Below are 57,671 nucleotides of genomic sequence, written 5' to 3' on the forward strand. Positions count from 1 at the left end.
CCTGTCAACCACTTTTTTCGAAGAAAATCACAAACTTAATCGAAGCTCTTTTCTTCCTACATCAACAAGACTTCCGTCCCGTCAACGCCGCCAGCCTACTCAAATCAAACATCGCTGCCCAACTCTTTCAACCAACTCCAAGGACGCATCAGCCTGCCGCTTGCGGCGCCGCCGCCCTCGTTGTGGAGGCGTATATAGGGGGGACCTCTCCTATCTGTCAACAGCACCGCGGAAGTTTTTTGATGTTTTTTTGACAGCTTTCCACAAGCTGCCGGATTTCCACGTATACGACTTATATTATAGGCCCCTCATCGCCTCTCCAGCATTTGGGAGGGCCTTAAACCGGCCTTATTGCCCGAATAGCTTCTGCCGGAATTTGATAACCGGCAATCCACACGCCTTGCGGGCGATTGTGGATATCGTGGTCCGGCAGGCTTGTCGTTGACTTACGTTTCTCCGGCAGGCAAAACTCACATACCCTTTTGGGACCCGTTTGGGAGCCTTCCGACAAATGGAAGACACCTTGATACCGGATTGGCGGCTTCTCCGCCTTTCCGACAAACGATTTCAAGCACGTTTTGTGCTGTCAGTTGTAAAGAAGGACCGGCTACAGCGGTATGAAAGAGATGGGGCCGAACAATCTCGATCCGGGTGACGAGCCCCCGCTCAGCGTAGGCGGACGGCGACGGCCTCCGGATCGTCGTGAGGTTTCTGCCCGTTGGCTCGCCGGAACCTTCCTGACTGGCGTGACGTCATGCATGCTGATCGGTGTGGCATTGTTTGCCGCTCTGGATGGCCGTGAACAATTGGCCACCCCGCCTGAAATCCTTGCCCGAAACGACATGCCGGGTGTAGCCGACGACGTTGACGTTACCAAGGGCGGGCGTCTGGTCAGCACCGTCTCCCAGCAAAAGCCGCGCGACCGGCGCCGTTTCGATCTTTCCACGATGCAGAAAGTGGGCGAGCGCGAGGTTATACGGACCCGACCGTTCGAATTTGTCCGCATGGCCCTCGCCGTTGATCATCCGACCAACCGCAAATATCCGGCCTTCGACGCGCTGACCGTATTCTCGGAAGGCCCGGCGGCTCCACAACCCGCCGATGCCGGCCAGATCTACGGCGCAAAGGTCGAAAGCGAAGTCAGCCTGCATGTCGTTGACTTCCCGATGAACAGCACGACTTTCGACGCGTCCAGCGACCTCACCGTCGATGAGGTCGAAAAGGTCGTGCGCGATACCGGCGGCCTCCTGACGGACGGCGACGTGCAGGTCGCCTCGCTTCATTATGTCGACCCCGCCCGTTTTGGCGGCTCGGACTCTCCCTTCGCGCTCGGCCCCGCGCTTGGTGTGAAGATTACGCAGGAAAATGTCAGTGTCGCACAGCGCGGCGATGAAGATACCGTCAGCGAAGGGTTTTCAGAAGAACTGATTCCTTTCCGCCAGACCACCGAAATTACGCAGGCGCTCGAAGATGCAGGCTATACCGGCGACGATGCCGGGAACATGGCCGACTCACTCGCCAAGCTGATGAATTCGCCTCGGTTGAAGGAAGGCAGCGTTCTGCGGGTCGGCACAGAAACCCGTGACGGCGTGGATCGGATCGTGCGCGCGAGCATCTATAACCGCACCACCCATCTGGTGACAGTCGCCCTCAACGACCGCGGTCAATATATACCGTCGGACGAACCGGAACAAACCCCGCTCCTACAGGCGGCTTTCGATGGCAACGCATTGCCAACGGCTATTCGTGGCAACCTGCCCAGTGTCTATGACGGGATCAGCCGGGCGGCGCTGGCCTATGGCATGTCGGAAACGATGCGGGAGCAGCTTATCAAGATGCTTGCAAGCGATGTCGACCTGCAATCACGCCTGTCTCCGAGCGACCAGCTCGACGCATTCTTCTCGCTGCCGGACGATCCGGATAAGCCCGAAGCCGATTCGCAACTCCTCTACGTGGCGGCGAATTTTGGCGGAACGACCCGCAAGTTCTATCGCTATCAGGCTCCGGACGGCAGCGTCGATTACTTCAATGGCGACGGCAAGAGCGCGAAGCAGTTCCTGCTGCGCAATCCCGTTCCCAATGGTGTCTTCCGCTCGCCATTCGGCATGCGCCGCCATCCGATTCTTGGCTATAGCCGCATGCATACCGGCGTGGACTGGGCCGCACCGCGCGGCACGCCAATCATTGCTTCCGGCAATGGTGTTGTGGAAAAGGCAGGCTGGACCAATGGCTACGGTAACCAGACCCTCATTCGCCATGCCAATGGCTATGTGAGCAGCTACAGCCACCAGAACGCGATTGCCCGCGGCGTCACAGCGGGAGCACGCGTGCGGCAGGGACAAGTGATCGGCTATGTGGGATCGACGGGCCTTTCGACTGGACCCCATCTTCACTACGAACTGATTGTGAACGACACCAAGGTCGATCCTCTGCGCATTCGCCTGCCGGACAACAAGGCGCTTTCGGGTAAGGAGCTTGAAGCCTTCAAGCAGGAACGCGACCGCATTGATGCGCTTTTGAACAGCGATGACAACGGCACCAAGCTGGCTTCGAACGGAACGACGAAGAGCTGATAGAAGCCGGGCGGGTGCCCGGCTTTTTCTGCAAACTTATTCGGTAAACTCTACCGTGACGCCAGCCTTCACCAGCTTGGCCAGTTCCTCCGCATCCCAATTGGTCAATCGCACACAGCCATGGCTCGACGTCTTGCCGATTCTCGACGGCTCGGGCGTGCCGTGAATGCCGTAGGTCGGCTTGGAAAGCGCGATCCAGACCGTGCCGACGGGACCGTTCGGGCCGGGCGGAATGGTCAGAACCTTGTCGTTGTTACCCTGTTTGAAGTTGATCTTCGGATTGTAGGTGTAATTGGGGTTGATCGCGATACGCTCGACCTGAACCGTGCCGGACGGTGACGGGTTGTCCGACGAGCCGATGGTCGAGGGATAGGCAACGACAAGCTTACCCGATTCATCGTAACCGCGAACCTGCTTGCGCCCCTTGTCAGCAATGATGCGGGCCACTTTGGTTCGAACCGGCTTGCCGAGATTGGGAACCTTCACGACCGAGCCGGGCTGGTTGAAGTTCACGCCGGGATTGATCTCTTTCAGATAGGCCTCGTCTATATGAAACTTCTCACCCAGCATTTCGGTGACCGATGTATAGGCCATCGCGGGAAGCTGCGCCTTGTGAGCGTAATCTTCCGGGATCGAGGCAACATATTGCCGCCCGATATCTTCGTTGGTGATGGTGTAATCGGTGAAGGCGGGGCCGCCCGTGGCTTCAAGCTCTGCATTGACTGCCGCTTCATCCGTCGGATTGATCGACTTGCCGGTCAGCTCGCCATAGGCAGCTGCTGCCTTGTCGACATTGCTGCCCGAACGGCCGTCGATAACACCGGGTGATGCGCCGGCGCGGTCGAGAAGCACCTGATAGGCTGCAATCTTTGCTTTTGCACCCTGCCCTTTCGGCATTTCGATGGCAGGAGCCATATCGCTCGGATTGGGCACACCGCGCGGCTGCTCATAACCAGGTTGCCCGTAATCCTGCTGGCCGTCATAGCCGGGGTCAACGCTGGCTGAATTGGTATTGTCCGGATACTGATCACCTGCCGGTGGCAGTTCGGAACGCTGTACCTGTCCATCCCGGTTGCCGCGATATTGCGGTGCTGCCGGAGCATCTGGATAATAGTTCGGATCTTCGGGCACATTGCCGAAACCATCATAGGGCGCACCGCCATCGACCGGGCCATCGAGCGTCCAGTTGTCATCCGGCCGCGGCGCGCGGCGAACCCGGCGGTCATAGGCGTTCGGATCATAATTGTTGGCGTCCTCGACACTGAGGATACGTCCGCGACGATCCATGGTAACGCGGCGGCCATACTGGTCGATGAACACCCGCACGCGGCGATCGTGATAGATTTCCTCACCCGGATCATAAAGCTGCGCAAGCTGTACCGGGCGCCCGGCAACCGTTGCGGAACTGCTGTCGTTGGCGCGGGCAGGACCATCGACTGCGGTTGCCGCCAGGCTGGCAAGCAAAGCGAAATGAAGCGTGCGTGTGTAATGCGCCATGAAGAATGCCCTGGGTGATCGAGAGATCATGGATGCCGCGAATATGGTTAATAACTGATTAGCTGATAAAGCAGATGCCAGATGAACTGGACATGAAAATGGCCGAGATCGGCTGAAAACCGGAAAACTTGTCAGGGTTTATATGAAAAAGGCGCCGCAACCTGTCGGGTTGCGACGCCATGGCATTCAACTCATCAGAGCGCGTTTTGATCTGAATGAATCAGATCGGCGCACTAACTTCTTCTATTTCACGCATAATCTTATCGATCCTCGTTTCACTCCGGTCGGATTATGCTCTAACGTTCAGGCGTTCTCGCCAACGGTCTCACCTTCCTCCTCAAGCGCACCGCGAATCGGACGGAAGTTTAGCCTGTCCGAACCGGCGGTAATCTTGACGATGGAACCGTCCAGAATGTCGCCCAGAAGAATGCGCTCGGCCAACGGGTCCTGAACTTCCTTCTGGATGACGCGCTTAAGCGGACGCGCGCCATAGGCCGGGTCGTAACCCTTATTGGCCAGCCATTCACGTGCATCCTCTTCCAGCTGCAGCACGATCTTGCGATCGCTCAGAAGCATCTGGAGACGCTGCATCTGGATATCGACAATCGCACCCATGTCTTCGCGGCGCAGCCGGTGGAACAGGATGATTTCATCGACACGGTTCAGGAATTCCGGACGGAAGGCGGCACGCACCACGCCCATCACTTCCTCGCGCACCGACTCGACATCGTCCTTCTCGCCAAGATTGACGAGATATTCGGCACCGAGGTTGGAGGTCATGATGATGACCGTATTGCGGAAATCGACCGTGCGGCCCTGCCCGTCGGTCAGGCGTCCGTCATCCAGCACCTGCAACAGCACGTTGAACACATCGGGATGCGCCTTTTCGATCTCGTCGAACAGGATCACCTGATAGGGCCTGCGGCGCACGGCTTCCGTCAAAACGCCGCCTTCCTCATAGCCGACATAGCCGGGAGGCGCACCGATCAGCCGGCTCACGGAATGCTTTTCCATGAATTCCGACATGTCGATACGAACCATGGCCGTGTCGTCCTGGAAAAGGAACGAGGCGAGCGCCTTGGTCAGTTCCGTCTTGCCGACGCCTGTGGGGCCGAGGAAGATGAACGAACCGATAGGACGGTTCGGGTCCTGAAGCCCGGCACGCGCACGGCGGACAGCCTTGGATATGGCCTGCACGGCTTCGCCCTGTCCGACGACGCGTTTTGCGAGTTCGTCTTCCATGCGCAGCAGCTTCTCGCGCTCGCCTTCCAGCATCCGGTCGACCGGAATGCCCGTCCAGCGAGAAATGATCTGCGCCACGTGATCAGGCGTAACGGTTTCCTCGAGCAGGGAACCCTTGTTTTCCTGGCTCTCCGCTTCGACAAGCTGCTTTTCCAGCTGCGGAATCTTGCCATAGGCAAGCTCACCCGCCTTCTGGAACTCACCGCTGCGCTGCGCGATGGCGAGAGCGTTGCGTGCCTCTTCAAGCTGGCGCTTGAGATCGGCGGCAAGCCCGAGCTTCTGCTTTTCAGCCTGCCATTTCGAGGTCAGTTCCGCCGATTCCTCTTCCAGATCGGTCAGCTCCTTTTCCAGGCGCTGGAAACGATCCTTGGAAGCAGCGTCGGTTTCAACCTTCAACGCTTCGCGCTCGATCTTCAACTGCATGATGCGACGGTCGATTTCATCCAGCTCTTCCGGCTTGGAATCAACCTGCATGCGCAGACGCGATGCCGCCTCATCGACAAGATCGATTGCCTTGTCCGGCAGGAAGCGGTCGGTGATGTAGCGGTTCGACAGGGTCGCCGCGGCGACCAGAGCCGAATCCGAAACGCGGACCTTGTGATGCTGCTCGTATTTTTCCTTCAGGCCGCGCAGGATCGAAATCGTATCCTCGACTGTCGGTTCATCGACGAATACCGGCTGAAAGCGGCGGGCAAGCGCTGCATCCTTCTCGACATATTTGCGGTATTCTTCCAGCGTCGTCGCGCCGACGCAATGCAGTTCGCCACGCGCAAGGGCAGGCTTCAACAGGTTCGATGCATCCATCGCGCCATCGGACTTGCCTGCACCGACGAGCGTATGCATTTCATCGATGAACAGGATGATCTGTCCGGCAGCCGTCTGCACTTCCGAAAGCACTGCTTTCAGACGTTCCTCAAACTCGCCGCGATATTTGGCACCGGCAATCAGCGCGCCCATGTCGAGCGCCATCAACTGCTTGTCCTTCAGCGATTCCGGCACGTCGCCATTGACGATGCGCAGCGCCAGACCTTCCGCGATTGCGGTCTTGCCAACGCCCGGCTCGCCGATCAGAACCGGATTGTTCTTGGTGCGGCGCGACAGAACCTGGATCGTGCGGCGAATTTCCTCGTCGCGGCCGATCACCGGGTCGAGCTTGCCCGAGCGCGCATCCTCGGTCAGATCGCGGGCATATTTCTTCAACGCATCATAATTGCTTTCAGCAGACGCCGAATCGGCGGTGCGGCCTTTGCGCATGTCGTTTATGACCTTGTTGAGCGCCGTCGGCGTCACACCGGCAGCGGAAAGAATTTCAGACGTCTTTGCGGATTTTTCCATCGCCAGCGCCGTCAGGAGGCGCTCGACGGTGACGAAACTGTCACCCGCCTTGCTGGCAAGCTCCTCGGCAAGCGAGAAGACCTTGGCAAGCGGCTGCGAAAGATAAAGCTGATCGTTGCCGCCCGACACTTTGGGCAGCTTTTCGAGCGCGGTCTGCAAGCCGATGCGCACATCGGCAATCCGTCCGCCTGCACGCTCGATCAGAGACGAGGCAAGTCCCTCATCGTCATCGACGAGAACCTTCAGCACGTGCTCAGGCGTAAACTGCTGGTTGCCGGACGACAGCGCGAATGTCTGTGCAGACTGAATGAAACCGCGAACGCGTTCCGTGTATTTTTCGATATTCATGATGTCTCCTTTGCCTTCCGGCCCGTCATGCGGCACCAGAAGATGTATGGTGACGAAGCCCCCACAAATGGGCGAGCTTCTTTCCAAGACAGCATATGGGACGAGGCCTGGGTTTCGGCAAGGGTTACAGGCACTTGGCTAACCAAATAAAAATGGCGCGGAAACCGCGCCATTTTGAATTCAATCCGAAGAAGCAATCAAGCGTCGGAATTCGCCGTTTCCGTTACCGGCGTTTCGTCACCGCTATCCTTTGCGGCACGGCGCGGACGGCCCGGGCGGCGCGTGGCGCGGCGCGGTGCTGCTTCTTCTGCGGGCGCTGCGTCGGCAGCAGGAGCGACCTCGGCGACAGCCGGCGCTGCCTGCTCGGCAACAGCTTCAACCGGAGCCGGAGCCTCTTCAGCCGCTGGCTGAGCCTGCTTTTCCTGCGATTGTTCATCGGAACGTTCGTCGGCGTTGAAGCGCTCACGCTGCGGACGGCGACCACGACCGAGACGACGGTCGCGATTGTCGCGTTCACGCGGCTGCTGGCGACCTTCGCCGGACTTTACCGGTTCGCCGTTCTCTTCACCGTAGACAACTTCGGCTGGCGTGCCTTCGATAACCGGCTGCGGGCCGGAACCGTTGACGGGCTGCTGCACGGCGGCAGGCGTGAAACCTGCTTCCTCATCATCCGCGCCGTCATCGTCGAAGGTTTCTTCGCGCTGGAACGGCACCGGATTCTGCGCCATGGCAGCCATGATGATGCGATTGTAATGTTCAGCGTGCTGAAGATAGTTTTCTGCCATCACGCGATCGCCAGATGCCTGTGCGTCGCGGGCAAGTGCCGAGTATTTTTCTGCAATATGTTGCGCATTGCCGCGGATTTTCACATCCGGGCCATTGCTTTCATAGTTGCGCGACAGAGGATTGGGGCCCTTGCGGTTGTTGTTGTTATTGTTATTCCCCCGTCCGCGCATGCGCCTGTTCTGCTGTGCTGGCCTCATATTCATCTCTTTTCAGATTAAAGGGCGTAGAAACTCCACAGCCAAAAAAGCTGCCGGTTTCACGCTATCGAGCCATGGAGGAAGTACGCCCTAAAAACTTCCCACAAATCGACTGCTCCTGAGTTAGGTGCGCCTTTTGAAAGTCACCGAAACTCCGCGGTTGCATTAATGCATAACCATTCCGAAAAGCTTTGCTCTTCGAGATTATGCTTGAAAGTCGTGTACTTCCGCACAAGCCATCCCCAAAGAACCCTCCAGGGAGCATGACCAAAAATCGTCATGGAGCATTTCCGCCACCGCCCATCAGCGGGCAAAACCATTCTGGCTGTATACGGTGGCCGGAAACTAAACGGCTTCGCCGCAAATTCCAAGTGTTTTTTAGCGGTTGGCCGCATCAAAATTGCGTAAGCGATTTGTGCTCGAAAAGCATGGCCCTTCTGTGGCCGCCAAGATCACTTGCATATCCTGCGAGTGAAAAACCTGCGCTTTCGAACAGCGCTTCAACATCCTGGAATTGTCCGGCGCCGATCTCTACGGCAACCATTCCTTCCTTATATAGGTGATCTGCCGCCTTCTGTGCAAGGGCCCGGTAAAAATTCAATCCGTCGGCGCCGCCATCGAGCGCTGCAAGCGGATCATGTTCACGCACTTCACGCGACAGTCCCGCAATGTCGTCATGCGGAATATAGGGCGGATTTGAGACGATAAGATGAAACCGCCCGCTCACATTCTGGAACCAGTCGCTTTTAAGCGCGGCAAATCGGTCGCCCATCCCATTGGCAACAGCATTGATTCGCGCCATTGCCAGCGCGCCTTCCGCCATATCGAGACCGACGCCATGCGCGCGCTCGAAGCGGTGCAGAAGCGAGATGATGATCGCGCCCGTTCCGGTTCCCATGTCGAGGAGCTCCAGCGTACCCTGCTCCTCCGCAAGCACTTCCAGTGCCGGAATGACCAGCTCCACCAGCGCTTCCGTATCGGGACGCGGTTCCAGCGTCTCAGCGGAAAGCCGGAAAGGCAGGCCGAAAAACTCGCGCACGCCCATGATCCGATGAACGGGCTCGCCCTTTGCGCGCCGATCCAGCGCGTCGGAAAGCGTCGCAATGGCGGTGGCATCCACCAGTTGCTCAGGCGCGGATATCAGATCGAGCCGCGTCTTGCCCGTCGCCCACTCGACCAGAAGCCGCGCGTCGATGTCCGGTGTGTCGAGGCCCGCCGCACGAAGCCTTGTCCGGGCATCGGCCATCAGCCGGTCGAGGCGAATCTCACTCACCTTACTGGCCCAGTTCGGTAAGAAGTGCAGTCTGGTGATCGGAAATCAGCGCATCGACCAGTTCATCCAGATCGCCTTCCATGACCCTGTCGAGCTTGTAGAGCGTCAGGTTGATGCGGTGATCGGTAACGCGGCCCTGCGGGAAATTATAGGTGCGGATACGCTCGGAGCGATCGCCCGAACCGACCTGGCTGCGCCGCGATTCCGACCGTTCGGATTCAGCCTTCTGGCGCTCCATGTCATAAAGGCGTGCGCGCAATATCTGCATGGCGCGAGCGCGGTTCTGGTGCTGCGATTTTTCAGCCTGCACCACCATGATCCCGGTCGGAATATGCGTAATGCGCACTGCCGAGTCGGTCGTGTTGACGTGCTGGCCGCCCGCACCTGATGCACGCATCGTATCGATACGGATATCCTCGTTGCGGATTTCGATATCGATATCTTCCGCTTCCGGCAAAACCGCGACCGTCGCGGCTGAGGTATGGATGCGCCCGCCAGCTTCCGTTTCAGGCACGCGCTGCACGCGGTGCACGCCTGATTCGAACTTGAGCTTGGAGAACACGCCCTTGCCCGAAACAGTAGCAATGATTTCCTTGTAGCCACCGGCATCGCCTTCGCTGGCCGAGACCAGCTCGACCCGCCAGCCCTTTTCGGCGGCATAGCGCTCATACATGCGGAACAGGTCGCCAGCGAAGAGCGCGGCTTCCAGACCGCCGGTACCGGCGCGAATTTCGAGAATGGCGTTCTTCTCGTCGGCAGCATCCTTGGGCAGCAGCAGAATCTGGACTTCCTGCTCCAATGCCTCGATGCGCTTTTCGACTTCCGGCAGCTCTTCCAGCGCCAGCGCGCGCATCTCTGCATCCGTGGCCGTATCGTCGCGCATCGCCGCCAGATCGACCGCTTCCCGGCGGGCGTCGGTCAGTTCGCGAATTTTGCCAACCACCTCCTGCAATTCGGAATATTCCGATGCAAGCTTCACATAGGTTTCCGAATCCGGATTGTTGGCCATCTGGCTTTCGATCATGGAGAACCGCTTCAAGAGCTGGTCCATCCGATCCTGCGGCAATGCGATCATATCATGTCCTAAATAGTGTAAGCGGCGTGCAGGAATGCAAAACCGGACGCCGCGCAAATCCTGCACCGCGACCGTTTAGTCAGATCAATCTGCTTCGCTATAACGGAATATCGTTGTCTTCGGCAAATCTCATCAGCAGTTCACGCAGCGAATGCGCGCTGTTGGGCTTGTCCAGTTCTTCCGCGAGCAAAGCGGTGAGCTTGCCCGCATCCAGCGCATCGAGCATGGCCTTGACCGGCCCGATCGCCGCCGCCGACATCGAAATCGACCGGAACCCGATACCGACCAGCGCCATGGCGGGAAGCGGCCTGCTGGCCATTTCACCGCACAGGGTTATCGGCTTGCCATGACGGTTGCCGGTCTCGACGATGTGGCGCAGCGCCCGCAGGAATGCGGGCGAAAGCTGGTCGAAGCGGCCAGACATCAGCGAGTTGCCGCGATCCGTCGCCATCAGGAACTGGAACAGATCGTTCGAGCCGACGGAAATGAAATCGACGAGCGACACCAGCTCCTCAAGCTGCCAGAGCAGCGAGGGCACCTCGACCATCGCCCCGAGCTTCAGGCACATCGGCAACTGATGAGCAAAGCGCGACAGGTGACGGACTTCACGATCGATAATCTCGCGCGCGGCCTTCACCTCGCTTACTTCCGTGATCATCGGCAGCAGGATTTTCAGCTCGCGGCCGCCCGCCGCCTTCAAAAGCGCCCTGATCTGGGTGCGCAGCAGCCCCGGACGATCAAGCGTCAGGCGAATGGCGCGCCAGCCGAGCGCCGGATTTTCTTCCTGCACGGTCGAGCTGAAATAGGGAAGAACCTTGTCTCCGCCGATATCCAGCGTGCGGAAAGTCACCGGCTTGTCGCCTGCCGCCTCGATGACGGAGCGATAGAGGCGTTCCTGCTGTTCGGCTCGCGGGAAAGTGGAAGCCACCATGAACTGAAGCTCGGTGCGGAACAGGCCGATACCCGCCGCACCCGACGCCGACAACTGCGGCAGATCGACGAGAAGCCCCGCATTCATCAGGAGCGAGATGCCGACGCCGTCCCTGGTGACGGATGGCTTGTCCCGCAATTCGCGGTAATGGGCCTGCCGCCGCGCCCGGAAGCGAACCTTTTCGGCATAAGCCGTCTCCAGATCGGCCTGCGGGCGCAGATGCATGATGCCTTCGTCGCCGTCGACAATGGCCGCATCATTGTTTTCAGCCATGGAGACGATGCCCTTGGCCTGACCGACCACCGGAATGCCCATGGCGCGGGCGACGATCACCACATGGCTCGTGGCCGCGCCATCTTCCAGAACAACCCCGCGCAAGCGCTCGCGCGGATAATCCAGAAGCTCGGCTGCCCCCATGGAACGAGCGACAATGATCGCGTCCTTTAGCAACGATTCGGCGATGGTCTTGATGTCGCGCCCCATCAACTGGCGCAGCAGGCGGTTTGCGAGGTCGTCAAAATCCGACAGGCGTTCGCGCATATAGGGATCGGTCAGATGCACCATGCGCGCGCGCGTGTCGCTTTGTACTTTTTCGACTGCGGCCTCGGCGGTCAGCCCGTTGCGAATGGCTTCTTCCAGCCGCCGGACCCAACCGCGATCATGGGCAAACATGCGATAGGCTTCCAGCACTTCGCGATGTTCACCCTCCACGGCCACATCGCGGCGCGACAGCATGTCATCGATGGATATGCGCAAGGAACCGAGCGCCTCGTCCAGCCGGTTGAGTTCGGCCTGGCTGTCCTCATTGAAAAGATTGGTGACGACAATGCGCGGTTCGTGCAGAACCACGTGGCCGAGACCAATCCCCTCATTGAAAGCCTGGCCTGTCACGCTCATCGGACGACCGAGATCAAGCTCTATGCCCGGACGGGCCAGACGCAGCCCGTCACCGGAGGCAATGATTTCGGCAAGAACCATGGCGGTGGTTTCAAGTGCTTCGACCTCGTCTTCCCGATAGGCACGCTTGGTCTTGTTTTGCACGACAAGAACGCCCAAAGTGCGGCCAGCGCGCAGGACGGGAACGCCAAGGAAGGAATTATAGGCTTCTTCGCCCGTTTCCGGCAGATAGGCGAAGGCCGGGTGGCTTTGCGCATCGGTCAGGTTGAGCGGACGGGCACTTGCGGCAATCGTGCCGACCAGACCCTGGCCGAGGCGAAGCTGCGCCAGGTGAACAGCCTGCGGATTAAGGCCTTCGGTCGCATAGAGTTCGAGAACGCCATCAGCGCGCAATATATAGAAGGAGCAGACTTCCGCGACCATGTTCTGCGCGATTTCACGAACGATCCGGTCGAGGCGCGCCTGCGGTTCCAGCGGCTCCGCCATCAATTCGCGCAACCGCTTGAGCAGTACGCGGGGACCGGTTGTCAGCTCACGCATGATCGTCGGGGGCTCCTTTCAGATTGCTGGCATGCACTCGCCAGCCGATTCCCATTACCCGCCAGCGAAGCGTTACGCCAATTCCTTTGTGAGCATTTTTGACACCCACGTCCAGAACAAATAGTCGCGCCTCGCAAAATGTTGCAGTGCCGCGCAACCCTTCGGCTACGCGGCACTGCCTTAAGAACCGAATGTGAACCGGCTGATTACTTGTCGAGACCATAGACCGCGTGCAGCGTGCGCACGGCCAGTTCTGCATAAGGACCGTCGATCAGGATCGAAATCTTGATTTCAGATGTCGTGATCGCGCGGATATTGATGCCTTTCTCGGCCAGCGCCTTGAAGGCGGTGGCGGCAACGCCTGCATGGCTGCGCATGCCGATGCCGATGACGGAAATCTTGGCAAGGCCGGTTTCCGACTGGATATTGTCAAAGCCGATCTCGCCCTTGACCTTGTCCAGCACCTTCAGCGCCTTGTCGATGTCGCCCGTCGGAATGGTGAAGGTCATGTCGGTCTTGGAGCCGTCTTCCGACACGTTCTGCACGATCATGTCGACATTGATGTACTCTTCGGCGAGCGGCCCGAAAATGGCTGCCGAAACGCCCGGCCGGTCGGCCACGCGCCGCAGCGAAATCTGAGCTTCATCCTTCGCAAAGGCGATACCTGTGACGACCTGCTGTTCCACGATTTCATCCTCGTCGCAAATAAGGGTTCCGGGCGGATTGATCGGATCACCCATGCCCGGCGCATCTGGGTCCGTAAAGCTCGAGCGCACGAAGGTGCGCACCTTGTGCACCATGGCCAGTTCGACCGAGCGCACCTGTAGAACCTTGGCGCCAAGCGAGGCCATTTCCAGCATTTCCTCGAAGGAAATCTTCGAAAGACGCTTTGCCTTCGGCTCCACACGCGGGTCTGTGGTGTAGACGCCATCGACATCCGTATAAATATCGCAGCGATCGGCCTTCACGCCGGCAGCAATGGCGACAGCCGACGTATCCGAACCGCCGCGCCCGAGCGTTGCAACACGATTGTCGGGGCCGATGCCCTGGAATCCGGCGACGACGGCAACCTGGCCCATTTCCATGCGGCGGATGATTTCCGAGCCGTCAATCTCCTGAATACGGGCCGCGCCATGCGCGTTGTCGGTCTTGATCGGAATCTGCCAGCCCTGCCACGAACGCGCATCGACGCCGATGGACTGAAGCGCAATCGCCAGAAGGCCGCTCGTCACCTGCTCGCCGGAAGCGACGATGGTGTCATATTCGCGGGCATCATAGAACGGCGAGCTCGCGCCGCAGACTTTCGGCATATTCTGCACCCAGCCGACCAGTTCGTTGGTCTTGCCGGACATGGCCGAAACGACGACGGCAACCTGATTGCCCGCCTCGACCTCGCGTTTGACGTGGCGCGCCACATTATAGATGCGTTCCAGATCGGCCACCGAGGTGCCGCCGAATTTCATCACGATGCGCGCCATTTAAGGTTACGTCCCGCTGTTTAGAAAAATTACACTCTTACCCGCCCAAACCTTATATTGTTGCGACAGGCAAACCCGGGGTCACATAGCTAAAATACGGTAGTTCCGCAAGGCCGTGATTCGTATCGGGCCGCTCGAGAGCGAAATTGATTTGTTCCTTGACTTTGGAGTACTACCTTGAGAGCAGGACCTGCACGCTTCCGCCGCTGGAGAATGAAATGACCGAGACAGCCCGCACCACCATCGACGCTTCGGAAATCGAGCATTTTTCGCGCATTGCTGCGGAATGGTGGAATCCGCAGGGCAAGTTTCGCCCCTTGCATAAGTTCAACCCGACGCGGCTTGCCTATATCAAGGAAAAGATCTGCGCCAAGTTCAACCGCGATCCCAATACGCCGCGCCCCTTCGAGGGCCTGCGCCTGCTCGATATCGGCTGCGGCGGCGGGCTTCTCTGCGAGCCGATGGCGCGGCTCGGCGCCACCGTGATCGGAGCAGATGCCTCCACCACGAACATTGAGGTGGCGAAAATCCACGCGGCACAAAGCGGCGTCGAAGTCGACTACCGCGCCACGACCGCGGAAGCGCTGGCTGAAGCCGGGGAAAAATTCGATGTAGTACTGAACATGGAAGTGGTCGAGCATGTTTCCGATGTCGACCTGTTCATGTCGGCAACCAGCGAAATGGTAAAGCCCGGCGGGTTGATGTTCGTCGCCACCATCAACCGCACGCTGAAAGCCTATGGCCTCGCCATTATCGGCGCGGAATATGTGCTGCGCTGGCTGCCGCGCGGCACGCACCAATATGAGAAACTGGTGCGCCCGGAAGAGCTGGAAACAGCTCTTGCGAAAGGCGGCCTGCGGCTCATCGACAAGCTTGGCGTGACCTATAATCCGCTGGCCGATAGCTGGAGCCGCTCCCGCGATACCGATGTGAACTACATGGTTCTGGCCGAACGTCCGGCCTGATCAGAGCACATCCCGAAAAGTGTAAAACGGTTTTCGGACAAGATGTGCGTAAAACGAGCGCTCAGCCTCTTTGCGCGCGCGTTGTCATGGCAACGCCTGCGCAAATGACCAGCGCACCGATCCAGGTCAGCGGCGGATAGTGTTCGCCCAGGAACAGGGTTCCTGAGATAAGGCCCAGTGCCGCCGCGACATAGCCGATCTGGCTAAGATAAACCGGACCGCCGACCGCCTGCAGCCGGAAGAACAGCGCGAACATGCCCGCCGATGCAATCGACTGGGCCAAAGCAGCCCACGGGGCGAATGCAAGCGATTCAATCGGAAACTGGCCGGTAAACAGAATTATTCCCGCGAAAAGCATCAATGCCGATGCGAGATGGCTTCCCGCTGCAAGCTCGGTCGGATCGGAGTTTTTCGGCCAGTCGAGCGTGCGATAGACGTTCCCCATGGCCAGAAATACCGGAATGAGCAATGCCGCAGCGATCCACAGGGGATCGGCTGGCTTTCCCACTTCACCGCGCGTCATCGCCACCATCACCGCACCGATAAAGCCCATGGCTATACCGCCGATCCCCAGCGCATTGGGACGCCGCAGGCCAAACCCCATCGACAGAACGAGTGTGATAACCGGCGACAGCGTATACATGATGCCGGTAAAACCCGCGCCAAGGCGCGGAATGGCGGAAAGAATGAGCAGGTTGGGCAGGGCATAGGAGATGAAGGCGGTGCAGATATAATAACGCAGCCGCCCGCCTGAAAAGCCGATCTTCTTTCCCTGCAAACGAAGAACGGCGAACAGAATAATTCCGGCACTTGCCGAGAACAGGAAGGTCCAGATCGCGGGCGGAATACCCGCCTGCGCCGCGATCTTGCCAAGCGGCAGAATGAGCCCCAGCAAGGTGCCGGTTGCGATCAGCAAAAAAGGCGCCGAATCCATCAGTTTCATGCGCCTCGTCTCCGTGCGGCAATCAGTTCTTGTCTTCCGGGAATACCGGCAGCGGCAGAACGTCGACACCGTCTTCAAGCAGCGAATGCACATCTTCGCGCGATGCTTCGCCGTAGATGCCACGTGTTTCGGTTTCGCCGAAATGGATCTTCCGGGCTTCCTCAGCAAATTTATCGCCGACATAATCCGCATTCTCGCGAACCTTGCGGCTCAATTCCCGCATCTCGTCCAATATCTGCTTTTGCTTGTCACCCAACGCCATGGCAATCTTTTCCTTGCTGCGGCTTGTCGAAACAGCCGGCGCCATCAACGATTTCTGGACAGCTTGCGAATCGCATACCGGGCACGCGACGAGCTTCATTCCCGACTGACGGTCGAAATCGGCATTGTCGCGAAACCAGCCCTCGAATTCATGGCCCTGATCGCAATGGAGCGAAAAGCGGATCATGGAATTTACACATCCTCTTTCTGTTTCGCGGAAACGATGCTGACGTCAAATTCCCGCGCATTCTTCAGGTTCGGTATCTTGGCGCGTGCAGCCGCGCTTTCCATCACGTCGATGTCGGCCAGGATTACACCGGGCTCGCTATGGTCGGCTTCGGCAAGAATTTTGCCCCATGGCGACACGATGATCGAATGGCCATAGGTCTCGCGTCCATCCTCATGCAGACCGCCCTGCGCAGCAGAAATCAGGAATGCACCATTCTCGATGGCGCGCGCACGCTGCAAAATATGCCAGTGGGCTTCGCCAGTCTGTTTGGTGAAGGCAGCCGGACCGGTGATCACATTGGCGCCCGCCAGCGCCTGCGCGCGGAACAATTGCGGAAAACGGATATCGTAGCAGATCGCCATGCCAATATTTGCAAAAGGCAGTTCTGCGATAACGGTATTCCTGCCTGGCTCATAGGTCGCTGATTCGCGCCAGCTTTCGCCATTATCCAGATCGACGTCGAACATATGGATCTTGTCATAGGTGACGAGCTTCTCGCCGGCAGGCGTGAAAATTCCCGCGCGATTGGCGATCTTGCCATCCCCGGCATCAATGGCCGTCGAACCGATGTGCAGGAAGATGCCATGCTTCGCCGCCAATGCCGAAGCCGCCCTGAAAACAAGGTCGTTTGCTTCATCGCGAAGGCTCGCCTTGAAGGCAATCCGATCACGCATCATCGCGCCGGTCATTTCCGGCGTCTGCACATAGGCCGCGCCCTTCGCTGCCGCCTCGGCCACGAATTTTTCGAGGGTTTCGACGTTGCGGACAACGTCGGTACCCGAACGCATCTGTATTGCAGCAGCGCGAAATGTGCTCATCGGTTTTTCCTACAACCTTAGTTCAGTTGACCAGTCTTGAGCAGGCCATCGAGTTTCCCCTGATCTTCCAGCGCGTGAAGATCGTCGCAACCGCCAACGTGAACGGACCCGACGAAAATCTGCGGGAAAGTATTGCGGCCCGAACGCTGCTGCATTTCAGCACGCAATTCCGGAGTTGCTCCGGCATTGATTTCATTGAACTCCACGCCCTTGCGGGTCAGCAATTCCTTGGCCCTGGTGCAATAAGGGCAACCGGGGCGCGTGTAGATGGTAACGTCAACCATGAAAAACTCCATTCTTTGCCCCCTATATAAGCGGCAAAGCTGCTATCTGGAAGTCCCGAAGCTTTTCACGAGCCTGTGTTGCGAGGCTTAATCGGGCAGAACACGGCTGAAAGTCAGCACATCAACGCTTCTCGCGCCGCCACGCAGCAAGGCGCGTGTCACCGCCTTGACCGTTGCGCCGGTGGTGTAGACGTCATCGATCAGCAAAACCCGACGCCCGCGAACATGAATCTCATGTTCCTGCGGTACACGGAAAGCGCCGTCCACATTGCGCTTTCGCTCCTTGATGCCAAGGCCGATCTGCTGCTCGGTCCGGCGCACACGCTTCACGCCTTGCGGTGCAAAAGGTTTCCGCTCCAGTTTCGCGAGCGCGCGGGCAAGTTCCGCCGACTGGTTGAAACGGCGCTGCCAGAAACGCCAGCGATGCAAAGGCACAGGCAGGATCACATCGCATTCATCCAGCAATTCGCGCCCCGCACGCTGCATCCAGCGCGCCATCCACGGTGCCAGATCGGTCCGGTCGTGAAACTTGAGCGAAACCGCCATGCGCTGTGCCGCTCCACGATGCAGGACAGCCGAGCGAAGGCGTTGGAAAGGCGGCGGATCGGCGATCGCCTCCGCACTCATGAAATTCTCCCCGAAATCATGACTGAACGGTATGCCAAGCACGGGACAATAGGGCTTTTCTATAAAGCGCAGTTCCGGCCAACACTTGGAACATAGCGTTCCCGGCTCGGACACATGCATGCGGCAGCCGATGCATGTCGGCGGAAACAACATGTCAGCCGACGAGCGAACGGCTGTTCCGGCCAGCCGCCGAAGCTTTTCGCCCGCATTGCGCAAAAAGGTTTGATGCGTTCTATCGTCATCTGCCATTGCATTCGCCCCCGTTCGAATGCATCTATCCCCGCAACGATTGTACTGAACCTTGCTCGAAAGAGAAGACGAATTCCATGCCTGCGCCGACCGATGATAGCGCGATCTTCGATCGCGATCTCCTGCTCTCGTTTCGCCGCCGCGCCTTTGCGCGCGCCGAACCCGGCGCGGATTTCCTGTTGCAGCGCATTGCCGATGATCTTGGCGACCGCCTTGACGCGGTGGAGCGCCGTTTTCCCGTCGCCGTCGATCTCGCTGGCCATACCGGCGCGGCGGCTGCGGCCATTGCGCAGTCCGGCAAGGCGGACATGATTGTCCGCATCGAACGCGACCGGGATTTTCTGCAAGGTCCATTCCCGGCTATTGTCGGCGATGAGGAGATACTTCCGCTGAAGCCCGGCAGCGTCGATCTTGTGGTGTCGCTGATGGCGCTGCACGCGACAAACGATACGCCGGGGACCATGGTGCAGATCGCCCGCGCGCTGAAACCGGACGGGCTTTTTCTGGCGGCCTTGAGCGGCAGCGGAACGCTGGGAGAACTCCGCGAAAGTCTTCTTCAGGCCGAAATCGAACTGACGGGCGGCGCCTCACCCCGCATCTTCCCGTTTCCCGATGTGCGGGATGTGGGCGGTCTGTTGCAGCGTGCAGGCTTCGCCCTGCCCGTAACGGACGTCGACAACATCACGGTGCGCTACGATTCGCTGTTCAACCTGATGGCCGATCTGCGCGCCATGGGCATGCAGAACATCCTGCGCGACCGTTCCCGGAAGCCGGTTTCGAAACGGCTTTTCGTGCGTGCCGCAGAAATCTACGCCGAACGCTTCTCCGACCCGGACGGGCGTATCCGCGCCACGTTCTCGATCATCTGGCTATCGGGCTGGGCGCCGCATGAATCGCAGCAGAAGCCATTGAAGCCCGGCTCCGCAAAGGCGTCGCTGGCGGAAGCGCTCAAAAAGGCGGAAGAAAAATAAGGCATGTCTCCCAAAGGTGGGAACCGGTTTTGGAATAGAGACATGCGAAAGAAAACTAACAATCGCCGCGATGACTGCCGTCAGCCTCAATGATGCAGACGGAATTGGGGCTTGGCTGAAGCACGCTCTTGCGCACCGTATAGGTCTGGCCTGCTGCATGCGGCTGGGTGTCGACATTGCGCTTGATCGAACCGGTCATGGTACGGTCGACCCCGTCTGGAAGCACTGATTGGGCTGCAACCTTGTTTGCCTGATCGTTGAGAACCGGCACGATAATGAGAGCCAGAGCGACAACGGCAGAGCCGAACAACAGCACAACGCGCAGGATTCCACGACCAGCCTTGGTTAGCGGCTTGGCCGTATATTCGTTGTGGTCGGCACTGAAATAATTGTTGTCGAAACTCATGCTTCAAGACTCCGGGGCAGCTCTTGAACGAGAATGCCTCAGCGGAGTGAATCATAGATTAACCGGCCAGCGGAATCGTAAGAAATTGCCAACCTTTTTCCACAGTTGTGGACAGGCTCCCCTACAGAAGATCGAGCAAAAACGGGATCAATGGTTCGTCGGCTGGCGGCATCGGATAGTCGCGCATATCCTTCGGGCGAACCCATTTCAGCGCTTGCCCTTCGAGCCCTCTCGCAATGCCTTCATAACGGCGGCAGACATAGAGCGGCATGAGCAGATGGAAGTCATCATAGGTGTGGCTGGCAAATGTCAGCGGCGCGAGGCAGGCCGCTTTCGTGACAATGCCGATTTCTTCCTGCAATTCGCGGATCAGCGTTTCTTCGGGAGTCTCGCCCGGCTCCACCTTGCCGCCGGGAAATTCCCACAGCCCGGCAAGCTGCTTGCCTTCCGGGCGCTGGGTCAGCAGAACCCGGCCATCCGAATCGACCAGCGCGCAAGCCGCGACCAACAGAATGCGGCGTCCCTTCACCTCGGTCATTTCTCGTTGCTCTCCCGATAGGCATAGCGATAGGCTTCCTGAAAACCGAAGCTCTCATAGAGCGCAAGCCCGGCCACATTGTCTGCCTCGATTTGCAGCCATGCCGTCTTTGCGCCGAGCTTGGCCGCCCATTTGAGCGCAGAACCGACAATCGCTTGCCCATAGCCCTTGCGCCTTGCGTCAGGCCGGGTTCCGACATCGAACAGACCCGCCATTGCGCCGTCCTGCACGCAAAGCAGGTTGGACACAGCGCGTCCGCCTTCCTCCAGAACGAACATGCCCTTGTTCGGGCGGACGCTGTTGAGGAGTTCGGAAAATCCGGGCCGCATCTCCTGCGGCCTTTCATGGATGGAAAGCGAGGCATCCACGAAGCGCCCTATATCCTTCAAGGGGATCTGGTCGATAGCACCCGACAGATCGAGTTTTTCCAGTTTCGCGGTCATCACGATGGTTTCATCGCGGCGCTTCCAGCCAAGCCCTTCCAGATAATCCTCAAGCTCGCGCGGCGCGAGCGGGGAAAGCCGGAAACAGGGAACGCGGCCATAGGCGCGAAAACGCTGCGCCGCCAGCTCCACGCGCGTTGGAATATCGCGCGTATCGCCGGGATCGAGCGGATTGATCGAGTTGAGACGCCGGGATGGATGCGCCGCGGTCATGCGTATCGCCCATGTACCGTCATAGTGGACGGACGTCGCGGGCCAGGCGCGAAAGCCGACGGCTTCCAGTTGGCGAACGATGGCAAGACTTGGCACAATAAACTCCTCAAACGATGACGGATTGAGCGCTCAGGCTCGATGAGATTCGGGAAGACAGCGTGCCGAAAACAGTGCTCTTTGAGCACCGAAGGCACAAAAGAGTGCTATTTGCAGGCCGCTGGAACCCGAATATCGCGAGCCTAGCTTCTGTAATCGCCGTTGATCGCTACATATTCCTTGGTGAGATCGCAGGTCCAGACGGTTGCCTTGCCCTTGCCCAACCCCAGATCGACACGGATGCGAATATCCTCGCCCTGCATATAGGCAGACGTCGCTTCTTCCGAATAAGCCGGATCGCGCTCGCCCTGATACGCAACGCGAATATCGCCGAACCAGATCGCCAGCAGGTCGCGGTCGGCAGGCTCGCCGGCCTTGCCGACAGCCATGACCACGCGGCCCCAATTGGCGTCTTCACCGGCAACGGCCGTCTTGACCAGCGGCGAATTAGCGATGGAAAGCGCGATCTTCTTAGCGGAAGCTGCGGACTTTGCGCCGGTCACTTCGACTTCCACCATTTTGCGCGCACCTTCGCCGTCGCGCACGACCTGCAACGCCAGCGACTTCAGGAGACGCCCCAGCGCCTTCTTGAATTCGCCAAGGCGCTTGTCGGCGGGATCGGTAATTTCCGGCGCGCCGCGTTCCGCCGCCGTACCGGTGGCAAACAGCATCAGCGTATCCGACGTGGATGTGTCGCTATCCACCGTCACCGCATTGAACGTTGAGCCAACGCCCTTGGAGAGCAGGCTCTGCAACACTTCAGCCTTGATCGGCGCGTCGGTGACGACAAAGGAAAGCATCGTCGCCATATCCGGCGCAATCATGCCTGCACCCTTGGCGATGCCGTTGATCGTGACAGGCACCTGACCGAGCAGCACCGTTTCGGTCGCGACCTTGGGATAGGTATCCGTGGTCATGATCGCCTTGGCGGCTTCAGTCCAGAAATCTTCAACCGCATCCTTGTTCATATCGCCGAGCAGATGCGCGAACTTAGTCGCATCGAGCGGTTCGCCGATCACGCCGGTTGAAGCGAGAAAGACATCAGTCGTGGCGCAGCCGACGGCCTTGGCGGCGGCTTCAGCCGTTGCTTCCGTGGCCTGGCGACCCTTGACGCCGGTAAAGGCATTGGCGTTGCCGGAATTGACCACCACCGCACGCGCCTTTCCGTGCACGAGATTGCGGCGGCAGAAATCGACAGGCGCCGACGGGCAAAGCGAACGGGTGAAAACGCCTGCAGCCTCAGCCGGGCGGTCGAACACCATCAGCATCACATCCGTTCGTCCCTTGTATTTGATACCGGCGGCAGCGGTGGCAATACGGACGCCATGGACGACCGGCATTGCGGGGTAATGTTTTGGAGCGAGCGGAGAAACAGACGCGGACATAGGTGCCTCGAAGGATATTCGGTTTGGTGTTGCCGCATTGGAAAGGTTTGCAGCCCAAAATCAAGCGGGAAACGCAGGATCGAAATAAAAAACGCCCCGGCAAGCCGGGGCGTTGATGCTTTGAAGCGAAATTTACTGCTGCGGAGCAGCCTCTTCGGGCGCATCACCCTGGTCCGCGCCTTCCTGGGCAGCGGCGGCGTCCTTCATGGCTTTCTCGACAGTCGGGTCCTTGTAGTCGATCTTCATGCCGTCACGCAGCTTCTTGACGGTTTCGACATAACGCTCGCGCATGATGATCGAACGGATCTGGTCCTTGACCTGATCGAATGCCGGAGGCTGCTTTGTGCGACGGTCTTCGAGCTGGATCACGTGAAAGCCGAACTGGGTCTGGACCGGCTCCTTGGTGTATTCGCCCGGCTTCAACGCAAAAGCGGCCTTTTCAAATTCCGGAACCATCTGGCCTTCGGCAAAGTAACCGAGATCGCCGCCATTGGCTGCAGTGCCGTCGGTCGAGCTTTCCTTGGCGAGCTCCTCGAACTTGGCGCCGCCTGCAAGCTTCTTGATGATGGCCTCGGCTTCTTCCTTGGTCTTCACGAGGATGTGACGGGCACGCACTTCCACCTGCGGTGGCATGGCCGCGATTTCCTTGTCGTAGCGGGCCCGCACATCGTCATCGCTGATCTTGTCGACAACGGCATCCTTGAAATATTCGTTATGGAGTGCGCGTTCGCGCAGGAATTCCATGCGATTCTTGAATTCCGAAGACTGATCGAGCTTTTCCTTTTCCGCTTCACCAGCCATTGCCTTGATGTCGATCAGGGCAGCGAGCGCAGCCAGACGGCGCTGCTCGGCAGGAAGGCGCGAGAACTGCGGATCGAGATCGCCTGCAGCCTGGTCAACTTCACCGACGGTAATGTCCTTGCCGTTGACGGTCGCCAGAACCTTGGACGGATCTTCCTTTTCTGCGGGAGCAGCAGCCGGTGCAGCAGCAGGCTTTCCGGCATCCTGAGCGAATGCGGCGCCTGTGTAGCCTGCCAGCGCCACCGAGGCCGCCAGAGACATGCCGACGACTGCGAGAGCCTTGCGATAAGGGGCTTTCAGAATGGCTTTCATATGGAATTCTCTCCTTCGTGACCGCTTACCGGCCCGATGAATGCGGCAGAATTTGGCCCGGATACCTCCAATATTACGACAAAGGAAAGGATTTCGAGCCTTTAGAGCAACGTTGACATCGCCCGAAGCCCCTCTTATCTGTCCTTCGGCTTTACGTCCAGTAAGGGGCGGGGGAATTGCGCCGGAAAAGCGCCGTATCTGGCAGCTTTCGCAGTGCAGTTTTCTTGCAATTGTTTCAATACGCGTGAATAAAGCATTCGACATTGCCGGAAGCGCTTCCGGCTGAACGGACAGGAAAGGACCAGTGATGGTCAGCTTTGGCGGCCTCGCCCGCAAGATATTCGGTTCATCCAATGACCGCCGCGTGAAAACCCTGCGCCAGCGGGCCAATCAAATTACTGCTATCGAGAAGAATTACGAAAATCTTAGCGATGAGCAATTGCAGGCCAAGACCGCCGAATTCCGTGCGGCGCTGGCTGAGGGCAAAACGCTCGACTCTCTTCTGCCAGACGCTTTCGCGACCGCGCGTGAAGCCGCCAAGCGCGTGCTTGGCATGCGCCCGTTTGACGTGCAGCTGATCGGCGGCATGGTTCTGCACGAACGCGGCATTGCCGAAATGCGTACCGGTGAAGGCAAGACCCTGATGGCGACCCTGCCGGTCTACCTCAATGCTCTTGAGGGCAAGGGCGTGCACGTGGTGACGGTGAACGATTACCTCGCCAGCCGCGACGCCGAAACCATGGGCAGGCTCTACAACTTCCTCGGCCTGACCGTCGGCGTCATCAAGCACGGTCTTGACGACGATGAGCGCCGCGCGGCCTATGCCTGCGACATCACCTATGGCACCAACAACGAGCTGGGCTTCGACTATCTGCGCGACAACATGAAGTATGAGCGCGCCCAAATGGTGCAGCGCCCGCACAATTACGCCATCGTCGACGAAGTGGACTCGATCCTCATCGACGAGGCCCGCACGCCGCTCATCATTTCCGGCCCGCTGGAAGACCGTTCGGATTTCTACAATCTCATCGACACCTTCATTCCAGCCCTGGAGCCGGAAGATTTTGAAATCGACGAGAAGCAGAAGACCGCCATCTTTACCGAAGTCGGCACCGAGAAGGTCGAGCAGCTTCTGGAAGCTGCGGGCCACCTCAAGGGTGAAAGCCTCTACGACATCGAGAACGTCGCGGTCGTTCACCACCTGAACAACGCGCTGCGTGCGCACAAGCTGTTCCAGCGCGACAAGGACTATATCGTCCGCAATGACGAAATCGTCATCATCGATGAATTCACCGGCCGCATGATGCCCGGCCGCCGTTATTCGGAAGGCCTGCACCAGGCGCTGGAAGCCAAGGAACATGTGACCATCCAGCCGGAAAACCAGACGCTGGCCTCGATCACCTTCCAGAACTATTTCCGCATGTACAACAAGCTGTCGGGCATGACCGGCACGGCTGCGACGGAAGCGGAAGAATTCGGCAATATTTACGGCCTCGAAGTCCTTGAGATCCCGACCAATCTGCCCGTGCAGCGCATCGACGAAGACGACGAAGTCTATCGTACCGTCGAAGAAAAATACCGCGCCATCGTGCGCGATATCCGCGCCTCGCACGAAAAGGGCCAGCCGATCCTCGTCGGCACGACCTCGATCGAAAAGTCGGAACAGCTGGCCGAACGTCTTCGCAAGGAAGGCATCAAGGACTTTCAGGTTCTGAACGCCCGTTATCACGAGCAGGAAGCCTATATCATTGCGCAGGCCGGTGTGCCGGGAACCGTCACCATCGCCACCAACATGGCCGGTCGCGGCACCGACATTCAGCTCGGCGGCAATCTGGAAATGCGCGTCCGGCAGGAACTTGCCGATGTGCCGGAAGGTCCGGAGCGTGATGCCAGAATTGCGGCGATCAAGGCCGACATTGCTCAACTGAAGGAAAAGGCTCTGGCCGCAGGCGGGCTTTACGTTCTCGCCACCGAGCGCCATGAAAGCCGCCGCATCGACAACCAGCTGCGTGGCCGTTCAGGCCGTCAGGGCGATCCGGGCCGCTCGAAGTTCTTCCTGTCGCTGCAGGACGACCTGATGCGCATCTTCGGTTCCGACCGCATGGACAGCATGTTGCAGAAGCTCGGCCTCAAGGAAGATGAAGCCATCGTCCACCCCTGGATCAACAAGGCGCTTGAAAAGGCACAGAAGAAGGTCGAGGCCCGCAACTTCGAAATCCGCAAGAACCTTCTGAAATACGACGACGTCATGAACGATCAGCGCAAGGTGATCTTCGAACAGCGTCTGGAAATGATGGATGAAGAAGACCTGACCGAGACCGTCAGCGAAATGCGCCATGAGGTCATCGAGGACATGGTTGCGCTCCGCATCCCGAAGGACGCTTATGCGGAAAAGTGGGATATCGCTGGCCTGAAGGAAGACATCATCTCCAAGCTCAATCTCGACCTGCCGATCGAGGAGTGGGCCAAGGAAGAAGGCATCGCGGAAGAAGAGTTCGAGAACCGCATCAAGGAAGCCGCCGACAAGGCTGCTGCCGAAAAGGCCGAACGCTTCGGCCCGCAGATCATGACCTATGTCGAGAAGTCGGTCATCATGCAGTCGCTCGACAATCTCTGGCGCGAGCATCTGGTCAATCTCGACCATCTGCGCTCCGTCGTTGGCTTCCGCGGCTATGCCCAGCGCGACCCGCTGAACGAATACAAGACCGAAGCTTTCGAGCTGTTCCAGTCGATGCTGGCAAATCTGCGCGAAGTGGTTATCTCGCAGCTGATGCGCGTCGAGATCGTTCGCGAAGCGCCGCCTGAGCCGGAATTGCCGCCGATGACCGGCCGTCATATCGATGGCACGACCGGCGAGAACGATTTCGACGAAGCAGCCTGGGCAGAGCACCAGCATGACGAGCGCAGTGTGCCTGCTGCCGAACGCGACCCGGCTGATCCGCGCACCTGGGGCAAGGTCAGCCGCAATGAGGCCTGCCCATGCGGCTCCGGCAAGAAGTACAAACACTGCCACGGCGCTTTCGAATGATGTGAGCCAGGCTCGATCATCGTCTAAATCGAACGAACCCCGGCAAGCCGTTTGCCGGGGTTTGTCGTTTCAGCCAGCGACCTGCGCTGACAGGTGAAACCGTTATCTTTATGTTCGCTTTATTTTAGATGATGCAAATATAGATGTCGTTTAGAAAATACTCACCATTCCTTGATGTCGCGCGACCTTGGGAAGATTAGACTTTTTCTTTTCCTCTTTATAAAGAACTCTTGCCTAAGGTTTCCGTGCGGACGGGCAACAAAGCGCGGATGCGAAAAGCCGGGTTGCCCGGTATAAAATAAACAGGCCCGAAGAGGCCTGCAAAGACAGGGTTGGCAGATAGTGCGGCTTTCGGCAGCTGAAACGGCGAGCCGGTTTCTACCGGGCAGGATCGCGGCCAGGCTTCGTCCCGTGACGGAGCGGCTGGATGCCGTGCTTACGGATGGTGGACCGCAAGCCAGCGCGCAGCGCTCGTCTCTCGTCGCTTTTTCCGTGCGCGTGGCGAGTGCGGCTATCGCCCTTCTGTCTCAGGTTATTCTGGCCCGCTGGATGGGTGAATTCGAATACGGCGTTTTCGTCCTCGTCTGGCTCACCATGATCATCATCGGCGATCTGGCCTGTTTCGGGCTGCACACGACCATCATCCGCTTCGTGCCGGAATATGTGCAGCACCAGGCATTCGGCCTCGTGCGCGGCATTATCCTGACCGGGCGCATATTCGCTTTCGCGGCAGCCACTCTCATCGCGCTTCTAGGCGCTGGCCTGCTGCTTCTGCTCAGGGACCATGTGGCGAGCTATTATCTGGTGCCGTTCATCCTCGGCTTCATCTGCCTGCCGATGATTGCGCTCGGCAACATGCTGGACGGCATTGCGCGCTCGCGCACCTGGGTAATGATGGCGCTGACGCCAAGCTATATCGTCCGCCCGCTTCTGGTTCTCCTGTTCATGATCATCGCGCATGAAGCGGGATTGCCCTCCACGGCAACTGTTGCGCTGTCAGTATCGATTGCCGCGACCTGGCTTACGACGGTCGGGCAGTTTCTAACGGTCGACCGCTCACTCGAAAAAGACATTCCCGCCGCAACGCGCGACCAGCGCCTTTGCGAATGGATAAAGGTTGCGTTGCCGATTTTCCTCGTGGAAGGCTTTTTCTTCCTGCTCATCAATGTCGATGTTCTGATGGTCGGCCATGCGCTCGACCCCGAGCATGTGGCGATCTATTTTGCAGCAACGAAGATCATGGCGCTTGCTCATTTTGTCTATTTCGCTGTGAAGGCGAGTGTCGCCCAGCGTTATTCGGATCTGCTGCACAGCGGCAACCGAGCCGAATTTGCAAGCTTTGCCGAGGCTTCCGTCCGCTGGACATTCTGGCCGACGCTGTTCCTCGGTGCCGTCATCCTGCTGACCGGCTATCCGTTGCTGCGGCTTTTCGGTCCGGCCTTCACAGCCGGCTATCCGCTTCTCTTCATTCTCATCATCGGGGTAATCGCGCGCGCCAGCGTCGGCCCGGCGGAAAGCCTTCTCAATATGTCGGGCAAGCAGAACATCTGCGCCCTCCTCTATGCCGCAACACTTGCCGTCAACGTCATTCTCAATCTGGTGCTGATACCGCAGTTCGGCCTGACGGGCGCCGCCGTCTCCACGGCCATCGCCATGCTGATGGAAGCGGCACTCCTCTCGGCGGCCGTATCGCGCACCTTGCACATAACCATGTTCATTCTCATTCCACGAGACCGTACCAAGACCTCGGAGGGGACTTTGTAATGGCCGCGAAACCTTTGCTTGAAGAATCGGCAGGCGGAAATGCAGCCCATATTGTTTCGGAACTTGCCGAGAGCGGTATGGCGCATGAAGCCGTCAAGAAGCTGGAGGAAAGCCTTCACAGCCGCGATATACCGCGCAAGCTGGCGATCTATGGCGCGGCGGCGGGCTTCGAATTGCGCGACGAACTCGACCATTTGAGCAACCGCACCGTCGAGCCGAACATCTTCTTCAATGCGCGGTTTCTGGCGCCTGCCATGCCGCGCCTTGAAGATCGCGAAGTTCGCTTCATGGTCATGCGCGACGAAAACGAAATCCGCAGCCGCCTGCGCTTCGTCATGCCCTATACGATCGAGCGCCCCGGCCTCCCACTTTCGACGCCGGTAATCCGCGCCTGGTCGACGCCGTTTGGCCCGCAGGGCACGCCGCTGATCGATCACGACGATCCTGTCGGCGTATTGGAAGACCTGTTCGATATTCTCGCCCGCAAGCATCTCAGATTGCCGGACGTGCTCGTCCTGCCGGAGATGCGGGCCGATGGCCCGGCGGCACGGCTGACCCGTTCGGTCGCGGTGGGCCGGCAATTGCCTTTGGTCGCCATAGAACAGAAGGAGCGTCCCTTTCTCGAAAGCGATCTGGACGGCGACGCCTACATCAAAGAGGCAATCAATGCCCATCATCGCCGGGATTATAATCGTCTGTGGCGCAGGCTGGCGGAAAAGGGCGAACTTGCCTATCGCGTCGCCCGCACGCCCGACGAAGTGCGCCACGCCTTCGAACATTTCCTGACGCTGGAGGCAAGCGGCTGGAAAGGCAAACGCGGGACAGCCATGGCGGTCGACCGGTTTCGCGCCGCCTTTGCGCGCGAAGCGGTCAACAATCTTGCCGAGCGCGACTGCGTGCGGGTGCACACGCTTGAACTGGATGGCCGGGTCATTGCCATTCTCATCGTCTTTACGGTTTCAGGTGAAGCGTGGACCTGGAAGACGGCCTATGACGAGAGCCTGAACGCCTGGTCGCCCGGCGTGCTTCTGATGATCGAGGTCGTGAAGAATCATCTGAACGATCCGAACATCAACCGTACCGATTCCTGCGCCGTTCCGGATCATCCGGTCATGACGCGGCTGTTCGCTGCCCGCGAGACCATCGAGACACTTGTCATCGGGTTGAACCCATCTGCGGACAAACTGGTCCGTCAGGCCGCATCCCAGATTCATCTCTATCAGCGGACACGCAACCTGGCCCGGATCGTACGCAATCGCATCCGCAGTTTCACCGAGAGAAAGTAAGGCCTTTCAAGCAACCTTAAAAAAGCCCAAAACTCACTGTCCTGAATCTCCGATCCGGGAAAGAATGTTGCGATTGCAGTTTTGCGCAAGCCCTGCAAAGCTTCATCTTCCAGACTTTGGGATTTTGAAGGTTCAGGAATGCGGTTTCCACGTCCGACCATCGCCAGCGGTACGCTTTGTGTCCTGACCGCGATTTATCTTCTCGCCTTTACCAACACATCTTTCTGGCACCGGCTGATCGCCTATTTTTCCGACCACCCGCTAAAGCTTGTCGTTGCAGCAGCAGCCATCCTTCTCATCCATATAGCCGTACTGATGGCCTTTTCGGCGAAATATGTCATCAAGCCGGTTCTCATTTTCGCCGTATGGGTTGCCGCCGGCGGGTCCTATTTTACGGATACTTTCGGTACGATCATCGACCGGAATGTGGTCGAGGCAACGTTTACGACGACAAAAGCCGAGTCGGGTCATCTGATAACGACGGGCTTTCTGCTGCATATGCTGCTTTATGCCGTCATTCCCTCGCTTCTCATCATCTGGGTGCGTGTAAAACATCGCCCGTTGCTGCAGAAGCTCATGGTCAATACCATTTCAATAATCGCCTGTCTGGTCGGCGCCATCGCGCTGATCGGCTCTGATTACGGCAGCTTCTCATCAATGTATCGCGAGCATCGCTCCGACATAATGGAACGGCTGATGCCCGGAACGCCGATCAAGAGCACGGTGCAATATATTGCGCATGATCTGAACGACAGGCAGATCGTGATGCAGCCACTGGGCCTTGACGCCAAACAGGCGCTGCCGCCAATCGCATCCGGCAAAAAACTGCTGACCGTCGTTGTGGTGGGTGAAACCGCCCGCGCCAAGAATTTCAGCCTCTACGGCTATCCACGCGAAACCAATCCTGAACTCAAGCAGCAGGATATTGTCACATTCCCGAACACGACAAGCTGCGGGACGGATACTTCTGTATCCGTGCCATGCATGTTCTCGCCTTTTCCGCGCGAGGAATATTCGAGTGCCAAATTCCATAGCTCGGAAAATCTGATGGACGTCCTCAATCATGCCGGTGTGAAGGTTGCGTGGTATGAAAACAATACCGGCAGCAAGGGCGTGTCGGACCGCATACCGACGGTCGACCTTCAGAACTCCAACGATGCGCGCTATTGCGAAGGCGGTGAATGCCTCGACCAGATTCTGGTCGACCGGCTGCGTGATCACCTGAAGGACGTGAACGGCAATGCGACAATTGTCCTTCATATGACCGGCAGTCACGGGCCATCCTATTATCGCCGCTATCCGCCGGAATTCGCCAGGTTCAAACCGGAATGCCGTACGAGCGAATTTTCAGACTGCACGACGGACGAGATCGTCAACGCCTACGACAATTCGATCCTCTATACCGATCACATATTGTCGGAGATCATCAATATCCTGAAAGCCAGCGGAGACCGTTTTGCTCCAGCCATGATCTATATGTCCGATCATGGCGAATCGCTCGGCGAAGACGGCCTTTATCTGCACGCTGCGCCCTATTTCATTGCGCCTGACGTTCAGACCCATATTCCCTTCGTCGCGTGGTTCTCCCCGGACTATGCCGCTGCCACGCGACTGGACGCCGCCTGCGTCAAACAGAATGCCGCTGCCCCATCGTCGCACGACAACCTGTTCCACACGGTTCTGGGCATGATGGGCGTGAAGACGTCAGCCTATGATCAGACGCTCGACCGCTTTGCCGATTGCCGGAAAGCCAATGTCGCGGCTTCGAACTAGAATGCCTGATATCCCACGAATATTGTCAATTATGCCAGCCAGACCAAGGATTTGAGCCATACGGCAAAGCGTGATACACTTTGTCGTGGGAGAGCGCATGGACAGGCGGAAGAGGAGGTCCGCACCGGTGCAATCCGGCACTTTGAACAAGTGCTCGAAGCCCGGATAAAATTATAAGCTTCCGTCTGGCTCAAACGCTGTCGCGCCCTCCCGGGGAAGGAGATGCGCCATGGAATATTTTCACTATGTCAGCACGCTGGATTATGTCCTGCTGGGCTTCATTGCCTTGCTGGTCTTCTGGAATCTGGTTGAGGCGAGCCTACGCAGATAAATAACAGCTGACTGTCTCGAAGCCGCGCCGAACACATAAGGCCTGTTGCGCCTGACACCGTCAGGAATGAGCCTGCTCGCAACTGCGACAAGAGCGGTAGAGTAGAGCACGAGCCATTACTTCTTGTCCGCCAGCTTTCTTTTTCGAAGAGCGGTGCAAGCTGCACTTTTGAGCAATTGACCTCGTTTCGTTTAGCCGGTATATCCCAACCCGCTGTCCCTTTGGACCATATCGAACTGCTTCGGCAGCAATGTGCGGGTGTGGTGGAACTGGTAGACGCGCCGGACTCAAAAAGGGGTTTGTCTATCAATCCACAGAAAATCACGGTGAAGTGAAAACATCGTATTTTCAAAGGGCTGTCGGTGTGAGAGTGATGAGTACGAAATGCGCCGAAAATGGGCTAGGAGCCGGCTAGGAGCCAAGCACCTGGGCTAGGATCGGCGGCAAAGTGCGGGCGTGGCGGAATTGGTAGACGCAGTGGATTCAAAATCCACCGTCCTTACGGATATGTCGGTTCGAGTCCGACCGCCCGCACCATAACAGATTACGATCGGCGACGGCATGATAGTCGCCGCAGGCTTGAGTCTGAGCCCCCGCGTCGGCCTTGGTTTGAGCGGTCTATCGACTGAAAGCCGGGGCGCTGAGGATCACCATTCGAATGCATGGCGGGGTGGCAGCCTGCTTTGGCGGAGTGTGATTGCTCCCTGCACAATTACATTCCTGCTGCTCGGTCGAAGTCGTTCCGGATTTGTTCGATGAACTCATTGCGGAAGTGTCGATTGCGTAGGTCTGCCTCTAGAATGCTTGAGTCTGGTGGGCGTATAGCCTCCAAGGAACGCATGGCCGTTTCCACGGTTGTAGCGTCACCAAGATTACCGGCGGTGGCCACCAACAAGCTCCAGTAGAAGGTGTTTTGGGGGACAGGTTGATCCTGCAACATTTTAAGGGCGTCGCGGTTTTCGCCGCGTCTGTAGAGAGAAGCCGCCAGAAACAAGTAGTCGGAGGGTTGGGGAACCGTCATTAAGGTGACTGTGTTCTCGATAACGGTTGAGGCTTCTTCGTATTCACCAAGTGCAAAGAGACGCTCACCGATGGCGATCCGTTCCCGCGCATTTCCTGGAAGACGCGCTAGGGCCTTTGATACAGAGGCTCGAAAGGCTGTGAAGTCTGCCTTCTGGAACTCAAGCGCTATCCTGGCGCGAAGGGTAAACCACGAGCCCGGCGCCAATCTCTCCGTGTTGCGAAAGCTTCTCCAGCCATCTTCGAGCGCAGCTTTGCTGGCCTCGAGATCGCCGTCATCAGCCGCCGCTATGGAGTCCTCAACGCGCACTAAGGCAAGCAGGGCCCAACCCTGAGCGTAGTCGGGTTGCGCGCCAACCGTTGCGCTCAGGCACTTCGACATCCAGCCGCGCTTGGTATCCGTGAGGGTGATCATTTCATTGAGAGTATGCGTCACGCAAACATAGCCGGTGACCGGATCAAGAGGGAGCCTGCGTCGTTCAGCTGAACGAATTACGGCATTCTCGCCGACAAGCTCGTGAACCATGACCTCCACTATGCGATGGGCGTCGCTCTTTAGGATTTGGGAAGACCAAAGTACGGCTCCGGTTCGTGCGTCTACCAGTTGCCAATACACAGCAATACCGGCGCTGTTTGAATCTACCTCGGTTGTAACAACGTATGCACTCTGATTGTCGGGGAGCCTTCGAACATAGTTTTGGGCTTCGGAAAAATCTTGTGTTCGGACAATGCTATTTATGTCGTAAAAAGTCATGGCGTCTGACAGACGCGCAGGCAGGCTGCGCGCAAAGAGAACGGAATGCTCGTCATCCGTTAGCGCATTGGCTGCCTGGATTAGGATTATCGGCGGCTGCCACGCAACCTCAGCGCGTTGATCTATGATTTTCAATCCACCGTACATTGCCGCAGCAACAAGTGGAACCGCAGCAGTCACACACAGCAACAGCCGTCGGAATGTCCGAGGCGTTGCTGTGGTCGACTCCGATTTGATCGAAGAATCGGGTGGGTCCTCGGGTCCAAGGTCTTCTTCGTCATATGTTAATGGCAACAGGGACTCTAGATTCTCTGAGTATTCAGGAATGTATCTCCCCAGAGGCAACGATATTATAATCGGATCGTTCCTGCCCTCTGTCAGATAATACTTTTCCAGAGAAGATCTCAGCCTGTTTGCGGTTGTGCGTACAATGCCGTCATTGGCGACATCAAAATCACTGGGACGACCCAGCGCTTCGGTGCCAATCGTGTATGATTTTATGGTATTTGCGCGTCCCTCAATATCTTCTATGACAATATACCTTAGAAATCTTCTAAGTCTTTCAGAATTCTGGAATGTTCTAGATTTCAGAATTCGCTTAAGCTGATCGTGCACCTTCTGCTGATCGACCATGTGTCCCCCAGTGATGTTATGGTGATCTTTTGGAAACCCGCTTCCATTCTCTCAAACAGAAACGTCACCCCTTCCAAGCAGAGCTTAAACTCTACAATGGGGCGCTGATAATTAGGGGTGGTGCCATACGGTTGCGCAACCCTTGAACATGTCGATGTAGCCGTTTGTGACGCTACGCCAACTGTTGCGGAACGGTGTGTGACTCGCCGTCACGCTGGTGCGTCAGCTATCCATTTTCCCGAAATTCTCGCTCTTGGAGCTGATTGTGAACGGCCGACAAAGCACTCGGCGCTCCTGATTGAGCTCATTTACTCACGCAGCGAGTTAAGGGGGGGCAAGTGCATTTTCAATTCAAGACATGCCACCAACTGGCGGCCCCAGCCACAACTATAAAAATACTCCAACGCTTGGGGCGCCATGTTTAATGATATCGACATTCTCGACAAAAAGCATTTGGAGATCATCGCCAAGGCGATCATCGATGATCGTATTAGTTGCTTCGTCCAGGACGTCCGGTCCGCACTTGCCATTGATGAGACTCTCTACGGCGAGTGCCTAGCGAGGTTGAGCGACCTGAGCGGAAGAGTTTATGCGGCGAGCGAGTTCGTCCCGTACCTCGATGCTTTGCGTGAAGCACCCATGCTCGACCGGCATATGCTCAAGCTTGTTCTCGATCTGCTTGAGACAGATTCGGCGTTGGTCCTGGGGTGTAACCTTTCTGCCGACAATGTAGCTGACACAGCGGCTTGGAATGCCATTTTTGGACAAATTCGTGATCGCGCGCATCTCGCGCGGCGACTTGTTCTTGAAATAACGGAAACGCGCGAATGGAGCAACTTATCATTCTGCTCCGACATGATCGTGGAGCTGCGCAGTCTGGGTTGCCGCGTTGCACTGGACGACTTCGGAGTTGGCTTTGCGTCTCCTCGGCTTCTCCAACTGATTGATTTCGATATCGTCAAAATCGATCAGGCTTTCGTTCATGATATCCGGCGATCGGCTGAAGGACGTAACAGCCTTCAGAACATCGTTGAATTTGCTTCGAGCTTTGCCCCGCTCATTGTCGTGGAGGGCATCGAAACCGCTGCCCAGATTGAGGCCGCGAGGGCGGCTGGTGCCACGCATTTCCAGGGTCATTTCTTCTCGGTTCCGGTTGCACGGAACGGCGCCCTACCCGGCAACGCGGAGGTTGCATGACGCATCACGACGATCGCCGACTATCGTCTTTACATAGTTCGGATCATCAAGAGTTTGCTTCGGGCAAGGATGCGGCGCCTCTCGTACTTTCAGGCGTTTCTGCGCTTTCGGGCGCGATCGTTGGGATTCTCTTGGCTGGCAACGGCTACGCCAGCATTGGCTTGATCGCCGCTGCCCTTGCAGCTGGTTGGATCGGCTGGTGGGCACGGGGGCTTCTATGAACAAGAAGCCCACCCTGCTTGGTTCATATGGCTTGCGCACGGTTCTTGGTAGCTTTGGTCGCCGGGGCGTGGGAGCGGGCGGCGATACCGCAAAACCACAGCCCTCTTTCGGCAAGCGCACAGCCTCTCCGTGTCAGAGCCTGTCGCTTCAACGCACGCGCTTATCGTATTTGCGCGCCGAGCTCCGGGCCCTGTTCAGCGATGAAGCCTTCCCGGAAAACACGCCGTCCTTCAGACTGACCGAGGGCGAAGCGCCGCGCTTGCTCATCGGAGAAACGGCTACGGTCCTAATCGACGCAGAGAATGGTCTGTTCGTATTCCGCGAGGAGACAGCCCATTCGGGGGTGATCGTCGTGACCGCGAGTGACGAGCGGCTGATCGACCACGTCATCTGTCATCTGGCGGCGGACCCACGAACGACGGGGGCGGAAACGGCCAATAAGGCGGCGCATATGTTGGTGGGACAAACGCTTGCCGACGTGGAGCGCAGGCTCATCTTGCAGACCCTGCGTCATTGTCGTGGCAACAGGATACGTACAGCCGACATGCTTGGCATTTCCCTCCGCACGATCCGCAACAAGCTTCGGGAATACTGGCGGACATCCGAAGCAGCGGGAGGGCAGTCATGAACGCTGCCTTCCCGTCATTCATGTACAGCGATCCCAAGCTGCTCGAGCCGAAAGCGCTTGCAGCATGGCGGGCGCTCGAAGGGAGGTATTCCAAGGAACTATCGAGCGCCGAAATCGACCATCTCTACGCGCTCTATATTCTGGGCCTCACAATACCTTTCTTCGGCCATCGCGAACCGATGAAGCATCTCGATGCCTGCCGTGCACTTCTGCACCTGAGGCTGACGCCGGAACGATCCGAACGAACATTGACCGAAGTCCCCGCCGCATCGGCGGACTGGGTCCACAAGGCATTTCTGTCCATCGAACAGCTCGGGTCCCGTGATGGCCATGCGCTGCTCGATGGGCTCCGCAATCCCACACCAACAATCAATGAAACAGATAGTCCGGCGACCGGGACCGGCGATGAGACCAACGAGGAAAAGCATGCATGAACTGACATCTTCAGCGCGCCACACAGAGCGTCACAAATTCATCCGAAACTGGGTTTCTGGCGCATCAGATACTCGATCCACCCGTCGTCGGTTGATGGCCGTTTTGCGTATGTCCTCCATGTCTTTGGGCGTGGGCCGGAAGCGGCTGGGACTGGGTGCGCTCAGTGTCGGGGGGGCAATTGCCTTGAGCCTTGGTTTCGCTTCACCGGTATTTGCCGAAAGCACCCTTCTGCCCAATGGCGCATCATGCGCGCGGCCTGTCGCGGGTAGCGGCAGTTGGACATGCCAGGTACCGAAGGAAGGCGGATTCGCGACCGTCACCAATGTCCCAGTAGGGGCGTCACCCATGGATGTCGATCTCGCGGCGTTGAATGCATGGTCTGCTGCCAACCTTGGCGCTGGGGCGATCGCATTCGGGAACACCTCGACGTCGGCAAGCGGTCAAAATGCCCTTGCGGCAGGTATCAATGCTTCAGCTGGGGGCGCAGACGCTGCCGCTATCGGCATGGGCGCCACTGCTTCAGCTGAGAAAAGCACCGCCGTTGGGCCTAACGCATCCGCTTCGGGCGACTTCTCGGTCGCCATCGGCAGCAATTCCGAGGCGCTGGGTGTTCACTCAATTGTGTTGGGCGCAGATAGCAGGGCGGACTCTATGTCCACGGCGCTGGGCCAGAACGCCAACGCGGAAACGGTCGACGGACAAGGCTTCGCCACAGCGGTTGGCAATAGCAGTGTGGCGGACAAGGTAGGTGCTGTCGCTATGGGCGCGGGTGCGCAAGCGACTGGTGAGCGGACGACGGCGCTTGGCGCTGACAGCACGGCTTCAGGCGCATACAGCCTGGCCGTGGGTCAGGCCGCCACGGTCACGGCGGATAACAGCGTCGCCTTGGGTGTTGGTAGTGTTGCCGATGGTGCGACGCTCGGTGCCGCAGCCTATAGCCCGACCGGCAACCTCACCGACATCGTGGGAACCGCGCCGGCTGGTGAGGTCTCGATCGGTTCGTCAGGCTCAGAGCGCCGAATTACCAATTTGGCGGCTGGCAGCGCGGCCACGGACGCGGTCAACGTCTCACAACTCGAAGCGGCGCAAACGCACTATTACAGCGTCAATGACGGCGGTGCGATCGGCGGCAACTACAACAATGATGGCGCCACCGGCCGAAATTCCTTGGCCGCTGGAATCGAGGCAGAGGCTGCCGGAAACCACAGCACTTCGGTCGGCTACCGAAACGCCGCCAGCGGCGAGTACAGCACCGCTATTGGTGTTTCCAACAGGGCAAGTGGGTACGCTAGCTTTGCAGCGGGCAGGTCTAGTGTAGCTTCTGGGGACATGTCTTTAGCGCTGGGCAGCAGTACGACGGCAACGGCGCAGGGTGCCACAGCCCTCGGTTATGGTACCGCGGCGGAAGGTGAATATTCCATTGCAATAGGAGCGTCGACCCAGAGTGGTAGTGGCGGCGCGGAACGGGCAGCTACATTGGCGAGCCGCGCCACTGGCGACAAGGCGATCGCGATTGGCGCAGATGCTGAAGCGCTGGCTGAAAACGCTATCGCCATGGGTTCGGCAGCACAGGCAAGTGGCGTGGATGCTATCGCCATTGGTCGTGGCTCCGAAGCGACCGGTTCGGTTGCGCTCGGCGCTGTCGCTCGTGCTGGGAATGGCGGCACTGCCTTGGGTGACGGCGCGACGGCAACCTATCTCGGTGGTTCCACAGTTGCAGGCACAATTGCCGGGACGGCAGTTGGTCAAAACGCTTCAGCGGATATCTCCGGTGCAACAGCAGTAGGAACAGAGGCCAAGGCGACAGGCGCGGGATCCACCGCTCTCGGCAACGGCAGCAGCGCGGTCGGTGGGAATAGCATAGCGATTGGCCAAGGTTCGCGGGCTGCTTCCTTCGACAGTATTGCAATCGGAACCTCGAGCCGCGTCAACTCCGGAAACCAAAGCACGGCGGTCGGATGGCAGAACACCGTTAGCGGTGGCGGAAATTCGACCGCTGTTGGCAGCAACAACACGATAACCGGGCAAAACACCTCGGTCTTTGGTCTGAGCAACAGGGCGACCGGATCGAGCGAAGTGATCCTGGTCGGCAGCGGCAACACCAGTGCCGCACCTAATTCCCAAGCGTTCGGTAAAGGCAACACGATTGCTGCGGGGGCCCAGTATGGTATCGCCGTCGGCATGTATAACCAACTGACGGGGACGAGCACCGGGCAGGATCCATCGCAAGTTGCATTGGGGCAGGGAAACACGGTATCTGCGCCCGGCGGCGTTGCGGTGGGTGTGGGCAACACAGTTTCCGCAAGGAATGGCGCGGCTCTGGGCGGCGCAGCACAGGTGACGGTAACTGACGGCGTAGCGTTGGGCTACCAGTCGCGCGCGACAACGGCGGCTGGTGTAGCGGGCTACGATCCGGTCGCCGGCCTTCCCACGACGAACACCAACTCGACCTGGGTGAGTACGCTTGGCGCCGTCAGCGTTGGCGGAAACGGCGCGACACGACAGATCACCAATGTCGCGGCGGGCACGGCGGAAACAGATGCCGTAAACGTGGCGCAACTCAGCACCCTAGCCGACCATGTCGACGAGACGGCAACGCATTACTACAGCGTGAATGACGGCGGCACTCCGGGTGGCAACTATAATAATGATGGCGCGACGGGCGCGGGCGCATTGGCGGCTGGTGTAGATGCAAGCGCCTCCAGTAGTGCGACCACCGCTGTGGGCATGCTCGCAAACGCTTCCGGCCTGTACAGCACGGCTTTGGGTGTTCAAGCCAAGGCAAGTGGCAGCAACAGCCTGGCTCTTGGCCGCGCCAATGCCAGCGGAACCAGCTCGGTCGCGATCGGCGACATGGCTGAGGCGTCGGGGATTGGCACTCTAGCCATCGGCGCGCAGGCCGGGCAGAACGCTACCGGCAGCGGAAACTTCTTTGGCGGAACGTGGGCAGGCATCTCCTCGAACGGCTCAAGCAACACATATCTCGGCGAGGCTGCGGGCTTGGGGGCGATAGGAGACAACAGTATCGCGATCGGCAATTGGGCTGGTGGAAGTTCGAATGGTTCCCGCAATATTTCCCTAGGCATGTTTGCAAACTCCGGGGTTTCTGCCAGCGATACAGTGGCGCTGGGTAGCAGTGCTTCGGCAAGGTTGGATGGCTCTGTGGCTCTTGGCTCGGATTCAGTAGCAAACACCGCCGCCGGTATATCGGGCTACGTTCCGATCGGTACCGACTCTTCAGGGATCAATGCCACGACCAGCACGCTGGCCGCACTTTCGATCGGCGATGCGGCCAATGGACAGTACCGCCAGATCACCGGTGTCGCTGCCGGCACGGAAGATAGTGATGCGGTCAACGTCGCTCAGCTCAAAGCGCTTGGCGAGCATGTTGATGCTTCGGCCACCCATTACTTCAGCGTGAATTCGTCCGGTGGCGGCAACTTCAACAATGATGGTGCAACAGGTTCCAATGCTATCGCCATAGGCATGGACGCTTCGTCGAGCAGCTACCAGACGGTCGCGATCGGCCGTGGCGCAATTGCCTCCGGTCCTCGTGGTGTCGCTCTTGGCGGTGAATCGGTCGCGAGCGGTGAATCGAGCACTGCCGTAGGCGACCAAGCTATTGCCTCAGGCAAGTATGCGACCGCGTTGGGACAGCGCGCGCAGGCAACCCAGGAGAACACCCTCGCAGTTGGCATGTATTCGAATGCAAGCGGCCTCGCTTCCTCCGCAGTCGGTCAGTTTGCTCACGCAACAGGCGATTTCGCATCGGCAATCGGCCAGAATAGCCAGGCGACGGCGAACTTCACGACAGCGGTTGGTGAAGGCGCAATTGCCAATAGCGAATTCTCGACAGCCGTTGGACAGGTCGCAGAAGCTATCGGTGTAAATTCCACGGCGGTCGGCCAATACGCACGAGCGACTGGCGCCTACTCCTCCGCTTTCGGTCAGTTTTCGCTGGCCAATGCCGATTACTCGACGGCTCTCGGTCAGGGCGCACAGGCCACGATCGCGCATGGCGTTGCCCTGGGTCATGGTTCCATCGCAGACACCCTCGTCGCAACGTCTGGCGTAACGATCAACGGCACAGCATACACGTTTGCCGGAGCGAACCCCGTTTCGACGGTGAGCGTGGGATCGGCAGGCGCTGAGCGCACCATCACCAACCTCGCAGCCGGCCGCATCGCCGCCGACAGCACCGATGGCATTAACGGATCGCAGCTTTTTGCGACCAATCAGGCGATTGAGGCCATCGACGACACCGTCGGTGAACTGGATGATCGCGCCGTCAAATATGATGGTACGACCGGCGACCCGAAGGACCTCATCACGCTTGAGGGCGATGTTTCCTCCGACGGCGGTCTGACCGGTGGTACGCGCATAACCAACCTGTCGCAAGGGGTGATCAATCAGTTCTCGACGGATGCGATCAACGGCGCGCAACTCTGGGGTACGGCTAACAGCATCGCCACTCACCTCGGTGGCGCTGCCTATGGCATATCGGTCAATCCTGATGGCACGCTCACGGCACCCGCTTACGATATCGCATCGATCGATGCGGCCGGGAACGTGACCACCATTACCCATGACAATGTGGGTGATGCGCTGGGCGGCCTCAGCCAGAGTGTGACCAACGTCAATTCACGAATTGACGACATCGATAATGGTGGTGGCATCAAGTATTTCCACGCCAACTCCTCTGCGGCGGACAGCCAGGCGGTTGGCCAGGAAAGCGTTGCAATCGGGCCTGAGGCAGTTGCGAACGGTGATGGCAGCATCGCGATGGGTAACGGAGCGACGACAGCCACGGGAGCCGATGGCGCCGTGGCGATCGGTGAAGGTGCACAGGCCAACAACGCCAACGACGTGGCGCTGGGTGCGGGTTCCGTGACCCAGGAAGCCGTTGCTACCACCGGTACGACGATCAACGGCAAGCGGTATGAGTTTGCCGGCACTGATCCTGTCGGTACCGTCAGCGTCGGTGACGAAGGTGCAGAGCGTACGATCACCAATGTCGCAGCCGGCCGGGTTTCTGAAGACTCTACCGACGCCGTCAATGGTTCACAGCTTCACGCCACCAATCAGGCGATAGAGGATCTTGATCAAGGTATTGGGGAGCTGGATAAATTTGCTGTCAAATACGACAACGACGGTGAGAATAAGTTCAACTCGATCACCCTCGAGGGTGGTGATCCGAATGCGCCGGTGTTGATCTCCAACGTTGCCGCGGGCCAAGCCGATACGGACGCCGTCAACGTCAGCCAGCTCAAGGATGGCATCAAGACGGCGAACAATTACACCGATAACCGAGTCAACTATGCGATCGAAACGGCGAACAATTACACCGATCAGGTGGCGGTGACGACGCTCAATCAAGCCAACAACTATACAGACTACAAGTTTGGCCAGTTGAACCAGGAAATCGGTGAGGTGCGGAGCGAAGCTCGTCAGGCAGCCGCGATTGGACTCGCAGCGGCATCACTGCGCTATGATGACCGTCCCGGCAAGGCGAGCGTGGCTGTGGGCGGCGGCTTCTGGCGTGGTGAAGGCGCGCTTGCCTTCGGTGCCGGTTACACCAGCGAAGACGGCCGCCTGCGCAGCAACCTGTCTGCCACCACCGCGGGCGGAAACTGGGGTGTTGGTGCCGGCCTTAGCTTCACGCTGAACTGAGGCCGCCATGCTCAGGCAAGCCACAACCCCCGCCCTCATACTCGTGGCTTGCCTTCTCCTGCCCGGCAGCCCGCCCGCTGCCGGGCAGGAGGTTTCACGGTCGGCCACAACCAGTTACCGGATCAAACCGTCTGATATCGTTGTCCCCGCAGATGTACCGGTCGGCCAGTATCGTCGCAGCATCCGGCCGTTCGAGAACTGGACGCTTATCTGCGACGAAAATCTGCATGCCAAGCAAATGGTGTGCAATGTCAGCCAGGTTATCGTCGACCGGTCGGACAAGCTGGTTTTCAGCTGGTCACTGGCGGCGACCCAGGATGGCAAGCCATTCATGATCCTGCGTACGTCGCCGAACGCAAAGAGCGACGGCAAGATTTCATTGAAATTCCCCGGTCGCGCCAACCCTGTCGCTATTGCCATCGAGGGCTGCAATGACATTGTGTGTGTCGGCAAGGTTCCCGTCGGGCCGATCCTTCGCGAACACATCGGCAAGCAATCCAGCCCGGAAATTTCCTATTCGACGACAGCAGGAGACAGCATCTCCGTGACCGCGTCCCTCAAGGGGCTGGCTACAGCCCTGTCCGCAATCAATTGAAACGAGCACCAGGATGACGCAGCAATCTATCCACGACCGAATAATGTCCAGAAATGGCGGAGCAACCCACCCTTCCACTGCAACGGAGCATGCCGTTAATCCCGGGCGGAGTTATGGCCGCACCGCGCTCGTCGCCGCTGCAGGGATACTGGCCCTCGGTGGCATAGGGCTTGCAGCACTTCAATTTCCTGCCGTTGTGAGCGTATTTGCGCAAGCCACCACGGCGGAGACACCGAAAGTCGATCCGGCTTTGCCGACAACGCCATTTGTCGAGCACGTCAAACAAGCCGGCATTAAGACCTGCGGGACCGTATTCCCGGTTCTGGGCCAGTTGCTGGCGAATGGTTCGAAATACAATGTGCAATCCCAATGGCACAATTCCGAGCCCGACAAGCATTCCGTGCAGGCGCTCGTCGGCATGACCTATGCTTCGTCGACCTATGCCGGCCCTGCAGCGGGTCTGGTTTTTGCATCTCCCAATGGGGCTTCGTGTGAAGGGTCAATGGTCCGGATCGCGCCGTTTCCGAAAAAATGCCCCGAGATGCCCGCGACCCTGCCGGCAGGAAGTACACTGGCGAGCACGTTGGGGCCGGTCCCTGTCTATAATCTCGCAAACAATGGGGGGCAGGTTCTTCTGCTACCCTCAGACCAGTCATGCATCGTGATCTCGGTCACCCAGGCTGCGGGTTAAACTCATGAGACCTTCAACTCCCTCGCACCGGACAGGTATCCATCAAGCTGCGATCCGAGCTGCAGCCGTATCTTCCACCCTCGCGCTGCTCACAGTCGCTTATGGCATGACAGCCAGCACTGCAGCGCCCTGTCGAGAGGACGGAGTGTCCGGCAATGCCCCAAGGCAGGGTCGGCTTCCCGATTGCCGGCCGCGTCTCCATCGAGACGCTCCGCACACATCATGTTCGCCTGAACAGCCTGCGTCGCAAACCAGGCAGAAGGAGCATCAGCAATGACCATACGAAGCATCGTCGCCTCCGCGGGCCTGTTTACCGTGACCTGCATATCCACAGTCTTTGCCGCGGACCTGTCGGCCACAACCTCGGAAATCCCCGAGCCCCCGGTCGCGCAATTCGAAACCGGCGGCAACGATCAAAAGGGTATCTGGGCTGCAATCGCCTATTCACAGCGCGATGGCAAGCATGGCTTCTTTTGGGGAGCCGACAAGCGGCCGGAGGCTGAACAGACGGCCCTTCGGCATTGTGAGAAGGCCGGTGGAGCATCCTGCACCATCGTCACAGTATTCCGCAACCACAGACATTGGAACGACGATGATGGAAGCGGATTTCCATACAATCACTGCGGTGCATTAGCGGTGAGCAAGGAGTCGACCGGGAAAATGGCGGTATGGGGGGCGACGTCCGCTCCTACACGAAAAGAGGCGGAACAAGTGTCGTTACAGGCGTGCGAAGTCAGCGGCGCGCGGTGTGAAATCAAGGAGTGGGTCTGCACATAGGCGAGAGATCTGCCCAAGCCGTCGCAGCAGGAAAGAGAATGATCAATCGAAATCGCATCAATGGCCCGACGAAGGCAGTCGCCGATCCGTCCTATGTCGCGGAATGCCAATTTGCTCTTGAGCCATCCGTCTTTGGCCTGATGAAACTGGCAACGGAGGCAGGTTGGGATTCTAGCCAGGCAGCAACCGCCATTGCGATCTTGGCGGCCGAGATCGCAGGCAATGAAATGCAAGCGAAGTTTGATGCATAGGCATTCAAGGATCGACTGGACCGGGGAGCGGGAAATAAAGGCGAAAAGAATTCGCATGGTCTTTGTTCTGTCGCTGGCGACCGTAATCTTGATGACCCTTGGGGCGCTCTACCTGAACAGAATCAGTCGGCCTGTCGACGGTCAGCCTGCCCGTTATTCCCAGATTATTGGAGGAGCGCAGATGTATGAAATCGCGGCGAACAGAGCGAGCAGGCGCGAGGAATATCGCGCCGAGTAGACGGGACGGAACTCCGCTATGGGCGCGTTCCGTCCGATGGCCTGACAAAAGCTTACCGTTCGATCTACGGCCGCTGCGCTATGTGCTGGCGGCGGCAGAGAGCATGAGCTTCTCGGGTGCAGCCCTGGCACTGAAGACCAAAGTGTCAACCGTCAGCCGGAGGGTTCGGCATTTCGAGGACTCGATCGGCGTATCGCTGTTCGAGCGGACATCGGCCGGGGTTCGCCTGACCGTTGCAGGTGCAAGGTTCCTCAATGAGATCGTCCCTGCCATCCAAACAATCGAGATGGCTCTACATCACGCAGATGCGGCCGGCCGTGTCGAATTGGGCACGGTTCGGATCGGCATTATCACGACGCTTGCAGGTGGTTTTCTGCGAGAGCTGATCGCTGCCTTCGATGACCAATATCCGGGTGTTTTCCTCGATGTCCGTACCGGAGGCCGGCGGGATCATCTTTCCAAGATCAGATCACGGGAAATCGATGTCGCCTTCCTGACCGGCAATGGCCCGCAGCTCGATTGCGACGTGCAGGAGCTCTGGAATGAGCGCGTTCATGTCGCCATGTCGGCGGAGCATCCTCTGGCCGAGCACGCCGACGTGGACTGGCCCGATTTGGAGAATGAACGGTTCGTCGTGAGCGCACAGGAGCCGGGACCGGAAGTGCATGATTATATCGTGCGCAGGATCGCCGATTACAGCACGTATCCGCAGGTGATGTACCGACCGATGGATTTGGAGACACTGATGCACACGATCGCCTTGGGCAGGGAAATCACAGTGGTATCGGAGGGATGGACGAGCATGAGGTTTCCTGATCTTGCCTTGCGGCCACTGACAGCCTCGGAGGACATTGTTCCGTTCAGCGCGGTCTGGTCGCCGCTCAACGACAATCCGGCACTGCGCTGGTTCATCAGCTTTGCACGGAATCTGTCGGCCAACCGACGTAGTTCCCGGCAGCTCCATGAGGAGAATGTGAGCTCGGCAAATATTTCCGCCTAGGAACTGCGTGTTGCTGCAGTCAGATTAGCTATATCAGCGGAATTGGATCGCTTTGTTTGTGAGGGAAAGAATGACCGATAGTGTTTCAGACGCTCGTACCGACCGGATAGGCCTGACGGCCGAGATTGTTGCCGCCTATGTCAGCAACAATCATGTGTCCACAACCGAACTGTCCAGAATTATTGCTGAAACACACGCCGCCATTTCCGCTCTCCAGACGGGAAGCGCTCCGGCCGTGGAAGAGAAACCCACTCCGGCAGTCGCGATCAAGAAGTCAGTCACGCCCGATTTCATCATCTGCCTGGAGGACGGGAAGAAATTCAAGTCGCTGAAGCGCCACCTGACAGCGCACTACGACCTGACCCCAGAGCAGTATCGCGAGAAATGGGGCTTGCCCAATGATTATCCCATGGTGGCGCCGAACTACTCGGCCACTCGGTCGAAGCTAGCAAAAGGCTCGGGACTGGGTCGCAAGCGGGTTGTTGAAGAACCGGCTCTCGGGTCCCGAGGCCGGAAAAAGCTTGGCCTCAAACTCTCCTGAACTGTCGACATTCTTGCCCAGCATCAGGTCGGCTCGCCGGTATTCCGCGCTGCTAGAGATTTCACATTAGGTTGCTTCGCGGCTTTTGCCTTTCTGCTCCGCCAACCACGATCGGAGCGCAGAAATGCTTCCAGCATGTGGGGAAGCAGGCTCGCTGCCTCTACCGGCTCATAGAGGCGGCTATGTTCGGCCGCATAGAGATCGAGTTCTTCCTTGAGCGGTTCGGACAGAGAAAAAGTTATGCGGGTCATGCCGGCCTTGGGCAGTGGTCCGAGCTTAAGGTGGGTCATCAGGAGGCTCCGTAGGGTTCGAGAATCAAGTCGCGCGATACGATCACGCGGAACGGAAAGCCCGGCCGGATCGTCAGGGTGGGTTTGACCTGCAACTGACGCTGGACGATCTGCTGGCCGGCCTGGTTGATGGTGTCCTGTGCGCCATCGCGGATGGCACGGATCAGCCGGTCCTCGTCGCTTGTCGCCAGTTCGGCACCGACGGCTAGAAGCGTCGAGAGGCCGGCCGCCTTCATCAGATCCCACCAGTGATAATCGACGCCATCCTCAAGCCCAGCATAACCAGATGCATCCGCACCCGCCTGGCGCTCCAGCACGATCGAGCGGCCGTTGGGGAAGATCAGGCGGTTCCAGACGAGGAGAACGCGGCGCTGGCCGAAGGCGACGCCATTGTCGTATTCGCCGATGATGCGGGTGCCTTGCGGGATGAGGAGCAGACTGCCGGTCGGGCTGTCATAGACGTTCTGGGTGACTTGTGCGGTGATCTGGCCAGGAAGATCCGATCGAATGCCGGTGATGAGCGCGGCCGGGATGACCGAACCGGCTTGGACCACATAAGGCGATGCGGGCGGCATCACCCTGTCGGCTGCGATGGTCCGCCGGTCGACCTCGGCGTTGAGGAAGGCACGCTGCGGGTCCTGTGCGGCTGCGCCTCCAATCCCGGCCAGCGCAATACTCGGGCCGGGTGTGTTTGTTGACGCCGAGGCGTTGTTGCCGGGCCTGACCTGGAAAAATATCTCGCTGGTGCGCGCAGCTTCAAGCTCGGCGAGACGGCGCTGTTCCTCCGGATCGGTGGCGGGAACGGGCATCGGCGTTGCCGGTATCGGCTGTCCTTCCTCGCGGGCGCGCAGCACCGGTCCACCGAGATCGCCGGGCAAGGGGGGGCCGAGTACCGGGATATCGCCATAGCTTCCCGGAAGTCCCTGCAGCCCATCGGCGGTCTGTCTGCGTTCGGTGGTGATCAACTCCTGCAGCTCGCCGCCACGATCGACGCCCTGAAGGGCATAGATGAGCGCTCCTCCAATGCCGATGCCGGTGACGAACCCGGCGCCCAGCAGCACCTTGCGCGAGATGCGGGTGACGCGCGGCGCCTCGGCCCGCAGGCGCATTGGGGCGACCTTGTCCCCGTTTGCGCTGGTGAGCTCCACTGCGTCCTCCTTCGGGCTTTCGTTCTCTGTCATGAGCGTGCCCCTTCGCTGTTGGACTGCTGCCCTGATGCAGCGGTCGTCTGCGGGGCCTGGATGCGAACGATCCTTACGGTCTGCTGCTGCCTGCCGGAGCCCAGCCGCAATTCGGCCGCGCCGAACAGGCGGTCGACGATCAGGACGTTCTGATGGATGCGGGAGTTGACGATCTCGGGCTTGCCGTCCGAGCCGAGCACGAAGAGCGGCGGCATTTCGCCCTGGATGATGCCGCGCGGGAAGACGACATAGACGCGGCGACCGTCGTCGAAGGTGGAGACCGGGCGCCATGGCGGATTGTCGCCGGACAGACCGTAGCGGTAGTTGCGGGCCGCTTCTGCCGGGATGATCGGGGTCGCCGAGGCGGTAATGCGCTGACTTGCAGGCGGTGCCGGATAGGCCCAGGCGATAGCCGGCATCCATGTCTTTTCATCGGCACGCAGCTCGATCAGATAGGTGCGGCGATCCGTGGTGATGACGAGATTGGTCGTGATGTCGGTGCGCGTGGGCTTGACTAGGACGTGGACACGCCGTGTCGTGCCCGAACCGCTTTCGGTATCGCCGATGATCCAGCGCGCGGTGTCGCCCGCCGCGATCGGTCCCGCGCCGGTCAGGCTCTCGCCCGGTTCGAGCGCGATGGTCGTAATCTGTCCGACCGCGGCATAAACCTGATAGAGCGCGCCTTCCGACCAGGGATAGATCTGGATCGCATTATAGTAGCCTTCGCGGCGCGGCTCGACACGGGCGGCTGCATTGGCATTGCCGACGCGGGCTTCCGGAGTGCTGGCCGCCGTGCCACCGCGCGCCACGGTCCAGGCCGGAGGCGTATGAAGCGGCCGCGGGGTGTTGCTGGTGGCCGATGCCCGGATGACGGGCAGATCCGGCACGTTGGCGTCATAGCTGAACTGCGGCGTCCGGCTGGTTGTGCAGCCGGCCAGCATGGAAGCTGACAGGAGCATGGCGGCAAGAGCGGTCATGCGGCTCCGGCCGGTAAGATTGGCGGCGGTCATTGGCTCATCTCCCGCGACCAGTTGATCGCATTGACGTAGATTCCAAGGGGATTGGCGCGCAGGCGCTCCGCGTCGCGGGGCTGCTGCAGGGCGACGGTCAGGATGGCGGTCCAGCGTTCGGTGCGTGAGAGCTGGCCGTTCTCATAGTGCTGCTCGGTCCAGGCAATGCGGAAGCTGTCTGGCGAAGCGCGAATGACCGAGGATACCTCGACTGAGACCTGTTGCTGTCCAACCCTGGTGAAGGGATCATTGGCGCGGGCATAGTCGTTGAGCGCTACGGCGCCACGATCTGTGGTGAAGTCGTAAGCACGAAGCCAGTTCTGGCGCACGACGATGGGATCGGAAGGCAGTCCGCGCACCTGTTCGATGAAACGCGACAGGTGGAAAGCGATCTGTGGATCGGACGGCTGGTAGCCGGCGACGGCCGGTTCGATTGCACGGGCCTCGCCATGTTTATCGACCTCGACCACCCAGGGGACGATGGTGCCGCGCGCCGATTGCCAGACCAGGGCCGAGGCAAAGCCGGCGGAAAGGATCAGGCAGCCGAAGGCCATGTATCGCCAGTTGCGAGCCTGGACGCGGGCCGAGCCGATACGCTCGTCCCAGACCTGCGCGGCTTTTTGATAAGGCGTCTCAGGCGCCGGTGTCTTGCCGTAATGGATTGCGGGGCGTTTGAAGATGTTCATGGGCGGTCACTTTCGGAAAGGCTGATGGAAGAGCCGCCGCCGTGGCTGTCACCGGAGCGGATAGCGTGGGCGGCCATGGTCGTGCCGTGGTTGAGAGCCTGGGACCGCTGCATGCGCTGTGCCCAGGCCGGAGGCGTGCTGGTCGATGCGGATGGCGCGGCAGCCGTCGGAGCCCCCGCACTTGGGATCGTGCCCATGGAAGAGGATCCTCCGCTTGCTGCGAAGGCGCTTCGGGCTCCGGACTGGGCGGAGGATTGAAGGCTCTGGGAAGCGCGTGCGGCGGCGCGCTTGAGAGGGGAAGTAGCTGCGCCGCTTGCGGCACGGGCAACGCCTGCTGCGCCGGACGCAACTCCGGCAGCCCCTGACTTGCCGAGGGAGCCGAGATTGTAAGCGGTGGAAGCGCCACCCGCGAGGGCCGCGCCGCCACGCATGGCGGCCGCACCGCCTGAAAGGGCCGCAGCCCCTCCCTTTGCGGCGAGCATTGCCGCACCGCCTGCCGCGACGGCTGCACCACCAACCGCGAGGCCAGTGCCGATGGCAGCGCCCGCACCAAGCTGGGGCCCGCCGGAAACAAGGCCGGTGGCAATGCCGGGCCCGAAAATACCGAGGCCGAGAAGGGAAAGGGCCGCAAGCACAATCGCCATGGCGTCATCGATGCTCGGGGTCTGATCGCCGAAGCCCTGCGTGAACTGGTCGAACAGTGTCGAGCCGATGCCGATGATAATGGCTAGGACCAGGACCTTGATGCCGGAGGAGACGACATTGCCCAGCACACGCTCGGCCATGAAGGCGGTCTTGCCGAAGAGGCCGAAGGGTATGAGAAGAAAACCCGCCAACACCGTCAGCTTGAATTCGATGAGGCTGACGAAGAGCTGAATCGCCAGGATGAAGAAGGCGAGCAGCACCAGCGCCCAGGCAAAAAGCAGGCAGGCAATCTGAATGAAGTTCTCAAAAAAGGACCAGTAGCCCATCAGGTCGGAGATGGAATTGAGCAGCGGGCCGCCGGCATCGAGGCCGGTCTGTGCGACCTTGCCGGGCCGCATCAGATCCTGTGCCGTAAAGCTCGTTCCGGAACCTTTGAGGCCAAGTCCGGCGAAGCTGTCGAAGACGATCTGGGCCAGGTTGTTCCAGTTGGAAATCAGATAGGCGAAGACACCGACGAACAGGGTCTTCTTGACGAGGCGCGCAATGATGTCGTCATCGGCGCCCCAGGCCCAGAACAGGGCCGCGAGCGTCACATCGATAACGATGAGCGTGGTGGCGATGAACGCGACTTCACCACCCAGCAAGCCGAAGCCAGAGTCGATATAGGAGGTAAAGACCCCCAGGAAATTGTCGATGACGCCTGTGCCTTCCATGTGCCTAGCGCCCTTCGTTGGATTGCTGGGCGTGGGGCGCGGGAGTGCGGCACAGGAAGCGGTCGCGGGATTCAGCCCAGGTGGCGAGGCAGTCTGGATTGCTTATGGCTGCCTCGCCCATTTGCTGGCACCGGCGCAGGCTTTGGCGGAGAGTGTCGGCAGGCGGCTGCAGCACCGGTGTCGACCGAACCGGTTCGGGATCCTCCTTGCGGGCCAGTTCGATCACCGTGGCGGTGATCGCGAAGGCCACGAATATGATTGCGCCCAGCCGGGCGAGCATCTTGCCGTCCATAACGGCCCCCTCCGTCTGGTTGTCAGTTGTTGAACATCTGTGCATTGCCCGGCTGGTAGCCCGAACCCGGTGTAAGGAAACGTTCGCGTTGAATGCGGCCCTGTTCGGCGGCCGTTGCGCGCTCGGCCTCAGTCAGCGCACCGGCGCGGCCATCGGCGGCGAGCAATGCGATCAGGTCGGACAGTTGCTGGGATTGGAGCGCCAGGAGCTGATTGCCGGCCTGCGTCGCTTGCAGCGCGCCGGTCGCGCCCTGGCTCTGGCCGACCAGTGCCGACATCTCGGCGCGGTTGGTGTCGATATTGCCGACGACGCCGGCCTGCACGCGCATGGCGTCCTGCAATCCGCCGACCGTGTTCTCCCAGCGCGAGCGCGCATCGGCGATGAGCTGCTGATCGGTGGCCGAGATATCGAGTTTGGCGTAGTCCTGTGCAAACATCCGGTCGATGGCCTGCACGTCGAATGCGATGTTCTGGGCCTGGCCGAGAAGCTGCTGGGTACGCTGGACATTCTGCTGAAGCTGCTGGAGCGAGGAATGCGGCAGGCTGGCGAGGTTGCGGGCCTGGTTGATCAGCATCTGCGCCTCGTTCTGGAGGCTCTGGATCTGGTTGTTGATCTGCTCCAGCGTGCGGGCTGCTGTCAGCAGGTTTTCGGCATGGTTGGTGGGGTCATAGACGATGCGGCCGAAGCCGAAGAGCGCATGGGCCGGCGTGGTGAAGATCGGCGCCAGTGCTATCGGCATCGACAGGGCCAGCGCCAGCGTGGATGCGCAGGCCAGTCGGGTGATGCGGGAAACAGTCATGGCTCGATCTCCTGTTCTGTGAGGTCCAGTTCAAATGCGAAATCGTCTGGGAAGCAGGCGGCCGGCGAAGCCGCGGCCGAGGAAGCAATCTCGCTATCCGGCAGATGCTCCGGCTCGAGATTGGCGAGATTTGGGATAAGGTCCGCCGCCCAATCGACGCCGCGCGCTCTGAGCCAGGCGTCGAGGAAGCCGTCACGCCCATGCTCGGCGAGAATGTCGCTGATCAGCCTCTGGTCCGATTTGGAGGATGCAGCGCAGAGCGCGAGCCCGACTTCGGAGAGGCCGAGATCGAACAGGCGATTGCCGCGGCGCGACTGGCAGTAGTAGTCCTGCTTGGGTGTTGCCCGCGCAAGGATCTCGATCTGCCGGTCGTTGAGGCCGAAGCGGCGATAGATGGCGGTGATCTGCGGCTCGATGGCGCGTTCGTTGGGCAGCAGAAGCCGCGTCGGGCAGCTTTCGATGATGGCCGGCGCGATCGCCGAATTGTCAATATCGCTGAGGGACTGCGTGGCGAAGATGACGCTGGCATTCTTCTTGCGCAGTGTTTTGAGCCACTCGCGAAGCTGACCGGCGAAGCCGTCATCGTCGAGCGCCAGCCAGCCCTCATCGATGATAAGCAGCGTCGGGCGGCCATCGAGCCGGTCGCCGATGCGGTGAAAGAGATAGGACAGGACCGCCGGGGCAGCGCCGGTTCCGACCAGCCCCTCGATCTCGAAAGCCTGCACGTCCGCCGAGCCCAGATGCTCGGACTCCGCGTCGAGCAGCCGGCCATGCGCGCCACCGTAACAATAGGGCCGCAGCGCCTGCTTGAGATCGTTGGACTGAAGCAGCACTGCGAGACCGGTGATCGTGCACTCTGCGGCCGGCGCGGAGGCAAGCGAAGTGAGCGCTGTCCAGATGTGTTCCTTCACCTCGGGCGTGATCGCGATGCCTTCGTGCATGAGGATGGCAATGATCCAGTCGGCGGCCCAGGCCCGTTCATGGACGTCCTCGATCCGGGCCAGCGGTTGCAGGGATACGGATACATCCGAGCCTTCGGTCAGTTTACCGCCGAGATCATGCCAGTCGCCGCCCATGGCGAGTGCCGCTGCGCGGATCGAGCCGCCGAAATCGAAGGCGAAGATCTGGCTGCGCGGATAGCGCCGGAACTGGAGCGCCTGGAGGGCGAGCAGCACGCTCTTGCCGGCGCCGGTCGGGCCGACCACGAGGGTATGCCCGACATCCCCGACATGAAGGGAAAACCGGAACGGGGTGGAGCCTTCGGTCCTGCCATAGAGCAGCGGGGGCGCGCCGAAGTGCTCGTCCCGTTCCGGTCCCGCCCACACGGCTGACGATGGAACCATGTGGGCAAGGTTGAGCGTCGAGACTGGCGGTTGCCGGACATTGGCATAGGCATGTCCGGGCAGACTGCCGAGCCAGGCGTCGACGGCGTTGACCGTCTCGACCATGACGCTGAAATCGCGGGATTGGATGACCTTCTCGACCAGCCGCAGCTTTTCGTCGGCGCGGCGATGATCCTCGTCCCAGACGGTGACGGTCGCGGTGATATAGGCAAGGCCGGCGACATCGGCGCCGAGTTCCTGCAAGGCCATGTCCGCGTCGGCCGCCTTGTTCGCGGCATCGGTGTCGACCAGCGCCGACTGCTCGTTTGTCATCACCTCTTTGAGGATAGCGGCGATGGACTTGCGCTTGGCGAACCATTGCCGCCTGATCTTCGTCAGCAGCTTTGTAGCTTCGACCTTGTCCATGAGGATGGCGCGGGTGGACCAGCGATAGGGAAAGGCCAGCCGGTTCAGATCATCGAGGATGCCTGGCGCGGTGGTGGCCGGGAAACCGGTGATGGTGAGGACGCGCAGATGCGCATTGCCGAGGCGCGGTTCCAGACCGCCGGTCAGCGGTTGGTCGGCCAGCAGCGCGTCGAGATAGATCGGGGTTTCCGGCACCCGCACGCGATGCCGGTTGGTGGAGATGGTAGAATGGAGATAGGTCAGCGTCTCCCCGTCATCGAGCCAGCGGCATTCGGGCATGAAACCGTCGAGAAGCGTCAGGACGCGGTCGGTGCGGTCGATGAAGCCGCGCACGAGCTCCCAAGGGTTCACGCCCGAGGTCTCGCGGCCTTCATAGAGCCAGGTCTCCGCGCGTGCTGCCTCCTCGGCCGGTGGCAACCAGAGGAAAGTCAGGTAGTAGTCCGAGACGAAATGGCTACCTTCTTCCTCAAAGTCGGCTTTGCGCTCCGCATCGACGAGAGCTGACGCCGGATCGGGAAAGATGTTGTCGGGATAGCTGGAAGCCTCCGAGCGCTGCGCCTCGACGAAGATCGCCCAGCCCGAACCGAGCCGGCGAAAGGCATTGTTGAGGCGCGCGGCAACAGCGACGAGTTCGGCGGCGACGGCAGAATCGAGATCGGGACCGCGGAACTTTGCGCTGCGCTGGAAACTGCCGTCCTTGTTCAGGACGACCCCGTGCTGGACGAGCGCCACCCAGGGTAGATAATCGGCGAGACGGGCGGCGGTGCGGCGATATTCGGAAAGGTTCATCATCGTGGCCTCACACGGACAGATGGCCGGGCACGCGCAGATGCCGGCGCGCAACCTCGACAAAAAGAGGGTCGCGCCGGGCAGCCCACACGGCGGCAAGATGACCGACCGCCCAGATCAGAATGCCGGCAAGCCAGATCTGAAGGCCGAGACCGACGGCGCCGGCGAGCGTCCCGTTGAGGATCGCCACCGAGCGCGGCGCACCGCCGAGCAGGATCGGTTCGCTGAGGGCGCGATGGACCGGGACGGTAAATCCCGGGACCGCATCGAGCTGTTCGAGGACGGCTGCCATCAGATCAGCGCTCCCCCGCCGAAGCTGAAGAAGCTGAGGAAGAACGAGCTGGCGGCAAAGGCGATGGAGATGCCGAAAACGATCTGAATCAGACGCCGGAAGCCGCCACCGGTGTCGCCGAAGGCGAGCGTCAGGCCGGTGACGATGATGATGATCACAGCGACGATCTTGGCCACCGGTCCCTCGACAGATTCGAGGATCGATTGCAGCGGCGCTTCCCAGGGCATGGACGAGCCTGATGCATGGGCGGCGCGGGTCATCAACAGATTGACATAGGTGACGGCTACTGCCGTGGCGACATGGCGGCGAAAACGGAAGGCGTGACGGATCATTGAGAATCTCCTTCTGGATTGGTGGCAGGGAAAATGCGGTAGGCACCGTCCGGCCCGAGGCCGTCGACGCGGGCAAGTTCGGTCAGCCGGCGCGATGAACCGCGACCGGCAAGGACGGCAATGAGATCGATCGCCTCGCCGATCAGCGACCGGGGAACCGTGATGACGGCTTCCTGGATGAGCTGCTCGAGGCGGTGGAGTGCGCCAAGGGCTGAGCCGGCATGCAACGTGCCGATGCCACCCGGATGGCCCGTGCCCCAGAGCTTGAGGAGACCGAGCGCTTCCGGGCCGCGCACCTCCCCGACGATGATGCGGTCGGGCCGGAAGCGCATCGTCGCGCGCGACAGCCGGAGGAGATCGATAACCGCGTCGACGCTGCGCATCGTCACCTTGTTGTCGGCGGTGCATTGCAGCTCGCGGGTGTCCTCGATGGTGATGACACGATCCGTGCCCTTCGAGACTTCGGCGAGCAGAGCGTTGGTGAGTGTGGTTTTGCCGGTCGAAGTACCGCCTGCCACAAGGATGTTGGAGCGGTTGACGACGGCCTCGCGCAATATTGCGGCCTGGTTGGCCGTCATGATGCCCGCAGTGACGTAGTCGTCGAGCGTGAAGACGGCGACGGCGGGCTTGCGGATGGCAAAGGCCGGCGCTTCGACGACGGGAGGCAACAGGCCTTCAAATCGTTCGCCGGTCTCCGGAAGCTCCGCCGAGACGTGTGGGGCACGGGCATGAACCTCGGCGCCAACATGGTGCGCGACCAAGCGCACGATGCGTTCGCCATCGGCAGCCGACAGCCTTTCTCCCGTATCGGCCAGCCCTTCCGAAAGACGGTCGATCCAGACACGGCCATCGGGATTCAGCATGACCTCGACTACGGCAGGATCTTCGAGGAAGCGCCCGATTGCGGGCCCGAGCGCGGTGCGGAGCATTCGTGCGCCACGCTGAAAGCTGATCTGGTTGTTGTCGAAACCTGCCATCTCGTCCCCGTTTCGCCGGGGATGCAAGCGATGATCCCCGAATGGGGATGACTAAAAGAGCCACAAAACGCGGCAGTTCAACAAATTTCGGCCGACGTCGTAGCGTGGCGTGCAAATACAGGAGAACGGCGGTATGGCGTGAAAACTCTATAGCGCGAATTCCTGATCGCACGTCGAATCTGACGATCGCGTGTGTGCCTTTTTCTCTCCTGAGAGGAGGACCAGATGGAGAATTGGCGTAGAGAATACAATGAGGTTCGCCCTCACAGCGCCATCGGCAATAAGCCGCCGATATCGCCTATGAATGGCTCCGGAGCATCTCATCTGCCATGAGCCTAAGCCCGGAAAATCGTCCAGCCGGGCGGTCCAGACAAGGGAGCGCTTCAAAACCCGCCGGGCCTCTAATCTTCATTGGATGAGAGTTTAGTAGTAAGTCAAGCTAACGCTGTTAGTTTCTCGGGGCCAGATCATAGACAAGCAATGCGTTCAGCAACGTTTGCGCACCAAGCGCACATTGGCCCTTGGAGGCAAACTCGAGAGGGTTGTGGCTAAGGCCATCACGGCAAGGTATGAAGATCATTGCGGTCGGGGCTACCTTGGAAATGTTCACCGAGTCGTGACCAGCCCCGGACACGATCTCACGCATGCGGGCACCGGCCTCATTTGCCCCCGAGCGAATTGCATCAAGGCAGTCTTCATCAAAGCGAACGGCCGGACTCTCCCAGATCGAAACCAGCTGTGCGCGGTCAGGGCCGCAAATCGAGGCAATGAGGGCGCGCACTTGTTGCTCTATTTCCTCGAGCACGTCATCCTGTTCATGCCGAAGATCCAGACTCATCACCACATTGCCCGGCACGACATTTCGTGATGATGTGGGAATGCTCAATTGTCCGGTTGTTGCCAGGCCACCCATATCCTTTGCCAGCTTCTCGGCTCCAATCAGGATGCGAGCGGCGTCCGTGAGTGCGTCCACGCGCATGTTCATGGGTGTCGTTCCAGCGTGCGCCTCGCGACCGGTAATAGTAAGATCATACCATCGCATCGCTTGCACACCGGTCACAATGCCGATGTCGACGTTCTCGCGTTCAAGGACAGGCCCCTGCTCGATGTGCAGTTCAAACATGGCGGCGAATTTCTGGGTGCCTGCCGGCAGGAGGCCGCGATAGCCTATTGCCTCAATGGCTTCTGAAAATCGAATGCCGTCCGCGTCTTCCCTGCTGTCGGCAAACTGGCGATCAAAGACTCCAGCATAAACACCGGAGCCAAGCATGGCAGGAGCAAACCGCGCTCCTTCTTCATTGGTCCAATTGACGAGCATCAGGGGGCGCCGGGTTTCACAGCCGCTGTCATGCAATGTTCTCAAAACTTCC

General features: G+C 59.4%; 50 protein-coding genes, 1 tRNA gene and 1 pseudogene (1 of these 52 running past the window's edge). 22 read left to right on the top strand and 30 right to left on the bottom strand.

Annotation, left to right across the window (positions count from 1 at the left end; translation table 11 throughout):
* On the top strand, positions 1-254 hold a 254-nt coding region (locus AC0TOF_RS08370), incomplete at its 5' end, for a hypothetical protein (protein WP_473767886.1).
* A 363-nt stretch (positions 255-617) separates the two neighbouring features.
* A complete protein-coding gene (locus tag AC0TOF_RS08375) occupies positions 618-2,573 on the top strand; it encodes a M23 family metallopeptidase (protein ID WP_121999995.1) in 1,956 nt (651 codons plus the stop codon).
* A 36-nt stretch (positions 2,574-2,609) separates the two neighbouring features.
* Here AC0TOF_RS08375 and AC0TOF_RS08380 read toward each other — a convergent pair whose 3' ends face one another.
* The 7 genes from AC0TOF_RS08380 to AC0TOF_RS08410 form a co-directional block, all read right to left on the bottom strand.
* Positions 2,610-4,070: a L,D-transpeptidase gene (locus AC0TOF_RS08380; RefSeq protein ID WP_473767887.1), complete on the bottom strand. Its 1,461-nt coding sequence runs from the start codon at positions 4,068-4,070 to the stop codon at positions 2,610-2,612.
* 303 nt (positions 4,071-4,373) lie between these two features.
* Positions 4,374-6,995 (bottom strand): ATP-dependent chaperone ClpB, encoded by a 2,622-nt coding sequence (gene clpB, locus AC0TOF_RS08385; protein ID WP_473767888.1) that lies wholly within the window; start codon positions 6,993-6,995, stop codon positions 4,374-4,376.
* 197 nt (positions 6,996-7,192) lie between these two features.
* Positions 7,193-7,978 (bottom strand): DUF4167 domain-containing protein, encoded by a 786-nt coding sequence (locus tag AC0TOF_RS08390; protein WP_473767889.1) that lies wholly within the window; start codon positions 7,976-7,978, stop codon positions 7,193-7,195.
* A gap of 394 nt (positions 7,979-8,372) precedes the next feature.
* Positions 8,373-9,224, bottom strand: coding sequence for a peptide chain release factor N(5)-glutamine methyltransferase (gene prmC / locus AC0TOF_RS08395; protein WP_473768110.1), 852 nt, complete (start codon positions 9,222-9,224; stop codon positions 8,373-8,375).
* 28 nt (positions 9,225-9,252) lie between these two features.
* Positions 9,253-10,326 (bottom strand): peptide chain release factor 1, encoded by a 1,074-nt coding sequence (gene prfA, locus AC0TOF_RS08400; RefSeq protein ID WP_473767890.1) that lies wholly within the window; start codon positions 10,324-10,326, stop codon positions 9,253-9,255.
* Between the two features lie 97 nt (positions 10,327-10,423).
* On the bottom strand, positions 10,424-12,694 hold the full coding sequence (gene ptsP / locus AC0TOF_RS08405) for a phosphoenolpyruvate--protein phosphotransferase (RefSeq protein WP_473767891.1): 2,271 nt from the start codon (positions 12,692-12,694) through the stop codon (positions 10,424-10,426).
* A 206-nt stretch (positions 12,695-12,900) separates the two neighbouring features.
* Positions 12,901-14,172 carry an aspartate kinase gene (locus tag AC0TOF_RS08410; protein ID WP_121999988.1) on the bottom strand — a complete coding sequence of 424 codons (1,272 nt, stop codon included), beginning with the start codon at positions 14,170-14,172 and terminating at the stop codon, positions 12,901-12,903.
* Positions 14,173-14,390: 218 nt separating this feature from the next.
* On the opposite strand from AC0TOF_RS08410, the gene ubiG reads away from it, so the two are divergent.
* Complete coding sequence (gene ubiG, locus AC0TOF_RS08415) at positions 14,391-15,137, top strand: bifunctional 2-polyprenyl-6-hydroxyphenol methylase/3-demethylubiquinol 3-O-methyltransferase UbiG (RefSeq protein WP_121999987.1); 747 nt, start codon at positions 14,391-14,393, stop codon at positions 15,135-15,137.
* A gap of 61 nt (positions 15,138-15,198) precedes the next feature.
* Here ubiG and AC0TOF_RS08420 read toward each other — a convergent pair whose 3' ends face one another.
* The 5 genes from AC0TOF_RS08420 to AC0TOF_RS08440 form a co-directional block, all read right to left on the bottom strand.
* Positions 15,199-16,080, bottom strand: a complete 882-nt coding sequence (locus AC0TOF_RS08420) for a DMT family transporter (RefSeq protein ID WP_473767892.1) — start codon at positions 16,078-16,080, stop codon at positions 15,199-15,201.
* A 22-nt stretch (positions 16,081-16,102) separates the two neighbouring features.
* The gene (locus AC0TOF_RS08425; RefSeq protein WP_121999985.1) at positions 16,103-16,528 is read right to left on the bottom strand and encodes a DUF1178 family protein; all 426 of its coding nucleotides are present in this window, start codon (positions 16,526-16,528) and stop codon (positions 16,103-16,105) included.
* A 5-nt stretch (positions 16,529-16,533) separates the two neighbouring features.
* Complete coding sequence (locus AC0TOF_RS08430; RefSeq protein WP_473767893.1) at positions 16,534-17,388, bottom strand: carbon-nitrogen hydrolase family protein; 855 nt, start codon at positions 17,386-17,388, stop codon at positions 16,534-16,536.
* A 17-nt stretch (positions 17,389-17,405) separates the two neighbouring features.
* Complete coding sequence (gene grxC, locus AC0TOF_RS08435) at positions 17,406-17,672, bottom strand: glutaredoxin 3 (protein WP_121999983.1); 267 nt, start codon at positions 17,670-17,672, stop codon at positions 17,406-17,408.
* Positions 17,673-17,759: 87 nt separating this feature from the next.
* Positions 17,760-18,548, bottom strand: coding sequence for a ComF family protein (locus AC0TOF_RS08440; protein WP_473767894.1), 789 nt, complete (start codon positions 18,546-18,548; stop codon positions 17,760-17,762).
* A gap of 77 nt (positions 18,549-18,625) precedes the next feature.
* Between AC0TOF_RS08440 and AC0TOF_RS08445 the strand changes: the two genes are divergently transcribed.
* Positions 18,626-19,519 (top strand): methyltransferase domain-containing protein, encoded by an 894-nt coding sequence (locus tag AC0TOF_RS08445; protein WP_121999981.1) that lies wholly within the window; start codon positions 18,626-18,628, stop codon positions 19,517-19,519.
* 55 nt (positions 19,520-19,574) lie between these two features.
* Here the strand turns inward: AC0TOF_RS08445 and AC0TOF_RS08450 are convergent, their stop codons facing one another.
* The 5 genes from AC0TOF_RS08450 to AC0TOF_RS08470 all read right to left on the bottom strand — a co-directional run bounded on the left by AC0TOF_RS08450 (position 19,575) and on the right by AC0TOF_RS08470 (position 23,713).
* Positions 19,575-19,925, bottom strand: a complete 351-nt coding sequence (locus AC0TOF_RS08450) for a hypothetical protein (protein WP_473767895.1) — start codon at positions 19,923-19,925, stop codon at positions 19,575-19,577.
* Positions 19,926-20,046: 121 nt separating this feature from the next.
* Positions 20,047-20,463 carry an 8-oxo-dGTP diphosphatase MutT gene (gene mutT / locus AC0TOF_RS08455; protein WP_121982307.1) on the bottom strand — a complete coding sequence of 139 codons (417 nt, stop codon included), beginning with the start codon at positions 20,461-20,463 and terminating at the stop codon, positions 20,047-20,049.
* Positions 20,460-21,218, bottom strand: coding sequence for a GNAT family N-acetyltransferase (locus AC0TOF_RS08460; RefSeq protein ID WP_473768111.1), 759 nt, complete (start codon positions 21,216-21,218; stop codon positions 20,460-20,462). Before AC0TOF_RS08460 ends, mutT begins: the two co-directional genes overlap by 4 nt.
* Positions 21,219-21,358: 140 nt before the next feature.
* A complete protein-coding gene (argJ, locus tag AC0TOF_RS08465; protein WP_473767896.1) occupies positions 21,359-22,600 on the bottom strand; it encodes a bifunctional glutamate N-acetyltransferase/amino-acid acetyltransferase ArgJ in 1,242 nt (413 codons plus the stop codon).
* A gap of 132 nt (positions 22,601-22,732) precedes the next feature.
* Positions 22,733-23,713, bottom strand: a complete 981-nt coding sequence (locus AC0TOF_RS08470; RefSeq protein WP_473767897.1) for a peptidylprolyl isomerase — start codon at positions 23,711-23,713, stop codon at positions 22,733-22,735.
* 307 nt (positions 23,714-24,020) lie between these two features.
* Here AC0TOF_RS08470 and secA point away from each other — a divergent pair, with 307 nt between their 5' ends.
* From secA to AC0TOF_RS08495, 5 genes are all read left to right on the top strand, one after another.
* The gene (gene secA, locus AC0TOF_RS08475) at positions 24,021-26,741 is read left to right on the top strand and encodes a preprotein translocase subunit SecA (RefSeq protein WP_121999976.1); all 2,721 of its coding nucleotides are present in this window, start codon (positions 24,021-24,023) and stop codon (positions 26,739-26,741) included.
* 342 nt (positions 26,742-27,083) lie between these two features.
* Positions 27,084-28,505, top strand: a complete 1,422-nt coding sequence (locus AC0TOF_RS08480) for a lipopolysaccharide biosynthesis protein (RefSeq protein WP_473767898.1) — start codon at positions 27,084-27,086, stop codon at positions 28,503-28,505.
* On the top strand, positions 28,505-29,791 hold the full coding sequence (gene bspF, locus AC0TOF_RS08485; RefSeq protein ID WP_473767899.1) for a type IV secretion system effector crotonyl transferase BspF: 1,287 nt from the start codon (positions 28,505-28,507) through the stop codon (positions 29,789-29,791). Before AC0TOF_RS08480 ends, bspF begins: the two co-directional genes overlap by 1 nt.
* Before the next feature lie 138 nt (positions 29,792-29,929).
* On the top strand, positions 29,930-31,564 hold the full coding sequence (locus AC0TOF_RS08490; RefSeq protein WP_473767900.1) for a phosphoethanolamine transferase: 1,635 nt from the start codon (positions 29,930-29,932) through the stop codon (positions 31,562-31,564).
* 781 nt (positions 31,565-32,345) lie between these two features.
* Positions 32,346-32,432 (top strand) — tRNA-Leu (locus tag AC0TOF_RS08495).
* A gap of 175 nt (positions 32,433-32,607) precedes the next feature.
* Here the strand turns inward: AC0TOF_RS08495 and AC0TOF_RS08500 are convergent.
* The gene (locus AC0TOF_RS08500) at positions 32,608-34,302 is read right to left on the bottom strand and encodes a hypothetical protein (RefSeq protein WP_473767901.1); all 1,695 of its coding nucleotides are present in this window, start codon (positions 34,300-34,302) and stop codon (positions 32,608-32,610) included.
* A gap of 417 nt (positions 34,303-34,719) precedes the next feature.
* Here AC0TOF_RS08500 and AC0TOF_RS08505 point away from each other — a divergent pair, with 417 nt between their 5' ends.
* The 12 genes from AC0TOF_RS08505 (at position 34,720) to AC0TOF_RS08560 (ending at position 46,547) form a co-directional block, all read left to right on the top strand.
* The gene (locus tag AC0TOF_RS08505; protein ID WP_473767902.1) at positions 34,720-35,499 is read left to right on the top strand and encodes an EAL domain-containing protein; all 780 of its coding nucleotides are present in this window, start codon (positions 34,720-34,722) and stop codon (positions 35,497-35,499) included.
* Complete coding sequence (locus AC0TOF_RS08510) at positions 35,496-35,720, top strand: hypothetical protein (protein WP_473767903.1); 225 nt, start codon at positions 35,496-35,498, stop codon at positions 35,718-35,720. The genes AC0TOF_RS08505 and AC0TOF_RS08510 overlap by 4 nt, the downstream gene beginning before the upstream one ends.
* Entirely contained in the window at positions 35,717-36,349 is a 633-nt protein-coding gene (locus AC0TOF_RS08515) for a helix-turn-helix domain-containing protein (protein WP_473767904.1), read from the top strand. Before AC0TOF_RS08510 ends, AC0TOF_RS08515 begins: the two co-directional genes overlap by 4 nt.
* Complete coding sequence (locus AC0TOF_RS08520) at positions 36,346-36,783, top strand: hypothetical protein (protein WP_473767905.1); 438 nt, start codon at positions 36,346-36,348, stop codon at positions 36,781-36,783. Before AC0TOF_RS08515 ends, AC0TOF_RS08520 begins: the two co-directional genes overlap by 4 nt.
* Before the next feature lie 346 nt (positions 36,784-37,129).
* On the top strand, positions 37,130-42,454 hold the full coding sequence (locus AC0TOF_RS08525) for a YadA-like family protein (protein ID WP_473767906.1): 5,325 nt from the start codon (positions 37,130-37,132) through the stop codon (positions 42,452-42,454).
* Between the two features lie 7 nt (positions 42,455-42,461).
* Entirely contained in the window at positions 42,462-43,049 is a 588-nt protein-coding gene (locus AC0TOF_RS08530; protein WP_473767907.1) for an invasion associated locus B family protein, read from the top strand.
* A gap of 43 nt (positions 43,050-43,092) precedes the next feature.
* Positions 43,093-43,740 carry a hypothetical protein gene (locus AC0TOF_RS08535; RefSeq protein WP_473767908.1) on the top strand — a complete coding sequence of 216 codons (648 nt, stop codon included), beginning with the start codon at positions 43,093-43,095 and terminating at the stop codon, positions 43,738-43,740.
* A 273-nt stretch (positions 43,741-44,013) separates the two neighbouring features.
* Positions 44,014-44,517 carry a DUF4189 domain-containing protein gene (locus AC0TOF_RS08540; protein WP_473767909.1) on the top strand — a complete coding sequence of 168 codons (504 nt, stop codon included), beginning with the start codon at positions 44,014-44,016 and terminating at the stop codon, positions 44,515-44,517.
* Positions 44,518-44,555: 38 nt separating this feature from the next.
* Positions 44,556-44,768: a hypothetical protein gene (locus AC0TOF_RS08545; protein ID WP_151572697.1), complete on the top strand. Its 213-nt coding sequence runs from the start codon at positions 44,556-44,558 to the stop codon at positions 44,766-44,768.
* A gap of 55 nt (positions 44,769-44,823) precedes the next feature.
* Positions 44,824-45,006, top strand: coding sequence for a hypothetical protein (locus tag AC0TOF_RS08550; protein ID WP_473768121.1), 183 nt, complete (start codon positions 44,824-44,826; stop codon positions 45,004-45,006).
* Positions 44,954-46,006: a LysR family transcriptional regulator gene (locus AC0TOF_RS08555; protein WP_473767910.1), complete on the top strand. Its 1,053-nt coding sequence runs from the start codon at positions 44,954-44,956 to the stop codon at positions 46,004-46,006. Before AC0TOF_RS08550 ends, AC0TOF_RS08555 begins: the two co-directional genes overlap by 53 nt.
* 70 nt (positions 46,007-46,076) lie before the next feature.
* The gene (locus AC0TOF_RS08560) at positions 46,077-46,547 is read left to right on the top strand and encodes a Ros/MucR family transcriptional regulator (RefSeq protein ID WP_473767911.1); all 471 of its coding nucleotides are present in this window, start codon (positions 46,077-46,079) and stop codon (positions 46,545-46,547) included.
* Positions 46,548-46,570: 23 nt separating this feature from the next.
* Here AC0TOF_RS08560 and AC0TOF_RS08565 read toward each other — a convergent pair whose 3' ends face one another.
* From AC0TOF_RS08565 to trbB, 11 genes are read right to left on the bottom strand one after another with little or no spacing between them, the layout of a single operon-like run.
* Positions 46,571-46,837, bottom strand: coding sequence for a DUF2274 domain-containing protein (locus AC0TOF_RS08565; RefSeq protein WP_473767912.1), 267 nt, complete (start codon positions 46,835-46,837; stop codon positions 46,571-46,573).
* The gene (locus AC0TOF_RS08570) at positions 46,837-48,018 is read right to left on the bottom strand and encodes a TraB/TrbI/VirB10 family type IV secretion system protein (protein WP_473767913.1); all 1,182 of its coding nucleotides are present in this window, start codon (positions 48,016-48,018) and stop codon (positions 46,837-46,839) included. Before AC0TOF_RS08570 ends, AC0TOF_RS08565 begins: the two co-directional genes overlap by 1 nt.
* Entirely contained in the window at positions 48,015-49,028 is a 1,014-nt protein-coding gene (gene trbG / locus AC0TOF_RS08575; RefSeq protein WP_473767914.1) for a P-type conjugative transfer protein TrbG, read from the bottom strand. Before trbG ends, AC0TOF_RS08570 begins: the two co-directional genes overlap by 4 nt.
* Entirely contained in the window at positions 49,025-49,714 is a 690-nt protein-coding gene (gene trbF, locus AC0TOF_RS08580) for a conjugal transfer protein TrbF (RefSeq protein ID WP_473767915.1), read from the bottom strand. The genes trbG and trbF overlap by 4 nt, the downstream gene beginning before the upstream one ends.
* Positions 49,711-51,072 (bottom strand): P-type conjugative transfer protein TrbL, encoded by a 1,362-nt coding sequence (trbL, locus tag AC0TOF_RS08585; RefSeq protein WP_473767916.1) that lies wholly within the window; start codon positions 51,070-51,072, stop codon positions 49,711-49,713. The genes trbF and trbL overlap by 4 nt, the downstream gene beginning before the upstream one ends.
* A 4-nt stretch (positions 51,073-51,076) precedes the next feature.
* Positions 51,077-51,364 (bottom strand): putative entry exclusion protein TrbK-alt, encoded by a 288-nt coding sequence (gene trbK-alt / locus AC0TOF_RS08590; RefSeq protein ID WP_473767917.1) that lies wholly within the window; start codon positions 51,362-51,364, stop codon positions 51,077-51,079.
* A 22-nt stretch (positions 51,365-51,386) separates the two neighbouring features.
* A complete protein-coding gene (gene trbJ, locus AC0TOF_RS08595) occupies positions 51,387-52,163 on the bottom strand; it encodes a P-type conjugative transfer protein TrbJ (RefSeq protein WP_473767918.1) in 777 nt (258 codons plus the stop codon).
* On the bottom strand, positions 52,160-54,703 hold the full coding sequence (gene trbE, locus AC0TOF_RS08600; protein ID WP_473767919.1) for a conjugal transfer protein TrbE: 2,544 nt from the start codon (positions 54,701-54,703) through the stop codon (positions 52,160-52,162). Before trbE ends, trbJ begins: the two co-directional genes overlap by 4 nt.
* A 7-nt stretch (positions 54,704-54,710) precedes the next feature.
* Complete coding sequence (locus AC0TOF_RS08605; RefSeq protein ID WP_151572716.1) at positions 54,711-54,992, bottom strand: VirB3 family type IV secretion system protein; 282 nt, start codon at positions 54,990-54,992, stop codon at positions 54,711-54,713.
* Positions 54,992-55,324, bottom strand: coding sequence for a TrbC/VirB2 family type IV secretion system protein (locus AC0TOF_RS08610; protein WP_151572718.1), 333 nt, complete (start codon positions 55,322-55,324; stop codon positions 54,992-54,994). Before AC0TOF_RS08610 ends, AC0TOF_RS08605 begins: the two co-directional genes overlap by 1 nt.
* Positions 55,321-56,301, bottom strand: a complete 981-nt coding sequence (trbB, locus tag AC0TOF_RS08615; RefSeq protein ID WP_473768112.1) for a P-type conjugative transfer ATPase TrbB — start codon at positions 56,299-56,301, stop codon at positions 55,321-55,323. The genes AC0TOF_RS08610 and trbB overlap by 4 nt, the downstream gene beginning before the upstream one ends.
* A gap of 219 nt (positions 56,302-56,520) precedes the next feature.
* Here trbB and AC0TOF_RS08620 point away from each other — a divergent pair.
* Positions 56,521-56,634 (top strand): annotated as a pseudogene (locus AC0TOF_RS08620) (integrase core domain-containing protein); the annotation flags it as partial.
* Between the two features lie 115 nt (positions 56,635-56,749).
* Here the strand turns inward: AC0TOF_RS08620 and AC0TOF_RS08625 are convergent.
* Positions 56,750-57,671, bottom strand: the 3' portion of a protein-coding gene (locus AC0TOF_RS08625; protein ID WP_473767920.1) for a M20 family metallo-hydrolase. It continues 308 nt past the right edge of the window; the window shows 922 of its 1,230 coding nt (coding positions 309-1,230); the start codon falls outside the window, past its right edge; it ends in the stop codon at positions 56,750-56,752.

It is taken from the genome of Ochrobactrum sp. PL_is501 (assembly GCF_055816895.1).

Bases quoted from the DNA above. Each gene is read 5' to 3' on its own strand.
- AC0TOF_RS08540 (WP_473767909.1), top strand. From the start codon at position 44,014: ATGACCATACGAAGCATCGTCGCCTCCGCGGGCCTGTTTACCGTGACC.
- AC0TOF_RS08445 (WP_121999981.1), top strand. From the start codon at position 18,626: ATGCCTGCGCCGACCGATGATAGCGCGATCTTCGATCGCGATCTCCTG.
- AC0TOF_RS08520 (WP_473767905.1), top strand. From the start codon at position 36,346: ATGAACGCTGCCTTCCCGTCATTCATGTACAGCGATCCCAAGCTGCTC.
- AC0TOF_RS08555 (WP_473767910.1), top strand. From the start codon at position 44,954: ATGAAATCGCGGCGAACAGAGCGAGCAGGCGCGAGGAATATCGCGCCG.
- AC0TOF_RS08525 (WP_473767906.1), top strand. From the start codon at position 37,130: ATGGATGTCGATCTCGCGGCGTTGAATGCATGGTCTGCTGCCAACCTT.
- AC0TOF_RS08505 (WP_473767902.1), top strand. From the start codon at position 34,720: ATGTTTAATGATATCGACATTCTCGACAAAAAGCATTTGGAGATCATC.
- prmC (WP_473768110.1), bottom strand. From the start codon at position 9,224: ATGGCCGATGCCCGGACAAGGCTTCGTGCGGCGGGCCTCGACACACCG.
- AC0TOF_RS08535 (WP_473767908.1), top strand. From the start codon at position 43,093: ATGTCCAGAAATGGCGGAGCAACCCACCCTTCCACTGCAACGGAGCAT.
- AC0TOF_RS08560 (WP_473767911.1), top strand. From the start codon at position 46,077: ATGACCGATAGTGTTTCAGACGCTCGTACCGACCGGATAGGCCTGACG.
- ptsP (WP_473767891.1), bottom strand. From the start codon at position 12,694: ATGCGTGAGCTGACAACCGGTCCCCGCGTACTGCTCAAGCGGTTGCGC.
- AC0TOF_RS08545 (WP_151572697.1), top strand. From the start codon at position 44,556: ATGATCAATCGAAATCGCATCAATGGCCCGACGAAGGCAGTCGCCGAT.
- trbE (WP_473767919.1), bottom strand. From the start codon at position 54,703: ATGATGAACCTTTCCGAATATCGCCGCACCGCCGCCCGTCTCGCCGAT.
- mutT (WP_121982307.1), bottom strand. From the start codon at position 20,463: ATGACCGAGGTGAAGGGACGCCGCATTCTGTTGGTCGCGGCTTGCGCG.
- clpB (WP_473767888.1), bottom strand. From the start codon at position 6,995: ATGAATATCGAAAAATACACGGAACGCGTTCGCGGTTTCATTCAGTCT.
- AC0TOF_RS08610 (WP_151572718.1), bottom strand. From the start codon at position 55,324: ATGATCCGTCACGCCTTCCGTTTTCGCCGCCATGTCGCCACGGCAGTA.
- AC0TOF_RS08500 (WP_473767901.1), bottom strand. From the start codon at position 34,302: ATGGTCGATCAGCAGAAGGTGCACGATCAGCTTAAGCGAATTCTGAAA.
- AC0TOF_RS08570 (WP_473767913.1), bottom strand. From the start codon at position 48,018: ATGACAGAGAACGAAAGCCCGAAGGAGGACGCAGTGGAGCTCACCAGC.
- trbK-alt (WP_473767917.1), bottom strand. From the start codon at position 51,364: ATGGACGGCAAGATGCTCGCCCGGCTGGGCGCAATCATATTCGTGGCC.
- AC0TOF_RS08380 (WP_473767887.1), bottom strand. From the start codon at position 4,070: ATGGCGCATTACACACGCACGCTTCATTTCGCTTTGCTTGCCAGCCTG.
- AC0TOF_RS08470 (WP_473767897.1), bottom strand. From the start codon at position 23,713: ATGAAAGCCATTCTGAAAGCCCCTTATCGCAAGGCTCTCGCAGTCGTC.
- AC0TOF_RS08410 (WP_121999988.1), bottom strand. From the start codon at position 14,172: ATGGCGCGCATCGTGATGAAATTCGGCGGCACCTCGGTGGCCGATCTG.
- trbG (WP_473767914.1), bottom strand. From the start codon at position 49,028: ATGACCGCCGCCAATCTTACCGGCCGGAGCCGCATGACCGCTCTTGCC.
- AC0TOF_RS08425 (WP_121999985.1), bottom strand. From the start codon at position 16,528: ATGATCCGCTTTTCGCTCCATTGCGATCAGGGCCATGAATTCGAGGGC.
- AC0TOF_RS08510 (WP_473767903.1), top strand. From the start codon at position 35,496: ATGACGCATCACGACGATCGCCGACTATCGTCTTTACATAGTTCGGAT.
- AC0TOF_RS08450 (WP_473767895.1), bottom strand. From the start codon at position 19,925: ATGAGTTTCGACAACAATTATTTCAGTGCCGACCACAACGAATATACG.
- AC0TOF_RS08605 (WP_151572716.1), bottom strand. From the start codon at position 54,992: ATGGCAGCCGTCCTCGAACAGCTCGATGCGGTCCCGGGATTTACCGTC.
- AC0TOF_RS08565 (WP_473767912.1), bottom strand. From the start codon at position 46,837: ATGACCCACCTTAAGCTCGGACCACTGCCCAAGGCCGGCATGACCCGC.
- AC0TOF_RS08375 (WP_121999995.1), top strand. From the start codon at position 618: ATGAAAGAGATGGGGCCGAACAATCTCGATCCGGGTGACGAGCCCCCG.
- argJ (WP_473767896.1), bottom strand. From the start codon at position 22,600: ATGTCCGCGTCTGTTTCTCCGCTCGCTCCAAAACATTACCCCGCAATG.
- AC0TOF_RS08515 (WP_473767904.1), top strand. From the start codon at position 35,717: ATGAACAAGAAGCCCACCCTGCTTGGTTCATATGGCTTGCGCACGGTT.
- AC0TOF_RS08530 (WP_473767907.1), top strand. From the start codon at position 42,462: ATGCTCAGGCAAGCCACAACCCCCGCCCTCATACTCGTGGCTTGCCTT.
- trbL (WP_473767916.1), bottom strand. From the start codon at position 51,072: ATGGAAGGCACAGGCGTCATCGACAATTTCCTGGGGGTCTTTACCTCC.
- AC0TOF_RS08490 (WP_473767900.1), top strand. From the start codon at position 29,930: ATGCGGTTTCCACGTCCGACCATCGCCAGCGGTACGCTTTGTGTCCTG.
- AC0TOF_RS08420 (WP_473767892.1), bottom strand. From the start codon at position 16,080: ATGAAACTGATGGATTCGGCGCCTTTTTTGCTGATCGCAACCGGCACC.
- AC0TOF_RS08440 (WP_473767894.1), bottom strand. From the start codon at position 18,548: ATGGCAGATGACGATAGAACGCATCAAACCTTTTTGCGCAATGCGGGC.
- trbB (WP_473768112.1), bottom strand. From the start codon at position 56,301: ATGGCAGGTTTCGACAACAACCAGATCAGCTTTCAGCGTGGCGCACGA.
- secA (WP_121999976.1), top strand. From the start codon at position 24,021: ATGGTCAGCTTTGGCGGCCTCGCCCGCAAGATATTCGGTTCATCCAAT.
- prfA (WP_473767890.1), bottom strand. From the start codon at position 10,326: ATGATCGCATTGCCGCAGGATCGGATGGACCAGCTCTTGAAGCGGTTC.
- bspF (WP_473767899.1), top strand. From the start codon at position 28,505: ATGGCCGCGAAACCTTTGCTTGAAGAATCGGCAGGCGGAAATGCAGCC.
- AC0TOF_RS08430 (WP_473767893.1), bottom strand. From the start codon at position 17,388: ATGAGCACATTTCGCGCTGCTGCAATACAGATGCGTTCGGGTACCGAC.
- grxC (WP_121999983.1), bottom strand. From the start codon at position 17,672: ATGGTTGACGTTACCATCTACACGCGCCCCGGTTGCCCTTATTGCACC.
- trbJ (WP_473767918.1), bottom strand. From the start codon at position 52,163: ATGACTGTTTCCCGCATCACCCGACTGGCCTGCGCATCCACGCTGGCG.
- ubiG (WP_121999987.1), top strand. From the start codon at position 14,391: ATGACCGAGACAGCCCGCACCACCATCGACGCTTCGGAAATCGAGCAT.
- AC0TOF_RS08550 (WP_473768121.1), top strand. From the start codon at position 44,824: ATGGTCTTTGTTCTGTCGCTGGCGACCGTAATCTTGATGACCCTTGGG.
- AC0TOF_RS08390 (WP_473767889.1), bottom strand. From the start codon at position 7,978: ATGAGGCCAGCACAGCAGAACAGGCGCATGCGCGGACGGGGGAATAAC.
- trbF (WP_473767915.1), bottom strand. From the start codon at position 49,714: ATGAACATCTTCAAACGCCCCGCAATCCATTACGGCAAGACACCGGCG.